44 protein-coding genes and 5 pseudogenes (1 of these 49 running past the window's edge) are annotated in these 57,671 nt (G+C 66.1%); 26 read left to right on the forward strand and 23 right to left on the reverse strand.

What is annotated here, in order from left to right:
- Nucleotides 1-203 precede the first annotated feature (203 nt).
- Nucleotides 204-671 carry a flagellar basal body rod protein FlgB gene (flgB, locus tag AC1MLT_RS19545; RefSeq protein WP_481035870.1) on the forward strand — a complete coding sequence of 156 codons (468 nt, stop codon included), beginning with the start codon at nt 204-206 and terminating at the stop codon, nt 669-671.
- A gap of 26 nt (nt 672-697) precedes the next feature.
- Here the strand turns inward: flgB and AC1MLT_RS19550 are convergent, their stop codons facing one another.
- The 5 genes and pseudogenes from AC1MLT_RS19550 to AC1MLT_RS19570 all read right to left on the reverse strand — a co-directional run bounded on the left by AC1MLT_RS19550 (nt 698) and on the right by AC1MLT_RS19570 (nt 6,946).
- A complete protein-coding gene (locus AC1MLT_RS19550; RefSeq protein ID WP_481035871.1) occupies nt 698-3,415 on the reverse strand; it encodes a heavy metal translocating P-type ATPase in 2,718 nt (905 codons plus the stop codon).
- Between the two features lie 166 nt (nt 3,416-3,581).
- A complete protein-coding gene (locus AC1MLT_RS19555) occupies nt 3,582-3,914 on the reverse strand; it encodes a copper-binding protein (RefSeq protein WP_481035873.1) in 333 nt (110 codons plus the stop codon).
- A complete protein-coding gene (locus AC1MLT_RS19560) occupies nt 3,862-5,148 on the reverse strand; it encodes a sodium:proton exchanger (protein WP_481036414.1) in 1,287 nt (428 codons plus the stop codon). Before AC1MLT_RS19560 ends, AC1MLT_RS19555 begins: the two co-directional genes overlap by 53 nt.
- Nucleotides 5,149-5,267: 119 nt before the next feature.
- Nucleotides 5,268-6,171 (reverse strand): annotated as a pseudogene (locus AC1MLT_RS19565) (mechanosensitive ion channel family protein).
- Between the two features lie 454 nt (nt 6,172-6,625).
- Entirely contained in the window at nt 6,626-6,946 is a 321-nt protein-coding gene (locus AC1MLT_RS19570) for a double zinc ribbon domain-containing protein (RefSeq protein WP_481035874.1), read from the reverse strand.
- Nucleotides 6,947-7,120: 174 nt separating this feature from the next.
- On the opposite strand from AC1MLT_RS19570, the gene AC1MLT_RS19575 reads away from it, so the two are divergent.
- From AC1MLT_RS19575 to AC1MLT_RS19585, 3 genes are all read left to right on the forward strand, one after another.
- Nucleotides 7,121-7,582 carry a hypothetical protein gene (locus AC1MLT_RS19575; RefSeq protein WP_481035875.1) on the forward strand — a complete coding sequence of 154 codons (462 nt, stop codon included), beginning with the start codon at nt 7,121-7,123 and terminating at the stop codon, nt 7,580-7,582.
- Nucleotides 7,563-8,096 (forward strand): DUF4124 domain-containing protein, encoded by a 534-nt coding sequence (locus AC1MLT_RS19580; protein ID WP_481036415.1) that lies wholly within the window; start codon nt 7,563-7,565, stop codon nt 8,094-8,096. Before AC1MLT_RS19575 ends, AC1MLT_RS19580 begins: the two co-directional genes overlap by 20 nt.
- A 385-nt stretch (nt 8,097-8,481) precedes the next feature.
- Nucleotides 8,482-9,429, forward strand: coding sequence for an NAD(P)/FAD-dependent oxidoreductase (locus tag AC1MLT_RS19585; RefSeq protein WP_481036416.1), 948 nt, complete (start codon nt 8,482-8,484; stop codon nt 9,427-9,429).
- Between the two features lie 255 nt (nt 9,430-9,684).
- Here AC1MLT_RS19585 and AC1MLT_RS19590 read toward each other — a convergent pair.
- The 7 genes and pseudogenes from AC1MLT_RS19590 to AC1MLT_RS19620 all read right to left on the reverse strand — a co-directional run.
- Nucleotides 9,685-9,834 (reverse strand): annotated as a pseudogene (locus AC1MLT_RS19590) (IS3 family transposase); the annotation flags it as partial.
- A gap of 63 nt (nt 9,835-9,897) precedes the next feature.
- Nucleotides 9,898-10,224 (reverse strand): hypothetical protein, encoded by a 327-nt coding sequence (locus AC1MLT_RS19595; RefSeq protein ID WP_481035876.1) that lies wholly within the window; start codon nt 10,222-10,224, stop codon nt 9,898-9,900.
- Between the two features lie 751 nt (nt 10,225-10,975).
- Entirely contained in the window at nt 10,976-11,443 is a 468-nt protein-coding gene (locus AC1MLT_RS19600; protein WP_481035877.1) for an MgtC/SapB family protein, read from the reverse strand.
- Between the two features lie 108 nt (nt 11,444-11,551).
- Complete coding sequence (locus AC1MLT_RS19605; RefSeq protein ID WP_481035878.1) at nt 11,552-12,160, reverse strand: DedA family protein; 609 nt, start codon at nt 12,158-12,160, stop codon at nt 11,552-11,554.
- Nucleotides 12,161-12,472: 312 nt separating this feature from the next.
- Nucleotides 12,473-12,610 carry a hypothetical protein gene (locus tag AC1MLT_RS19610; RefSeq protein ID WP_481035879.1) on the reverse strand — a complete coding sequence of 46 codons (138 nt, stop codon included), beginning with the start codon at nt 12,608-12,610 and terminating at the stop codon, nt 12,473-12,475.
- Nucleotides 12,607-13,050: pseudogene (locus tag AC1MLT_RS19615) on the reverse strand (transposase); the annotation flags it as partial. The pseudogene AC1MLT_RS19615 and the gene AC1MLT_RS19610, both read right to left, overlap by 4 nt.
- A gap of 54 nt (nt 13,051-13,104) precedes the next feature.
- A pseudogene (locus AC1MLT_RS19620) lies at nt 13,105-13,389 on the reverse strand (transposase); the annotation flags it as partial.
- Between the two features lie 29 nt (nt 13,390-13,418).
- Here AC1MLT_RS19620 and AC1MLT_RS19625 point away from each other — a divergent pair.
- Nucleotides 13,419-14,504 carry an IS110 family RNA-guided transposase gene (locus AC1MLT_RS19625; RefSeq protein WP_481035880.1) on the forward strand — a complete coding sequence of 362 codons (1,086 nt, stop codon included), beginning with the start codon at nt 13,419-13,421 and terminating at the stop codon, nt 14,502-14,504.
- A gap of 288 nt (nt 14,505-14,792) precedes the next feature.
- On the opposite strand, the pseudogene AC1MLT_RS19630 reads toward AC1MLT_RS19625, so the two are convergent.
- Nucleotides 14,793-15,332: pseudogene (locus AC1MLT_RS19630) on the reverse strand (IS5 family transposase); the annotation flags it as partial.
- 571 nt (nt 15,333-15,903) lie between these two features.
- On the opposite strand from AC1MLT_RS19630, the gene AC1MLT_RS19635 reads away from it, so the two are divergent.
- Together AC1MLT_RS19635 and AC1MLT_RS19640 are read left to right on the forward strand one after the other, a co-directional pair.
- Complete coding sequence (locus tag AC1MLT_RS19635; RefSeq protein ID WP_481035881.1) at nt 15,904-17,481, forward strand: ArnT family glycosyltransferase; 1,578 nt, start codon at nt 15,904-15,906, stop codon at nt 17,479-17,481.
- 277 nt (nt 17,482-17,758) lie between these two features.
- Nucleotides 17,759-19,528, forward strand: coding sequence for a tyrosine-type recombinase/integrase (locus AC1MLT_RS19640; protein WP_481035883.1), 1,770 nt, complete (start codon nt 17,759-17,761; stop codon nt 19,526-19,528).
- A gap of 180 nt (nt 19,529-19,708) precedes the next feature.
- Here AC1MLT_RS19640 and AC1MLT_RS19645 read toward each other — a convergent pair whose 3' ends face one another.
- The 4 genes from AC1MLT_RS19645 to AC1MLT_RS19660 form a co-directional block, all read right to left on the reverse strand.
- Nucleotides 19,709-20,494 (reverse strand): fatty acid desaturase, encoded by a 786-nt coding sequence (locus AC1MLT_RS19645; protein WP_481035885.1) that lies wholly within the window; start codon nt 20,492-20,494, stop codon nt 19,709-19,711.
- Nucleotides 20,491-21,018, reverse strand: a complete 528-nt coding sequence (locus AC1MLT_RS19650) for a sterol desaturase family protein (protein WP_481036417.1) — start codon at nt 21,016-21,018, stop codon at nt 20,491-20,493. The genes AC1MLT_RS19645 and AC1MLT_RS19650 overlap by 4 nt, the downstream gene beginning before the upstream one ends.
- Before the next feature lie 356 nt (nt 21,019-21,374).
- The gene (locus AC1MLT_RS19655) at nt 21,375-23,507 is read right to left on the reverse strand and encodes a catalase (protein WP_481036418.1); all 2,133 of its coding nucleotides are present in this window, start codon (nt 23,505-23,507) and stop codon (nt 21,375-21,377) included.
- 615 nt (nt 23,508-24,122) lie between these two features.
- Nucleotides 24,123-24,929, reverse strand: a complete 807-nt coding sequence (locus AC1MLT_RS19660; RefSeq protein WP_481035887.1) for a class II aldolase/adducin family protein — start codon at nt 24,927-24,929, stop codon at nt 24,123-24,125.
- Between the two features lie 270 nt (nt 24,930-25,199).
- Between AC1MLT_RS19660 and AC1MLT_RS19665 the strand changes: the two genes are divergently transcribed.
- Complete coding sequence (locus tag AC1MLT_RS19665) at nt 25,200-26,150, forward strand: AEC family transporter (RefSeq protein WP_481035889.1); 951 nt, start codon at nt 25,200-25,202, stop codon at nt 26,148-26,150.
- Nucleotides 26,151-26,166: 16 nt separating this feature from the next.
- Here the strand turns inward: AC1MLT_RS19665 and putA are convergent, their stop codons facing one another.
- Nucleotides 26,167-29,940, reverse strand: coding sequence for a trifunctional transcriptional regulator/proline dehydrogenase/L-glutamate gamma-semialdehyde dehydrogenase (putA, locus tag AC1MLT_RS19670; protein ID WP_481035890.1), 3,774 nt, complete (start codon nt 29,938-29,940; stop codon nt 26,167-26,169).
- Between the two features lie 297 nt (nt 29,941-30,237).
- Between putA and AC1MLT_RS19675 the strand changes: the two genes are divergently transcribed.
- The 3 genes from AC1MLT_RS19675 to AC1MLT_RS19685 all read left to right on the forward strand — a co-directional run bounded on the left by AC1MLT_RS19675 (nt 30,238) and on the right by AC1MLT_RS19685 (nt 32,079).
- Complete coding sequence (locus AC1MLT_RS19675) at nt 30,238-30,801, forward strand: cytochrome b (RefSeq protein ID WP_481035891.1); 564 nt, start codon at nt 30,238-30,240, stop codon at nt 30,799-30,801.
- A 34-nt stretch (nt 30,802-30,835) separates the two neighbouring features.
- Entirely contained in the window at nt 30,836-31,411 is a 576-nt protein-coding gene (locus tag AC1MLT_RS19680; protein WP_481035892.1) for a YceI family protein, read from the forward strand.
- Nucleotides 31,412-31,503: 92 nt separating this feature from the next.
- A complete protein-coding gene (locus tag AC1MLT_RS19685; protein WP_481035893.1) occupies nt 31,504-32,079 on the forward strand; it encodes a YceI family protein in 576 nt (191 codons plus the stop codon).
- Nucleotides 32,080-32,130: 51 nt separating this feature from the next.
- Here the strand turns inward: AC1MLT_RS19685 and AC1MLT_RS19690 are convergent, their stop codons facing one another.
- Nucleotides 32,131-33,021 (reverse strand): 2OG-Fe(II) oxygenase, encoded by an 891-nt coding sequence (locus AC1MLT_RS19690; RefSeq protein ID WP_481035895.1) that lies wholly within the window; start codon nt 33,019-33,021, stop codon nt 32,131-32,133.
- Between the two features lie 243 nt (nt 33,022-33,264).
- Here AC1MLT_RS19690 and AC1MLT_RS19695 point away from each other — a divergent pair, with 243 nt between their 5' ends.
- The 10 genes from AC1MLT_RS19695 to AC1MLT_RS19740 all read left to right on the forward strand — a co-directional run bounded on the left by AC1MLT_RS19695 (nt 33,265) and on the right by AC1MLT_RS19740 (nt 44,534).
- Nucleotides 33,265-34,296 carry an aldo/keto reductase gene (locus AC1MLT_RS19695; RefSeq protein WP_481035896.1) on the forward strand — a complete coding sequence of 344 codons (1,032 nt, stop codon included), beginning with the start codon at nt 33,265-33,267 and terminating at the stop codon, nt 34,294-34,296.
- A gap of 75 nt (nt 34,297-34,371) precedes the next feature.
- Nucleotides 34,372-34,743, forward strand: coding sequence for a hypothetical protein (locus tag AC1MLT_RS19700; protein ID WP_481035897.1), 372 nt, complete (start codon nt 34,372-34,374; stop codon nt 34,741-34,743).
- A gap of 120 nt (nt 34,744-34,863) precedes the next feature.
- Nucleotides 34,864-36,453 (forward strand): ABC transporter substrate-binding protein, encoded by a 1,590-nt coding sequence (locus tag AC1MLT_RS19705; RefSeq protein ID WP_481035898.1) that lies wholly within the window; start codon nt 34,864-34,866, stop codon nt 36,451-36,453.
- A gap of 4 nt (nt 36,454-36,457) precedes the next feature.
- Entirely contained in the window at nt 36,458-37,423 is a 966-nt protein-coding gene (locus AC1MLT_RS19710) for an ABC transporter permease (protein WP_481035900.1), read from the forward strand.
- A gap of 53 nt (nt 37,424-37,476) precedes the next feature.
- On the forward strand, nt 37,477-38,424 hold the full coding sequence (locus tag AC1MLT_RS19715) for an ABC transporter permease (RefSeq protein ID WP_481035901.1): 948 nt from the start codon (nt 37,477-37,479) through the stop codon (nt 38,422-38,424).
- The gene (locus tag AC1MLT_RS19720; protein ID WP_481035903.1) at nt 38,421-40,214 is read left to right on the forward strand and encodes a dipeptide ABC transporter ATP-binding protein; all 1,794 of its coding nucleotides are present in this window, start codon (nt 38,421-38,423) and stop codon (nt 40,212-40,214) included. The genes AC1MLT_RS19715 and AC1MLT_RS19720 overlap by 4 nt, the downstream gene beginning before the upstream one ends.
- 62 nt (nt 40,215-40,276) lie before the next feature.
- Nucleotides 40,277-41,293, forward strand: coding sequence for a Bug family tripartite tricarboxylate transporter substrate binding protein (locus AC1MLT_RS19725; RefSeq protein ID WP_481035905.1), 1,017 nt, complete (start codon nt 40,277-40,279; stop codon nt 41,291-41,293).
- Between the two features lie 36 nt (nt 41,294-41,329).
- Nucleotides 41,330-41,995 carry a response regulator gene (locus AC1MLT_RS19730; protein ID WP_481035906.1) on the forward strand — a complete coding sequence of 222 codons (666 nt, stop codon included), beginning with the start codon at nt 41,330-41,332 and terminating at the stop codon, nt 41,993-41,995.
- 71 nt (nt 41,996-42,066) lie between these two features.
- Entirely contained in the window at nt 42,067-43,509 is a 1,443-nt protein-coding gene (locus AC1MLT_RS19735; RefSeq protein ID WP_481035907.1) for a sensor histidine kinase, read from the forward strand.
- Nucleotides 43,506-44,534: a Bug family tripartite tricarboxylate transporter substrate binding protein gene (locus AC1MLT_RS19740; RefSeq protein ID WP_481035908.1), complete on the forward strand. Its 1,029-nt coding sequence runs from the start codon at nt 43,506-43,508 to the stop codon at nt 44,532-44,534. Before AC1MLT_RS19735 ends, AC1MLT_RS19740 begins: the two co-directional genes overlap by 4 nt.
- 10 nt (nt 44,535-44,544) lie before the next feature.
- Here AC1MLT_RS19740 and AC1MLT_RS19745 read toward each other — a convergent pair whose 3' ends face one another.
- Nucleotides 44,545-45,615, reverse strand: a complete 1,071-nt coding sequence (locus tag AC1MLT_RS19745) for a porin (RefSeq protein WP_481035909.1) — start codon at nt 45,613-45,615, stop codon at nt 44,545-44,547.
- A 1,209-nt stretch (nt 45,616-46,824) separates the two neighbouring features.
- Between AC1MLT_RS19745 and parA the strand changes: the two genes are divergently transcribed.
- From parA to AC1MLT_RS19760, 3 genes are all read left to right on the forward strand, one after another.
- Nucleotides 46,825-47,511: a ParA family partition ATPase gene (gene parA, locus AC1MLT_RS19750; RefSeq protein WP_481035910.1), complete on the forward strand. Its 687-nt coding sequence runs from the start codon at nt 46,825-46,827 to the stop codon at nt 47,509-47,511.
- 26 nt (nt 47,512-47,537) lie between these two features.
- Nucleotides 47,538-48,506 (forward strand): ParB/RepB/Spo0J family partition protein, encoded by a 969-nt coding sequence (locus AC1MLT_RS19755; RefSeq protein WP_481035912.1) that lies wholly within the window; start codon nt 47,538-47,540, stop codon nt 48,504-48,506.
- Nucleotides 48,507-49,761: 1,255 nt separating this feature from the next.
- Nucleotides 49,762-51,111 carry a RepB family plasmid replication initiator protein gene (locus tag AC1MLT_RS19760; protein WP_481035914.1) on the forward strand — a complete coding sequence of 450 codons (1,350 nt, stop codon included), beginning with the start codon at nt 49,762-49,764 and terminating at the stop codon, nt 51,109-51,111.
- Nucleotides 51,112-51,147: 36 nt separating this feature from the next.
- Here the strand turns inward: AC1MLT_RS19760 and AC1MLT_RS19765 are convergent, their stop codons facing one another.
- Nucleotides 51,148-53,865 carry a hybrid sensor histidine kinase/response regulator gene (locus AC1MLT_RS19765; RefSeq protein ID WP_481035915.1) on the reverse strand — a complete coding sequence of 906 codons (2,718 nt, stop codon included), beginning with the start codon at nt 53,863-53,865 and terminating at the stop codon, nt 51,148-51,150.
- A 244-nt stretch (nt 53,866-54,109) separates the two neighbouring features.
- Here AC1MLT_RS19765 and AC1MLT_RS19770 point away from each other — a divergent pair, with 244 nt between their 5' ends.
- Nucleotides 54,110-55,024 carry a protein NO VEIN domain-containing protein gene (locus AC1MLT_RS19770; protein WP_481035917.1) on the forward strand — a complete coding sequence of 305 codons (915 nt, stop codon included), beginning with the start codon at nt 54,110-54,112 and terminating at the stop codon, nt 55,022-55,024.
- An 84-nt stretch (nt 55,025-55,108) separates the two neighbouring features.
- Nucleotides 55,109-56,470, forward strand: coding sequence for an esterase-like activity of phytase family protein (locus AC1MLT_RS19775; protein ID WP_481035919.1), 1,362 nt, complete (start codon nt 55,109-55,111; stop codon nt 56,468-56,470).
- A gap of 9 nt (nt 56,471-56,479) precedes the next feature.
- Here AC1MLT_RS19775 and AC1MLT_RS19780 read toward each other — a convergent pair whose 3' ends face one another.
- The gene (locus AC1MLT_RS19780; RefSeq protein WP_481035920.1) at nt 56,480-57,277 is read right to left on the reverse strand and encodes a GNAT family N-acetyltransferase; all 798 of its coding nucleotides are present in this window, start codon (nt 57,275-57,277) and stop codon (nt 56,480-56,482) included.
- Between the two features lie 104 nt (nt 57,278-57,381).
- Nucleotides 57,382-57,671 carry the 3' portion of an HU family DNA-binding protein gene (locus tag AC1MLT_RS19785; protein WP_481035921.1) on the reverse strand. 103 nt of this gene lie beyond the right edge of the window, so the window shows 290 of its 393 coding nt (coding positions 104-393); its start codon lies off the right edge, out of view; the stop codon is at nt 57,382-57,384.

Genomic DNA, 57,671 nt, shown 5'->3' on the forward strand with positions numbered 1-57,671 from the left:
TTCGTCTCCAGTTGTTGAGAATGTCATGCTCGTCGCATCTACCACCGCCGTCGTAAGACGTTTCCTTGGGTGCAGGAAGGGCGATGCCCTGAGCACTACACAAGGCGAATTAGCTAAAGAACAAGGCATACACGGCGCTGTTCAGGCGTTCGGGCTTTGGATTTCTGTTCAGAATCTGAATCAATATCCGCGGGACTGTAGCCATGATCGAACCATTGCAAATGCTCCAGGGTGGCTCGCGGCCTAAAAGCGCTGCAAAGCCTGATGATGACTTCGCTGGCCGGGCGTTGCTGTTCCGCGCCCAGCGCCAGGCCCTGCTGGCTGGCAACATTGCGAACGCTGACACGCCCGGCTACAAGGTGCAAGACGTCAGTTTCAGGGACACCTTGCGCGAGGCCAGTTCCGCGGCGATGCCATCGGCCGGCGCTTTGACCACCACCGCGAGGGGACACATCGCAGCTGGCCCCCAGGCGACCACCAGCACCCTCGCGTTTGCCCGCTATGTCGAGCCCGAACAGCCCCGCCTGGACGGCAACACGGTCGACATGGATCGCGAGCGTGGCGAGTTTTCCAAAAACGCGATTCTCTATCGATTCGCGGTGATGACGCTGGACGACGAGTCGAAGGAATTCAAGCAGGCCGCGTCGGACCCACGGATGGCGCCGCGCTGAATTTGCGCCAGATCCAACTCGAGCTCTCAAGCAACGGTGGCCGCAGCATCGGAGGTAACACCTTCGCTGGCTTTGGCTTCCACCTTGTAGGCCAGCAGACGCAACGCGTTCACGACGACCAGGATCGTCGAGCCCTCGTGGAAAAGCACCGCGGTTCCGATGTTCAGCCCGAAGATCGTCGCAGGTATGAGCACCGCTACCACCCCGAGGCTCACCCAAAGGTTCTGCTTGATGATGCGGCTGGTGCTGCGCGAGAGCCCAACTGCGAATGGCAATTGCGCCAGGTCGTCGGCCATCAGCGCCACGTCTGCCGTCTCTAGCGCCACGTCCGAACCGGCCGCGCCCATCGCGATCCCGACGGTCGCATTGGCCATGGCCGGCGCGTCGTTGACGCCGTCGCCCACCATGGCGACCTTGCCGTGGGCCTCGCGCAGTGCCTTGATTGCTTCAACCTTCTGTTCCGGCATAAGGTCGCCCTTGGCTTCCGTGAGCCCAACGCTTTGTGCGACCGCATCCGCAACCGCTTGGTTGTCGCCCGAGATCATGATCAGCCGCTCGATGCCGAGCGCACGTAACTCGGCCATAACCTGCGCCGCAACGGGGCGCGGGGTGTCCATGACACCAAGTACGCCAAGAAAGCGCGATCCCTTGCGCACGACCATGGTGGTTCGGCCTGCAGTCATCAGCTTTGCGTTTGCCTCCGCGACGGCCGCCGGCAATGCCGAATCAGCCAGTTCCGAGAACAGCACCGGCTTGCCGATATGCACCAGCTCTCCATCAACCTGAGCTTGAACCCCGCGCCCAGTGATGCTATTGACTTCTGACGCCTTCGGCGGCTGGATACGATTCCCCAACCGGTCGCGAGCGCCCATCACAATCGCAGAGGCCAGAGGATGGTCGCTGTGCTCTTCAACCGCCAAAGCGACCGACAGCAATTCATCCTCGCTTGCACCCTGTGCAGCCACCGCATCGGTCAGCTTAGGTTTGCCTTCGGTCAGGGTGCCGGTCTTGTCGAATGCGATGGAAGTCAGCGTTCCGAGGTTCTCCAGCGGCCCGCCGCCCTTCACCAAAACGCCGCCGCGCCCCGCCCGCGCAACGCCACTCAAGACCGCGCTGGGCACCGAGATCGCAAGTGCACAAGGGCTTGCGGCTACCAGCACCGCCATCGCGCGGTAGAAACTGACCGCAAAAGGCTCGTCGATCACGACCCATGCAAACAACAGCACCACCACCAGAGCAAGAACGACCGGCACGAAGATGCGCTCAAAGCGCTCTGTGAACTGCTGCGTGGGCGAGCGCTGCGCTTCCGCTTCGGTCACCATCTTGACCACGCGCGCCATGGTTGACTGCTCGGCCCGCCGTGCGACCATGATCTCAATGGCGCCGGAGCCGTTGATCGTGCCTGCGAACACCCGGTTTTCAGGACCCACCCGATCAAACGCGGCGAGGGCAGCCTTTGCATCGTCGACTGGGCGTTTGTCGACCGGCACGCTTTCACCGGTGACCGGCGCCTGGTTGACGCTAGACGTGCCGACAATCACCACGCCGTCGGCGGGCAATCGTTCGTTCGGTCGGACCACAACGACGTCACCCACTTGAAGCGTACCGACCGCAACCTCCTCTGTACGATTATCCCGCCGCACTGTTGCCGTTTCTGGGGCCAGTTCGGCAAGGGCCTCAATCGCCCGACGGGCCCGGCCCATGGCGTAGTGCTCCAGCGAATGGCCAAGGCTGAACAGAAAGAGCAGCAAAGCGCCTTCGGCCCACTTGCCCAGTGCAGCGGCGCCGAGCGCGGCCACCAGCATCAAAGTGTCGATCTCGAAGCGGCGAGCGCGCAGGTTTTCGAAAGCCTCCTTGACGGTGAAGAAGCCGCCAAAAAAATAGGCAGTGACATAACAGGCCGTGGGCAACCAGCCGGGGCCCGCGCCTGCGCGCTCGATGAGCCAGCCGCCTAACAACAGCACACCCGCCAACACGGCGAAGATCAGTTCCGACTTTTCGCCGAGAGGACCGCCGTGGGCGTGGTCGTGGCCGGCATGGTCACCTTTGCCCTCGGCGTGGTCGTGACCCGCGTGATCGCGCTCTGCGATATCCTGCTTGGCTTGTTCGGTGTGGGCGGCACCGTGATCGTGGCCTTCGTGGTCGTGACCCGCATGATCGTGCCCGTGGTTATCGCCGGCATTGCTGTCGGGTGCGGTAACAGGCTGGTCAGGACGATCCATGCGTCTCGCGGGATCGACGTGCGTTCCGTTCTCCCTCGGGGCCGGTGCTGTTGCTGCCGGAACTCGGGCTGATGCCAAACCGCGGATACCGAGAGACGCAGCCCTGGCCAGCAAGATGTCCTCCGACAGGATCGACCGGTCATATTCGATGCGCACCGCACCCGAGACGCCGACGTCTGCTTCCAGGACGCCCGGGATGCTGCGCAGGCTGTCGGCGGCCCCTCGCGCCCCGCGTGCATGCAGGGGGGCCCCGGTGCGCAGCAGCAGGTGGGCAAACCGGGACGTGAGCTCGGCACCGACCGAGTGCGCCAGTTCGCGCACCCGCGTCAGTGAAAGGATGGCGGGGTCGTAATGGATGCACAACTGGGGCGAGCCGCTCTCGCGCCCCACGACATGCGCCTCGGCAAGCCCGGGCCGGCCCGAAAGCGCGTCCAGCAGTCGGGTGACGCAGCGGTCATTCGCATCGTCAACATCCGGCAGCACCAGCGGGAGGTCCAGACGAAGTTTCACAGGGTCGTTCATGTTGATTCACTTCTTGGAAGTTGGATTCGTCGGCACCGCAGCGGGCGCGGGCCCGGGCATGTCATACCCGATGGCAGAATTGCCGTCACTTGCAGTGTCCCCTCAAAGCGATCGGCCCGGAAACGGACCTTGTCGCCCACCTTGGCCCGAATGATCACCCTGGCATCTATGTAGTGGAAGATGTCGTCCTTGCGGGTAGGTGCAGATGTGCGATCGGCTCATGGCGCAGCGTGACCTCGCCGCGTTGGGCATCGATCTTGACGATTTCCCCAGCGATGAGGTCAGTGGCTGAGGGCTGCGCATGACTGCGGCCTGCCAACCCTAGAGCTATGTAACCGCTCAGGAAAACCAGCTGGTGCCGGCGGGAGATCATTGAAGGCGCCTCCATCGGAGCGGGCTCGTGCGTGCCCACGATACCTGTTGATCGGATCGGGGGGGCGGGACTCTCATTTCTTCGATGCGGCTGCAGCTGCTCCAGAGCCCGCAGGAGCGGCGGCATCGAGTCGCTGGCGGGATGCCGCGCTGCGCAGCGCGGCAACGGCGCGCCACGCGCTCGGCGCACCGAGTGCAAAGATCACCGCCGCCAGCACCAGGTAGACCCACGCGAGCGTGGTCAGCGCATCGATAGCGCGCTGGACGTCGTCACGGAAGATAAAGGCCACCACTAACTGGACCGAGAACAGCGCCGCGAGGGCGATCGCCGACATCAGGCTGAAACGCAGGCGCAGCAGCAACGCCACACCGAACAAGGACTGCGCCGCGGTCAGGAAGAATTCCTCGTGCTGACGTGCATCCAGGGGCATCGACGTCAGTGCGCCCGCCCCCACGCTCATCGCCAAAGGCAGCATGCCGACCAGCAACGTCCACTGATTGATCTTGTCGCTGATCATCGTCGTCAGGCCGCCCTCTGCGCGGCCCGAGAGCACGAACAGCACCGCGATGACGACGGCCGGTGCCTCGCTGGCCAGAGGTGCCAGCCATTGGATGAGCAGGAATTCATCGATCCCCAGAACCCGACCCGAGGCGACGATCGATTCGGCGAACGGCTCGGCCGAGGCGAGGATTACCGCGGCGGCAATGATCGTGAGTCCGCCCATCCAACTCCATTGACGGGCAGGCGACAAGGTCGCCAGCGCCGCCGCCGGGCCGGGCTCGTCGTCGGCCTCGAGGCCAGACTCGACCTTGGGCATGCGGCCGGTCACCCACAGGTAGGCCCCGAAAATACCGATTAGCACGACCGTATCGACGAGGCTGATGCGATTTCTAAGGACAATCACGAACGCGTAGAAACTCGCGACCAGCAGGAACCCGATCTCCACCACGTTGACCGTCGCCAACTGGATGCTGCGCTCGCGCGTTCGAAACCAGTGGAGGATCGCCATCAGTGGCCATGCCACGCCGACCAGCAACCGGTTCGCTCCCGTCATGTTGGCGGCCGCATAGTGGACATAGTTGGATTCCGGTGCCTTGCCCGCCTGGTACGCGTAGTACATGTCGACCGCGTACTCGGGCAGCACGGTTACCAAGGCCACCAAGGCAAGCACCAAGCCTTGCGAGATTCGTTTCTCCGCCGCCTCGGCGCCCCAGGACAGCATGAAGCCTGCGGCTAACACGGCAACGCCAAAGACAGCGGTGTCCAGTACCGGGTTGGGGCGAAACCCGCTGAAACGAAAGATGGCCGCCGGTAAAATGGCCACCAAGGCGATGCCGAGCAGGAGAAGAAATCGTTTCATCATGCGCTAGTTGGAGTAGACCTGTCCATCATGCCATTGCATCTTGACTTGAGGACCGCCTCCCGATACCTGTAGACAGAGAGACGGCCCGGTTTGGTGACATGGATCGCGTCGGACACTCAATGTGCCCGCGACAGGTTCTCGGCACTTGACGGTGCTGGTTCATTGAGGATCCGCAGGCGCGGCAGGGAGTTAGGGTGTTCGCGCTGCATGAAGTCGATGATGGCTTCGCGCACCTTGCAGCGCAAGTCGAACGCGAGCGAGGACGATGCGGCCGTGCACAGCACGCGCAGCTGCATGGTGCGCTCGGTGGCATCCGTCACCTGCAGGTTGAAGAAGCGGCCGTCCCATTCGGGCGCAGCCTTGATCAGGCGCTCTACCTCTTGGCGCACGGGCGCGAGCGGCAGGCCGTAGTCAACATAGATGGAAAACCGAGCCCGTCAGTTGCGAAGCGCTGCGCGTCCAGTTCTGGAATGGCTTCTCGATGAAGGCCAGGCCTGCCACGATGCCGATCAAGCCCGCGGCGGCCAGAAGGCTGGCGCCGATCTGGCGAGCGCCGGGAAAGGTCATGAGCATCAACGCTCCACCAGCCAATAGCAACATCGTGTCTGCAGTCCGCGCCAATACGCGCGTCTGCGTCAGGACCCGGCGGGCTTGCAGGTTGTCCGCGACGTCCTGCGGATGCTGCGCCAGAACGCCTTCGGCGATGCCGTTGACGGCTCTTACCCCGACCCAGGTCACGGCGGCGATCAGTAGCAGCCCATTCAGGTGGCGCAAGCTGTCGATAAAACGCAAGTTATCCGGAGCGACCTGCCATACCAGTTGCAGTGCGGCGAGCGGCAGGGCTAACCGCACGGCCGGCTGCACATGGATCAGCATCGTGTGAAGCACCGGTGCACCGCGGGTCACGCATTGCAGCACCATGGCGCCAATACCCTGGATCAAGAGTGCCAGCGGTAGCGCGAATACCGCCGCCGCGCCGGGTCCGAACCATGGATGAGAAATCAACATCTCCTTGTTCATTTGGCAATTGGCCCAAGCATTTCTTCGTTCCTTGTGGGGTGGAGCTTGGGCGTTTGCGCAACAGCAGCCAGCAACATGTCAAGGCCTTAATGGCAATTCTGGTTTCAATGATGACTCGGCAGCGCAACGCCCTTAATCGGTGGAGCCAAGGCCAAGGAGACCTCAAGTGCTGCTGTTGGGACGATTGTGCGGCGGCGCAGATCTCCGCTCGAAGTCAAACTGAAAACTTCCCCAGGCGCAATGGGACGCGACCCATGAGGCGATCGCGCTCACTATCTCAGCTTAGGCCAACATTGCTGATACCTCACCGCTTTAGTGGCGAGTCCTGCAGCGCACCCGGTGGAGCGACTGCGCGCGTGCTACCGGAGCGTCGATCGCCAGTGCACCGTGCGCAACGACGCATCATCAGAAGCGGCGAAGAGCTCCAAGGCGCAGTCGCGCTACCGCGCCAGAATCAGGCGGTTGCCTTGCCGCACTGCGCGCAAAACTTCGCCCCGGGCTGTACCGCGGTACCGCACTGGGTGCAGGCAGTGGCAATCAGGGACCCACCGCATTGTTGACAAAACCGTGCGCCGGGCGCGTTGGCAGCGCGGCACGCCGGACACGCCACGGCCGGCGGCGCAGCAGGGGGTGGGGGCGGAACGCCGCCTGGAGGCATCCCGCCGCCGCCATAGCCACCATACCCATAGCCGCCATGGCCGCCATGGCCGCCACCATGACCTCCCCCGTGATGACCACCGCCATGCCCACCTAAAATTCTGTCCAACAGTCCCATGAATCTGCTCCATCCGTTCAAATCGTAAGCCAGCCGCGATGGCTTGGGCTAACTTGTCTGAGCAATTGTGCGCTGGTTTCAAGCGTCGCATCCCTCTCAATCAGAGCGGCGAGTTGTCGGAACGTTCCCCGAAGATCTGACTCGAACCTGACCACAGATCGACATGGAGCTGCAATGAGATGGATTTCATTGGCATTTGCGCTGCTTGTGGCAGCGGCAATTACCGGATGTGCCGTCGCTCAGCCCGGCTTGGCGACGCCGCTGCCTCTGCGGATCGACGAGGTGGTGGCGATGAGCACGCGAGGAGACAGTGATGCAGCGATCATTGCCCAGATCCAGCAGCGGGGCGCTGCCTTCGTGCTGGCGCCCGAGGACTTCGCGCAGCAGCGCGCCGCCGGGGTCAGCGACGGCGTGCTGCGCTATGTTCAGGGCCGCAGCGACGGCGATGAGGCCCTAAAGGCGCGCATCCTGTCTGGACGGTACCCCGTGCCTGCCTATTACGGCAGCTCTTATTTGGGCTATTCTTACCTCGGATACCACGCAGGCCAGCATTACTATGGTGGGACGGCGCGCGGCTTTCCGGGAGGGTACGCACCCATGCACCATGGAGGCCATCATGGCGGTGGGCACCACTGATTCTTGCGCGGCCGCCGGGGCCCGCCCATGGCCTTTACCAGTGGTGCGGGCCGCGGCAACCGTCCTTGCGCTGACGGCAGCGTGCACGGCCATGGGAGACCAGCAAACACTGTATAAGTCGGTGCTGCCCAGCGGGGAGGTCGTCTACGCCGACTCGCCACAGCCAGGTGCCAAGCGCACGGACGAACTGCTCGTCGAGCCGCATCCGCCCAACGCGCAGGCAACGCAAGCCGCGCAGCGCGATCTGACTGCCATGCGAGAGCAGCTTTTGCGCGACGCCGATGCGCGTGCAGCCCGAGGGCAGCAAGTGGACAAGGACATTGCCATCCTTGCCGGCCAGCTACGGGACGCGCAAGCACGACAAGAGCAAGCCCGGACCGTCCAGGAAGGCGACCGGCAAGGCCGCAGACTGGTGGGACCGTTTTGGCAACGCCAGCAAATGCTCGCCAACGAAGTGCAGCGCGCGCGGCAAGCGTTGAATGCGCTTCAGAGAGAGCGCGCAGCGCTGCAGTGAAAGTGGTCGGTTGCTGCGTCGTCCTATGGCCTGAGTCACAAGCGCTCGGGCGATTCTTCTACATGGTGCACGCCACCACATTGATCGACAGCGCCAGCACATAAGGCGGTTTCATCTGCCTCGGATCATGGCGCCTAAGCAAGCGGCAGGTGGGGTTGAACATCTCGCTCAAAGTTATACTTTTGGGCTACTCGCATAACTGTCCTACCTTCCGCTTAGCGCTAACATAAAAATTACTTATTTGTAATCAGAGCGTAAGGTTCTTGGTGGACTGGTTTTTAAAATTCTCTTTCTGTGACACGTTGTCCGGCCTTCAGAGGGAGGTAAGTAACAATCGAAAGAAACTTTATGTCTAGCATTCAAAATCTTTCAATCTTCATTGATCTTGCTGTCGTTTTTTTCGCGAAGCAGTCATCGTGATCACAAACCGTTACGACGTATTGATTGTGGGTGGGGGGGGCCTGCGGGCCTCACGGCCGCGATTTATCTCGCCCGCTATCACCGCCGCGTCGTTGTGGTCGACGACGGACACAGCCGCGCAAAATGGATACCGCTATCCCACAATCACGCCGGCTTTCCGGAAGGGATTGCGGGCGACGAGCTACTACAACGGATGCGCGAGCAAGCAAAACGCTACGGCACAACATTCTTGACTGGCCGTGTTGAGACAGTAAATGGAAAAGCCGATTTTTTTAAGGCCCGAGTGTTAACCGCGGATATCTGCGCGCGTGCCATCCTGATCGCGACCGGGGTCCAAAATCGCAGGCCTGTGCTCGATAAAAATACACATAGCGAAGCCCTACGACAGGGGACGCTTCGCTATTGCCCAGTTTGTGATGCCTACGAGGCAACTGGGAAGGTAATTGGAGTGATAGGCGCGAATTCGCACGGCGTTGCCGAGGCGCTGTTTCTGCGCAGCTTTTCGGACCGCATCACGCTTGTAGCGCATGAGGCGATTGACCTTGATGCGGATGATCGCGCGGCACTTGCACTAGCCGGAATAGCGGTTGCGCAGAGCCCGTTGGCGCGTATGGATTTTTCCAGCGATCAAGTAAATCTCCATTTGATCGACGGTGACACATTGCATTTCGACCTAATATATCCAGCTCTAGGGTCGGACAGCAACAACGCGCTCGCTTTGCAGTTGGGGGTAGATTTAAGCGATGATGGCTGCATCATTGTAGATAGCAAGCAACGCACTAGCTTGACTGGTGTTTATGCTGCCGGCGACATAGTTGCGGCGCTTGATCAGATCAGCGTTGCTATGGGCCATGCAGCTATTGCAGCTACAGCGCTACACAACGATCTTCGTCACCGCGACGACGTGAGATAGTTTACTGAATCTTCAGTCCGTTTCTGTAATTTATCTTGGATAGTAATAGGACTATCAATACTACGAAACACACAACATCGGTAAAGCCGATTTTTTGAAGACCAGTGCCACAAGAGCTCGTCCTCCATAAAAAGCAGCACCGGTCCGGCGCGCCTAGGAGCCAGGCCTGAGCGTGTCGTTTGTGACTTACCAGTAAAGCGAGCGGCAAGGCTGTTGCGAATATCCCCAGGCCTCCAGGAGGCCGGTTGATTTAAATCACGCCACCGCTTTCATGTTCTGACTGGCAAATTGAGGGTAGTAGTTTGCCTTGGCTTCTGCATTTCAGATGTACCCGATGGGTTCGAGCAGGCGATGGCAGTTAAAACATGAAAACTAGTCGGGCGTCGCGAACTCCACGGCTTGGCGGCGAAGGAGCCAAACTGCTGGCTCGGCGGTGGTCTGTTCCCGAGGAGAAGATTCGCACTTTGGTCAAGTCACTACTGGCTGGATGGCCTCGAAGGCTTGCGGCCCAAGCGCAGCGTCTACAGTGCGCAATTCAAGCTGCAGATGCTGTTTCGTTAGGACCGTGAACAGCTCCTGAGCCGTCAGGTCGCTGCGATCGACGACATCTGCAATCCCAATCAGGTCGTGTTCTGATGTCGCAGATCCGGAAAGCAAGCAGCAAAGGAGTCGCGCTATGAAGCCGAAACGATATCGCCCTGCGTCGCCAGACACGGTCACCGATGATCCCACGCGCGGCCTGCGCGAAGAGAGCGAACGGTTGTGCGCGAAGGTGGCGTACTTAAAAAATTGCATGCTTTGATCCGCGCAACAAGATCAACTGCGCCGACAAAGCGCGCGTGATCCTCGGATTGGGGCAAGACCACAAATTGGCAGAGTTGCTGCAAGTATCCGCATCAGTCCGATGGAAGAAGTGATGGGTACCTACACGGCTCATCCGACGATTCGCAAGAATGAATTTGGCATTTAATTCACTTTAAATATCCAAGGAAGATCGTGCCACTGGGATTTTGTGTTCCGTACATTTGCGGCCCTCAGCTGACGCATGCGATTGGCCTCTTCAGATTCTCTGAGACTTTTGGCTGCTCGGTAGACAACATATTAGACGTAAAGAGCTTCTACCTCATGATCCCACTTAGCGACCTCGTTAGTATGATGGCTGCTCACCTTCCAATTGATCAGCTGAAGCATTTGTCTTTTGAGAAGGATGTTCTGCTTCAATAGGTGATCTTCTTAAAGGAAAACCCGGTACGGTGATGCCGACCTTGAAAAGAATATTGGCTTTCTGAGCTATTGTTAGCATGCATCACTCCGCTATTATAGAGGTAACTTAGAATAATTGGCCGGAGTCAGTGTTCGTGCAAATCTTTTCTTATAAGAAAACTGCACTGGCTACTCGAAAGATGAAATACGGTCTGACGTTTATTTCAAATAAGTTCTTTGGTGTTTATGGAGCGCCTCGGGCTTGTCTCACCGGTTTCCCCGATTTGTCAGACGCCATTTTTGGTGTTTTGAAGCGTTACAATTTTAATTGAATTGAGTAAGTTCATTGACGAGTATCTTCGGACGTTAACTGCAATTTTTTGCCCGATTTGAGTTTTCCAAGTGCGAAAAGGACCATGAAGTTGGCGAGGGCAAGTATGAACCCAATGTCGTAGAACCCAAATCCCACGGCTGCACCCATAACGCCTGTGTTGAGAATACTTGCCGCGGTGGCAGTGCCATGTGTTGTTGTTCCAGATTTAAGGATCGCACCGCCACCAATAAAACCGATACCAGTGATAACACCCTCTAAGATTCGGGCCTGACCCACAGAGCGTTCGCCCAGGACTTCGATTGCGAGCACGACAAAACCGCAGCTCGCCATGGCGACAATTGGAAATGTGCGCAGGCCTGCACTGTTCGACCCATGCTCGCGGTTCCAGGCGATGGGCAATGCGAAGATGAAGGCCAATGCCATGCGCACGAGGTGATTTGTCACGTCGCCCCATACCCCCCAGAGGGAACTTGTCATGCTTATTTCTCCATTTCTAGATAATTCCGTACGAACTTGCGGAATTCGAACTATTAAAAATTTTTGTTTGCGGGCTACAAGGCTATTTGTGCATTAGTGCTTACAGTATTAGTTAGCGCGGTTCTCAGTGCGAAATGTGATGACGCGATAAAGATAGACGAGCACAAGCAACCACACGACAACATTCGAAACCGGGTTTGCCCAGTCTGCGACCGCCTGATAGCGGTCCTTCAGCACATAACCCATTCCCGCAAGAAAAGCGGTCCACAATGCGGTCCCGAACGTGGTCCAGACCATGAAGCGGCCCAAACTCATGGCCGTGATGCCCGCTGGTACGGAGATTAACGTGCGCACGGCCGGTACAAGTCGCCCCGCGAACACTGCCAAGGCGCCCCAGCGAGAGAAAATTTCATGTGCACGATCAACATTGCGCGGCGACAGGGTCAACCATCGGCCGTGTTGCGTGGCAAGGCGGCGTAAACGCACCGTTCCCATCCATCGGCCTAGGCAATACCAGAAAACGGCGCCGATGACGGAACCAATGGTTCCGGCCAAAGAGACTAGAAAGATATCCAGTTTTCCTTGTGCGGCCACGAACCCAGCTAGGGGCATGATTAGCTCTGAAGGTATTGGTGGAAAGACATTTTCGGCAAACATCAGCAGCGCGATGCCAAAGTATCCGCCTTGCTCTACCAGTTTGACGATCCAATCGAACATGTTGCTCTCTTCGGCTTAGAGCTTTGGCCGGTTTCGTCTATGCATGCGTATCCAGTGCCATGCGAACGCCAGACCGCCCGCGACGATCAGCGCCACAACGCTCGTCGTTCGTAGGGGTGCAATCTGTTGCAACGCCCGAACGAAGCTCTCGGCCATGGCCTCAGGGCGATGCGGATCGAGCGCATGGCTTTGGGCCAGCCTTCGATCTCCATCGGACAGGACAGGGGGATCAAAGTGCTCCAATCTATGGCCGTGTGCATGCATTATGGGCTTCCCCCGGTTTCCCGGACGCTTTGCCTAGGGAGATGCTGATCAATGACCGCTGACGAGCGTGTTGAACGATGCATGACGCGAAGTGGACGTGAAGTCAGTCAGCTGTTCGTTGCGCAGGTTGCGCCACCGCTTTTTCACACGCTTTGCGCCCCGTCCGAGGCCGCTCAGCGCGCTCAAGACGCACCTCGGGCATTGATGGCCAACAGCGACCGCTTGGCGATCACCAAGTTGGCCAGGCCGAACAGGCTGAACAGCTGCGCCGTGTTCTTGGCTAGTCCCTTGTAGCGGACCTTCTTGTGGCGGAACAGGTTCTTGATCACGTGGAACGGATGCTCGACCTTGGCCCGAATGCTCGCCTTCAACTGCTCGGCTTGCTCGAGCAACTGGGCCCACCGGCGCTTTGGGTCCAGCTGCCGCCGGCGGCCCAGCTGCATCGCTACGTGCCAGCACGGCTTCGACGCTTCTTCTCGTTTGTGCACGCCCCGGTAGCCGGCATCGCCGTGCGCCGTGGTCTCATCGCCGTGCAACAACGCACCGGCCTGCGTCACGTCGCTCACGTTGGCCGCCGTGCCCACCACCGTGTGCACCAGACCCGAGCTGGCATCCACACCGATGTGAATGCTCGCCTTCAACTGCTCGGCTTGCTCGAGCAACTGGGCCCACCGGCGCTTTGGGTCCAGCTGCCGCCGGCGGCCAGGCTGCATCGCTACGTGCCAGCACGGCTTCGACGCTTCTTCTCTTTTGTGCACGCCCCGGTAGCCGGCATCGCCGTGCGCCGTGGTCTCATCGCCGTGCAACAACGCACCGGCCTGCGTCACGTCGCTCACGTTGGCCGCCGTGTCCACCACCGTGTGAACCGGACCTGAGCCGGCATCCACACCAATGTGAATACGAAGGGACTTCCCGCTTCCAGGAGACGGCACTGCTGTGCCAAGGTTGGTTTTGTGGAAAGTCACTTTCAACCCCGAACGGAAGGAGAAGCCCCATGCACACGGTTACCCGAGTTGGCGTCGACCTGGCCAAGTATCTGATCCAAGTCCACGCGGTGGACGCCGTCGGCAAAGTGGTCACCAATCGAGCTTTGAAGCGCGAGAAGTTCCTGCTCTGGTGTGCCGACTTGCCTGCCGGATGTTTGATTGCGATGGAGGCATGCAGCGGAGCGCACCACTGGTGCCGCAAGCTGAGTGAGCGTGGTTTCGACGCACGGATGATTCCGGGATCTTCGGTAGCTCCTTATCGGATACAGGGTCGTAGCGGCAAGAACGATGCGAACGACGCTGCTGCCGTCTGTGAGGCGGCTTCGAGGCCACACATGAATTTCGTGCCACCCAAAACACTGGCTCAACAAGGCATGCTCTGCGTGCACAGACTGCGAGAAGGGTTCAAGGAAGAACGAACTTCCTGCATAAATCGCATTCGTGGCCTGTTGGCAGAATTTGGAGTCGTGCTGCCGCAGAGCCCAGAAGTGTTGCGCCGCCACCTGAGCGACATCGTTGAAGACGCCAGCAATGACATTGCCAGCATGGCCCGGCTTGTCTTGCAACAGGCACAGGAACATTGGCGCGAGCTCGATGAGCACGTCAAGTGGTGCGATCAACGAATTGCTGATCATCAAAAAATCGATGAGCAAGTCCAACGTGCCGCCGAACTGATGGGCGTCGGCGCGATCACCGCGTCGGCACTCGTGGCCACGGTGGGTGACTTCCGACAGTTCAGAAACGGGACACAGTTCGCTGCCTGGCTGGGTTTGACGCCCAAGCAGAACTCCAGTGGAGGAAAGACCTGCTTGGGCAGCATCACCAAGCGAGGAAGCATTTACCTGCGCACCTTGCTCATTCAGGGCGCCAAAGCCATAACGCTGACACGCCAGTACGACAACCCCATCTTCTTGTGGGTTCAGAGGCTCCGAGAGCGTGTTGGTTGGCAGAAGGCGGTGGTCGCCTTGGCCAACAAGAACGCCCAAATTTTGTGGGCAGTCATGACCCGAGAGAAACGCTACGACGCACACCACGTCAGTAGCATCCCGTCTCCGACGACCATGACGATACCAGCACTGGTGTCGGTGATTTAATTACTTTTTTCCGTTCCTTGTCAGACGCGAAGTTGAAGATGCTTTGAACAGGTCAGACCGGCAGCAGGCAAGCTCGAATGAAGGCAGGTGGATCAATCTGATGCCACGCGATGTGAATGGAGCCCTGCTGAGCGGTTGGTATCTGGGGCCGCACGAGGTGCAACAAGCCCGGCTGTAGATGTGCAGTCTGTTCCTAGTTTCAAGCAGTACAGCTCGCGTACTTCGAGGGAGACCAAGTACCAAAGAAATCAGCATGCCACCGCCATTGACTTCGCGGGAAGTCCCTGTAGCCTTCATTCCGAAGTGCCAGGCGTTGCCCTTCCTGGTCTGGTGCATCTCCGGGTCTCTTGAGTTGCCCGCGTTTTTGGTCGAACTCGGCGCCGCGATGATGGTGGCGTCCACGATGGTGCCCGCACGCATGAGCAGACCTTGCTCTGCCAAGTGAGCGTTGATCTCGTCGAACAGTGCGCGGGTCAAGTCATTGGCCAACAGCAGCCGCCTGAACTTGAGCAGCGTGGTCGCATCGGGCACCGACTCGTGCGACAGGTCGATGCCAACGAATTCACGCATCGCCTGGCTGTCATAGAGCGCGTCTTCCAGCGCCTCGTCGGCCAGGCCGTACCACTGCTGCAGGCAGTACATGCGCAGCATCCTGGAGACACCCACGGGCTGACGCCCGACCCGACCGCTCGTCGGGTACAACGGCTCAATTACCGCAATCAGACGCGACCACGGCACCACCCGCTCCATCTCGGCGAGGAACACCTCGCGTCGCGTGCGCTTCTTCTTCATCGCGTACTCGGCGCTGGCAAAGCTGCGTTGGCTCATGGGTCGAGGGATCCTGCGATTTACGATGGCCTCAGGCACGCACAAGCTGTGCCCGCGACATCCTTATTGATCAGCGTCTCCCTAGGTCGGTGGAAGGCAGTCGTCGCGAGATTGATAACTTCAGTTAATGCATCTACTGGCTTGGACTTTCGTAGTGCAGGCCGGACGCGTGGTCTTCGAGGTCGCCCTGCAACGTTCGATCCGCTACAAGACAGACAGCGCGTGGGCCGGCAGTGTGCAGCCTGCTTACGACGGCACCAAGCAGAGGACAGGAGCGACGTTTTGGCCCGAGAGTTCGATGCCCGCGAAAAGCTATGTTTGCGACCCACGGGTCGGCTACCGCGCACTTGGTTCTGAATCAGGCACAGGGCATACCTGAAGGCCGTTCTGCTACGTCTCAAACAGGTCAAGGGACGGCGATGCATTGAGCGGTCAGGCTGCAGTCATAAGTGCTCCCTACGATCTGCAAATGCGCTCTGCCATCGCACGTCACCGCTCATTTAGTCATCGCCTGCCCGCACGGTGGTGCATGGCCGGCGTGCTGTTCACTTTTTAAGATTTCTCTGACCCCATGCCACGCCGCACCAACAACGCGGGAGATGCTTTGCGCTGGGCGCCTTTCGGACGCAAGGCCAGCCATCGAATTTTTTCGTATCTTCGAGCGACGTATTTTGCGGAAAGCGGGCAATTGCCGGTAGCCGTATGGCTGGGCGTATGGGCCATCGTCTGGGTGCTCGTCCTCAGTCTGTTGAGTTGGTCGCCGCCCATGGATTCGGTAGAGCAGCTGGTGTGGGTGCGATCCCTGGAGTGGGGTTACGCCAAGCATCCGCCACTGCCGACCATCCTCATCTGGCCGTTTGTCCAACTCTTCGGCATCCACCACGCCGTGGTCGATATCGCGGGTGGCGTCGTGATCGCGCTCGCGTTGTGGTTCGCCTGGCGCCTCGTGAAGGAAATGGCAGGGAATCACTTCGCCGCGCTGTCGCTGCTGGGCACGCTGTGCATCACGTACTACAGCGGTCGCACAAACTTCTACAACCACAACACGGTGCTGCTCGTCTTCGTCGCGGGCGCGGCATCGTTCTGCTGGCGTGCGTTCGCCGATCGCTCTCGCACCGCGTGGCTGTTGCTCGGCCTGATGCTCGGACTGGGTGCGCTTGCCAAGTATCAGATCGTGCTCGCGGCGCTTTCGGTTGTTGCCTTCTGGACTTTGAAGCGCGGCTGGCGAGATGCGCGGCACGTGCGCGGATTGCTCGAGGGGGCCGGCGTGGCTGCGCTCGTGTTCTCGCCGCATCTGTGGTGGCTGTTCACGCACGACTTCCTACCGATGCACTATGCGCGCCGCAGTGCGCTGGTTGCGGTCATGCCGTGCTTGCAGCGTGCTGCGCATGCACTGCACTGGCTGGCCGATCAAGGCAATCGCCTGAGTCCGGCGTTCCTGCTCGCGGCAGGCGTCTGGTGGAAGACAAGAGCGGTCACGGGGACGGCAATGGCGCCTGATGCTGCACCGTCGTCCACGTCCGGCATGCATCCGGACGCCCTGCGTTTCCTGGTTGCCTGGGGACTTCTTCCGCTCGGAACCATCGTGCTTATCGGCGTGGTAACGGGCGCGAACCTCCAGTTTCAGTGGGGTACCGCGTTCGTGCTGTTCACCTGTCCGGCGCTGATGCTGTGCTGCTGCAAAAAGCGCACGATCAACGACGTTCCCTTCAACGTCGCCTTGCGCGAGTTCCTGGTGGTGCAGGGCCTGCTGCTCGCGACGATGTGGGCGACGTCGCCGGTCAGTGGCCTCGGCTGGAGCAAGAGCCAGACGTCGAATTTTCGGTCGGCCCACTTCGCCGAACGCATCGGCGCCGAGGCGCGCCTGGCGTTCGGCGGCCCGGTACTGGTGATCGGCGGCACCGCGAACATCGCGAGCGCACTGGCGATTCGCCTGCCAGAGCGGCCGCTTGTTCTGCTCGACGGGGACTACATCGCCAGTCCCTGGGTCTCGGCCGCCTTCGTGGAGCGCAACGGAATGCTCTGGGTGGGCGACGCCGCATCGAAGCCACCCGCCGGGCTGGTCGCGAACTGGGAGTCGGACAACCTCTGGTGGGCAGTACAAACACCGCTTGCAGATTCACAAGTAGGCGATTTCGCTTCTCGGTAGGTACGACATGCCCAGATTTGCTTACTTAATGAGCACAGCGTCTCAAGCCAAACTGGGCGCGGCTCTGCCGAGAGTTCATGACATTTGTCCACAGGCTTGTGCCCGCATTTTGGGTAGAAGCCACCCTTGCGAAGGGTAGCGTTGCAGCTGTTAGCTGCGCCTCACAATGTGAGGCACAAGAACTGGGCATACATCAGCGTGGAACTCGTGTCGAATTCGCCAGTTGGTGCCCTAAGATTACTTACATAATCTCAGGTACAAATCGGACCGTCAAAAAGTGCCTTCATCATCGAACCGAAGCCCGCCGACCCGCTCGCCACCGCAGCGCCGCTTCGTCCGGCACATCGGGCTGCACCACTTCGCCTACCTGCGGGCGGTGGCCGAGGGCCTGGACATCGCACAGTGCGCGGCCCGCTACCTGGGCACGGAGCATGGTCACGAGGCCCGCTCCGCCCACCAGCAGACCGTCGATGCCGTGCGGGCCATCGCGCGCCGTCACGACGAGCCATGGCGACTCGTGGGTCTGTCGATCAGGACCACGGGCACGGCGCAGCCGACCCTGGAGGCATTCGCGGAGAGTCGACTCGAGGGGTTCTCCGATGCCGAGGTGCTGGAGCTCTACAAGGAGGCCTTCCCTGCCGACCGCAAGACCGCGCGCAGCCACCGGCTGCGTGAGCGCCAGCTCGATCTGCTCCAGCGGATGGAGAGGGTGGCCGCCGTGCAGCCGCAGCCCGGCGACCTGGTCGCGGGCTGGTTCGACGACCGCACGGCCGACAAGCTCACCGCCGCCGGCATCATCTCCCTGGGCGAACTCAATGCGCGAATCGCCGCGGGTGGATGCTGGTACCGGACCCTTCCGGCCGTGGGTGCGGCCAAGGCGCAGCGGATCGCCCGGCATCTGGCCACGCTCCTGCCAGCAGCGCAGCGACCCGTTCGACCGCCCTTCGCACTCGTCGCGACGCCCTCTTCCGCCGTCCCGCTGGCGTCTCCACGGCGTGCCGACCGCGCGGGTCCCGTGCGCCTGCTGAACGCGTCGAACGATGCGGAAGCGGTCGGTGGCTGGATCGCCGCGCGAGCCGGCTCCGAGGCCACCGCCAAGGCCTACCAGCGGGAGGCGACACGGCTGCTGCTGTGGCTGCAGCACGAGAGGCAGCGCCGCCTCGCGCAGATGGATGTGGCGGACTGCACGGCCTACATGGCCTTCCTGCAGAACGTGCCCGAGCGCTGGATCTCGCGCGATCGCGCACGTCCCGGCCAGCCGGGCTGGGCGCCTTTCCGAGGCCCGCTGTCGCATGCCAGTCACCGTCAGGCCGTGGTGATCGTCAATGCCCTGTTCACCTGGCTGCAGGCGGCCCGGTACCTGCCGGGCAATCCCTGGCACCTCGTGAACAAGAAGACGGGTGACGACCGGGACCGGAAGATGCTCGATACCAAGGCCCTGTCGCAGGCGGCCATGGCCGAGGTGCTGCATTTCGTGGACAGCCAGCCGATGACGGCGTCGAGCGCGCGCATCCGCTTCATCCTGCGCTTCGTGGAAGCCGTGGGGCTGCGCTCGGCCGAGCTGCTCGGCGCGAAGTTGCAGGACCTGCGCCTCGAGCCCGAGGGCTGGGTGATCCAGGTCCATGGCAAGGGCGCGAGGAACCGCATCGCCGCCATCCCCGGGCAGGCGCTCGACGCGTTGCAGACGTATCTCGCCCACCGTGGATTGGGGAGCCTGCAGAACGCGCCGCCGGAGGCGCCCTTGCTGGCCAGCACCGCCGATGCGATGACGGCCATCGGCTACCAGGCCCTGTACGAGCATGTGCGCGCATGGATGAGGAAAGCGGTCGCCGCGTCGGCGCTGCCGATGCATGAACGCGCCAAGCTCGCGGGCGCGACGACCCACTGGCTGCGCCATACCTTCGGAACGCGCGCCATCGCACGCCATGTGCCACTGGATGTGATCCAGGCCCAGATGGGCCACGCCAGCATCCAGACCACGACGGCGATCTATGGGCGAGCGCCCATCAAGCGCAGGGTCGATGAACTGGGGAAAGCGTTTTCCTGAGAATGGACTGCTGACTCGTCGGGGCCTGGGCTTTCCCTGGTTTCCCGGAGGCTTTGCCTAGCCCTTCGAGCGCTGCATCACTGCAGTGCGTCTGCCTCGGCGCCACGACGAGGCCATCAGCAGCGCATCGAGCCCGCGCTGCCCATTGCTGCTGCAGCACGAGCGCGAAATTCTCGGTCGTCATTCGCGATCCTCGGCTCGTGGGCGTTCACTTGATCTCTTGTCGAGTGCGCGACGACGCGCCGGCAGACCCCACCATGGAGTTCTCGGAGACAGATGATGCTCGTGGTGATAGCCGCTGAAATGAAAGCAGGTCAAGAGCGACAACAGAGGGCTGACCTTGACGCTGTAGGCGCGATGGGCGTCCGCGAAGGGTTCCGCACGCTCGCGGTGTGGCAACCAGGTACCGAAAATGAACAGCTGCGCCACCGCTCCCAGAGCCGGCACTGCCCAAAAGATGACGATGTTTTCAAGCCTGGCATCCAGCAGCACCATGTAGAACAGCGCCACGACGGTGATACGGACAATCTGCCAATGCGAATAGTAGGTGCGAAAGAACTGGAGAAACCAGCCGGTCAGACTTGAATCACCCTGATGGAAATCGGGGTCTCCGGAGCGACCCGTCTCCTTGTGGTGGAGATGATGCCGGGGAAGCAGTGCACCATAGGACAAGCAGGCGTAGAGCGAGAGACATGTCGCACCGATCCATCGGTTGAGCACCGGATGATGCGGTGCGATCGCACCGTGCATCGAATCATGGGCAACGATGAACAGTCCGGTGCTGAGCCATGTCTGGACAACGACCAGGACGACGGCGATCGGAACGGATGCCAGGCTCCACTGCCAGAAGAAGATGCCGACGATGTGGATCGTGAGCCATGCCACGACGATCGCAGCCGCCAGCGAAACGCCGACAAGCATCTGGCGCAGCGCGCGGCCCTGCTCTCCGCGATGTCCCGGGATCATTTCGCTGCAACCGACGGGTCGACGTCGGTGATGCCTTCAGGGCGTCTGCCACGTCGCTGCGGATCGGCGTTGGCGCGCAACTGCGCCTTCAGCACCGAGGGCTTTCGAGCGAACAAGAAACCATGGCTGACTGTGCCGTCTCTGCCATGAACCGCATGGTGCAGGCGGTGTGCCTGCAATATCCTCTTGAAATAACCTCGCTTCGGCACCCAGCGGAATCCTCCGCGCTGATGCACGAGCATGTCGTGAACGAAGACATAGATTCCACCATATACCGTCATGCCGAGAGCGGCCCACCACAGAGGCTCCCACCACCGGCCAATGATGAACAGGAGGATCGGGACCAGCGCAAAAACGACTGCGTAAAGATCGTTTTTCTCGAACCATCCTGAATGCGCTTCGTGATGCGACTTGTGCCAAGCCCATCCCCAGCCATGCATGACATACCGGTGCGCCACCCATGCGAAACATTCCATGAAAACAACCATGGAAGCGACGATCACAAGTTTCGAAAGCAGAGTCATCAGTCCCGGACTTCCAAAGAAAACACAATGTGATTCATGAGTTCGATGACGAATTTCAAAAAATCCTTCTTTGCCCGCGGCGAAAGAAATTTGTGTGGAGGCACGCCTTTGCGCCGTCCACAGCATAGCCGCAGCGGCTGGGCCGCTCATCTTGCCAGCCCCATTGTCGTGGCGGCTGCGTGGGGTTGATCCGCCAGCGCTGACGGCGGCAAGCATGCCGGGCACTCATGATGGCTCGTGTTCCGGCGGCGGATGATCCGCTCGCTCACACGGCGGCCACCGCATCGATCGATGCGGCGGCTTGAACGGCCCGCGCTCACGCCGGGTCGGGCCGCGTCGGGCGCGCGACTCGATGGTCAGACGGCCAGGGCACTTCGGACCGCACGGTCCCAGTGGCGATGCAGGGCCATGTCGGCCATGAAACCCTGGGCGAGATCGGCCGGCTGGCTTGCCACGCTCACTCCCGGTACCTTGGCGCCCGACACGGCGATGCCGGCGGCGGCCAACAGTCCGGCGCCATCGCCCAGCGCGCCCAGCGGCTTGGCATGGCGGAACGCCTCGCGCACATGGTCGATGGCGTCGCCCGACGCGCGCAAGGTCTGCACGCTCTGGGCGCCGCCCGCCACCAGCACCGCGTCGAACACCACCGAGGGCATGGTGACGATCAGGTCGTCCACCGCCACCGCCGCGCCGCTGGCCGAGCGCAAGCTGCCCAGGTGCGGCGCCAGTACCTTCACCGTCACGCCGGCACGCACCAGCTCGGCCCTGGCCGCCTGCAGGCCATCGCCGTCCACGCCATCGGCGGCCAGGATGGCGACCTTGCGGCCAACGACGCCCTTGGGGTTGCCCCGCGCGATCATCGACAGCATCGGCGAGGGTGCATAACGCTTGTTTCCGTTGCGTGGGCTGGCCACCGGCACCGTCACGCCCAGGACCGTGGCGACCCGCGCCACCAGATCGCGGTCGACGTTGGCCAGGTTGGCCAGCATGCGCATGCGCACCGCCTGCACCGTCAGCTTGCCCAGCTCGAATTGCAGCGCCTCGACGATGTGCTGTTGCTCGGGCGGGGTCTGGCTCTGCCAGAACAAGGTGGCTTGCGAGTAATGGTCGGCGAAGGTCTCCGAACGATGGCGCAGCTTCATGCCGCCGACCGGCACCTGCGCCGTGGCGAAGCCGCCGCGCGAGGCCGGCACCTCGCGGATCGGCGGCACGTCGATGGAGCTGGGCTCGTAGTTGACGCGGCCCTTGGCGATGGTCTGCCGATGGAAGCCGTCGCGGTTCATGTTGTGCACCGGCGCGATCGCCCGGTTGATGGGGATCTCGTGGAAGTTGGGCCCGCCCAGGCGCGTCAGCTGGGTATCGACATACGAGAACATGCGACCCTGCAGCAGCGGATCTTCGGTGACGTCGATGCCGGGCACCAGGTTGCCGGTATGGAAGGCCACCTGCTCGGTCTCGGCGAAGTAGTTGTCGGGATTTCGATTGAGCGTCATCTTGCCGATCGGGCGCACCGGCACCAGCTCCTCCGGGATCAGCTTGGTCGAGTCCAGGAGATCGAAGCCGAAGCGGTTGGCGTCCGCCTCCTCCACCACCTGCACGCCGAGCTCCCACTGAGGGAAGTTCCCCGCGGCGATGGCATCGGCCAGGTCACGGCGATGGAAATCGGGATCCTTGCCCGCCAGCTTCTGCGCCTCGTCCCACGCCAGGCCATGCACGCCCTTGAGCGGCTTCCAGTGGAACTTCACCAACCGGCTGGTGCCCTGGGCATTCACCAGGCGGAACGAATGGACGCCGAAGCCTTCCATCATCGCGTAGGAGCGCGGCAGGGCACGGTCCGACATGATCCACATGACCATGTGCGTGGACTCGGGCATCAGCGAGATGAAATCCCAGAAGGTGTCGTGGGCCGTCGATGCCTGCGGGATCTCCCGGTCGGCCTCGGGCTTGGCCGCATGGATCAGGTCGGGGAACTTGATCGCATCCTGGATGAAGAACACGGGCATGTTGTTGCCCACCAGGTCGTAGTTGCCTTCGTCGGTGTAGAACTTGACCGCGAAGCCGCGCACATCGCGCGCGGTATCGGCCGAGCCACGCGAGCCCGCCACGGTCGAGAAGCGCACGAAGACCGGCGTCTTCTTGCCACCAGCGCTCAGGAAGTCGGCGCGCGTGAGCGCGGCCTGCGACGCATAGGTCTCGAAGACGCCATGAGCCGCCGCCCCGCGGGCGTGCACCACCCGCTCGGGAATGCGCTCGTGGTCGAAGGCCGTCATCTTCTCCCGAAACAACTGGTCTTCCAGCAGTGCGGGTCCTCGGACACCGGCCTTGAGGGTGTTCTGGTTGTCCGCGATCCTGAGGCCCTGGTTGGACGTCAGCGCCTGGCCCGCATCGACCGAGGTGTCGCGGGCCAGGTCCTGGACCTTGTCGCCGGGCGGCGCGGCGACCGGCGGCGCCGGCACCGTGGCGGGTTGGGCGGCCGCGTTCTGGGCCATCAGCAAGGGAGCCAGGGCGGCGCCGGCGGTCGTCGCGCTGGCGGTGCCGAGGAAGTGGCGGCGCGAGCCGGCGAGAAGGGCACGGTTTTCGGGCGTGGTGGAGTCGGTCATGAAGGTTCCTGTTCATGATCCAACCGCGCGAACGCACGCGTCCCCGCAAGCGAGATGGAAAAAACCATGCAGCGACTGGATCGTGAGGATGTGCCTCGTGCCGATCGGATGCGGGCACATGGCACCCTGGGCGGCACGGGTCGAGACACCGACACGCACACCAGATCACTGGCGCCCAGGTCTCGGAACGAAGAGCGTTCCGGCGAAGAGTCGGCCACGCCGACGATACGAATATCGTAAGGGCGCCTCGCCGATGCGATCACCCCGCTGCGCATCTCGCGTCGTCGTCCTACAGCAAGGAACCCTGCGACCCGGGGCCGCTGCCAGCGGCGCGAGGAGATCGCGATGGGTCGGCGAACCACCCGACCGAGCAGATCCCCATGGGGCGCGCACCGGAGGCCATGCCCGATGCATCAGGCAACCCGGGGACGCCCTCCCCTGACGTCGTCGACGTCGCGGCACCCCCCGAGGCGCCTCGCTCGCTGGCCGCCGCGCAGCCGCGCCTCACGTGTCGTAGCCGGGCATGCGCCGGTCCAGCCGGCGCAGCAGGCCGGGCCAGACCAGATCCGCGCCGCGTCCATTGCGCACCTTCACCAGTTGTTCGCGCGCCCGGCCCAGCACGCTCTCCGGGATCTCGATCAGTTCGCCACCGCCGGACTGCGCCCGGATCTGCGCCATGCAGGCGGCCTCGAAGCGATGCATCGCGATGAAGGCATCGGCGACCGATTTGCCCACCGTGAGCAGGCCATGGCTGCGCAGCATCAGGTGCTGGGAACGGCCGAGATCGCGCACCAGGCGCGGCTTCTCGTCGTCGTCCACCGCGAAGCCCTCGTAGTCGTGATACGAGATCGACAGCAGCACCGACATGGCGAACTGCGAGATCGGCAGCAGGCCGCCCTTCTGCGCCGAGACGGCGACGCCATTGAGCGAATGCGTGTGCAGCACGCAATGGGCGTCGTCGCGCGCGCCATGGATGCAGCTGTGGATGACGAAGCCGGCGGGATTGACCGATTCATCCGACAGCGGCGGCACCTTGTTGCCATCGATGTCGATCTTCACCAGGCTGGAAGCCGTGATCTCCTCGAACATCGCGCCATAGGGATTGATGAGGAAGTGCGGCGTGCCCGGCACCTTGGCGGTGATGTGGGTGAAGACCAGGTCGTCCCAGCCGAACAGGGCGACGAGCCGGTAGGCCGCGGCGAGATCGACGCGCGTGCGCCATTCCTCGGCGCTGACCTGGTCGCGCAGGCTGGTGGCGGGCGCGGTGGCGGTGCCGGCCCGGGAAGCCGGGGATGTCTCGGTGATCATCATGGAAGTGCCTTGAATGTCTTTGTCGGAAGATGGGAAGGGAAGGCGGGAACCACCACGGCGGCGCGCGCGACGCGCCTTCCATGGGCCTGCTCGGCAAGTATCCGACGTCGTCGGCCGCGAGCGACGCGCCGGCGCCGCGCGCGACCTATGGCTTTCCCCAGGGGGCGAGCACCGGGTGGTAGAAACCCGTACCCGCGCCGTGCGAGCCACCGCGTCATGCCGTCACCCCTTCCCCCCCGGGACCCCGACGAGGCCCCGGACCGACCGTCCATGCTCCAGACCTTCGCCATCACCGGCCCCATCTATGTCGTCATCGCGCTGGGCTTCGCGGCGGGGCATCTCGTCTTCAGCAAGCCCGACATGCGCGTGCTGGGCACCTACGTGGTCCGCTTCGCGCTGCCGGCGCTGGTCTTCACCGCGCTGTCGCAGCGACCGGTCGGCGAGGTCCTGAACGGCCGCTACCTGCTGGGCTACGCGGTCGGCTCGCTGCTCATGATGGCGGCGGGACTGCTGTGGGCCTGGCGCCGGCAGGGCAAGAGCTTCACCCTGAGCGCCTTGTGCGGGCTGGGCGTCTCCAGCTCCAACAGCGGTTTCATCGGCTACCCGATCGCGATCCTGGTCGCCGGCCCGGCGCCGGCGGCGGTCGGCCTGGCGATGTGCATGCTGGTGGAGAACCTGGTGATGATCCCGCTGACGCTGGTCATGGCCGACAGCGGGCATGCCGGCAAGGGCCGCTGGCAGCGCATCCTGCTGCAGTCGCTCGCCCAGCTCTCGCGCAATCCGGTCATCCTGGCGATCCTCGGCGGCGTCGCCGTCTCGCTCACGGGCGTCACCATCAATGGCGTGCTGGCGCGCTCGATCAACATGCTGGCGATGTCGTCGGCGGCGGTGTCGCTGTTCGTCATCGGTGGCACATTGGTCGGCCTCCGGACCCGGGGCATGCGCCGCGACGTCACGTCCATCGCGCTGGGCAAGCTGCTGCTGCACCCGCTGGCCGTCGGCGCCATGATGTGGCTGCTGCCGCCCGACGATCCCGCCCTGCGGGCGGCGGCGGTGGTGTTCGCCGCCACGCCCATGCTCAGCATCTATCCGATCCTGGCGCAGAAATACGGCTTCGAGGAGCTGTGCGCGGCCGCGCTGCTGCTGGCCACCGTGCTGTCCTTCGCGACCATCAGCGTCGCGCTCTGGGTGCTCGACCACGGCATGGGCTGGCATCCCTGAGCCGGCCCCGACCGCGTCAGCCGATCGTCATCAGGCTGGCGTTGCCGCCCGCCGCCGCGGTGTTCACGCTGAGCGAGCGCTCGATCACCAGGGCCTCGAGCGGAATGTCGGTCGCGCCGGGAAGCAGCGTGCGCACGCCGATGATCGGACCCTCCCTGGCGGCCAGCGTCTGCAGGACCGGCAGGAGCGAGTCGGCTTCGCCATGGTGGAGCACCGCATCGAAGCCGACCGCCGGAGCCCGCCAGTCCTGGGCCAGGACGATCGCTTCGCGCACGGCGGGCGGCAGCCTGGCGACCAGGTCCTGGCTGTCCGCGGTGGCCGGCCATACCGCCGTGCTGCCCACGGCCAGCACGGCCGCCAGCTGGACCAAGCGGTCCGACGGGTCCCGCGCCAGGCACAGGACGGCCTGGCGCGGCAGCAGCGTGTAGACGTTGCGCTCTCCCGTGGGTCCGCTCAGGGTGCGCGAGCAGCCGCCGTGGCCGGCCTGCGCGAACCGGGCGCAGGCCTGCGACAGGGCACTTCCTCCGGACCGCCCGGCCCAGGCCGCGAGCGCGTCGAGCGCGGGGGTCCGGGGCACGACCGTGGTCTGGCCGACGTCCTCCGGCTCCACGGTCCCGCAGGTCCGCGACAGCGCATCGTCCGGGCGGCGCGACAGCATGCGCAACATGTACAGCGGACCACCCGCCTTCGGCCCCGTCCCGGACAGGCCTTCGCCGCCGAAGGGCTGCACGCCCACCACGGCGCCCACCATGTTCCGGTTGACATAGACATTGCCCGCATGGGCGGCCTCGACGACCTGGGCGATGGTCTCGTCGATGCGGGTGTGGACACCGAGCGTCAGGCCATAGCCGGTCGCGTTGATCTGGCCGAGCAGCGCGCCCAGGTCGCGGCGGCGATAGCGCACCACGTGCAGGACGGGGCCGAAGATCTCGCGCCGGAGTTCGGACAGGCTGTCGAGCTCGATCAGCGTGGGCATGACATAGGTGCCGTGCCGCGTGGCGCCGTCGAGCTCGCGACCCTGGCGGAACACGTCGCGGCCCTTGGCGCGCAGGGCCTCGATGTGGCTCTCGATGCCATCGCGGGCGTCGGCATCGATCACCGGACCGATGTCCACGTCCAGCCGGGCCGGGTCGCCGACCTGGGCCTCGGCCATGGCGCCCTTGAGCATCCCGATCACGCGGTCGGCGGCCTCCTCCTGCACGCACAGCACGCGCAGGGCCGAGCAGCGCTGGCCGGCGCTGTCGAACGCCGAAGCCATGACATCGATCACCACCTGCTCCACCAGCGCCGAGGAGTCGACGATCATGGCGTTCTGGCCGCCGGTCTCGGCGATCAGCGGGACCGGCCGGCCCCCCGCGCCCAGGCGCCCGGAGAGGGTCTTCTGCAGGATGCGGGCGACCTCGGTCGAACCGGTGAACATGACGCCCTGGACGCGCGCATCGGCGACCAGCGCGGCGCCCACGGTCTCGCCGGCACCCGGCAGCAACTGCAACGCGTCGCGCGGCACGCCGGCGGCCCACAGCAGGCGCACCGCCTCGGCGGCCACCAGCGGCGTCTGTTCGGCCGGCTTCGCCAGGACCGGATTGCCGGCGGCCAGCGCCGCGGCCACCTGGCCGACGAAGATGGCCAGCGGGAAGTTCCACGGGCTGATGCACACCATCGGACCCAGTGCCCGGTGGGTGTCGTTGCGGAAATCGGTGCGCGCCTGGAGGGCATAGAAGCGCAGGAAATCGACGGCCTCCCGGACCTCGGCGATGCCATTGGCGTAGGTCTTGCCGGCTTCGCGGGCCAGCAGCCCGAGCAGCTCCGGCAGGCGCGCCTCCAGCGCATCGGCGGCCTGGTCGAGCAGATCGGCGCGCCGGGACGGTTCCATGGCGGCCCATGGCGCCGCGATGTCACCGGCCCGCGCCAGCGCCCGCTCCACGTCCGCGAGCGTGGCTTCCCTCACCTGTCCGACCACGTCGCGATGATCGGCCGGATTGATCACCGGCCGCCAGGCCGGCGCGGCCGCCTCCCCATCGGTCGCACCCCCCGGCGGGGGTGATGCCGACCACCGGCGCGTGGCACTGGCCGCCAGCGCCTGGCCGAGCGCGCGCAGCGTGTCCTCGTTCGACAGGTCCAGCCCCTTCGAATTCCGGCGCCGCGCGCCGTACAACGTCGGCGGCAGCGGAATCGATGCATGCGGCAGGCCGACGGCGCCCTCGTCGCGGCCCATCCGTTCGACGGTCTCGACGGGATCCTCGACCAGGGTCTCGAGCGCGATCGTCGGGTCGGCGATCCGGTTGACGAAGGACGTATTCGCGCCGTTCTCCAGCAGCCGGCGCACCAGGTAGGCCAGCAATGTCTCGTGCGTGCCCACCGGCGCGTAGATGCGGCAGGGCCGGTCGAGCCGGCCGGCGGCCGTGGCTCCCACCACCTGCTCGTAGAGCGGCTCGCCCATGCCGTGGAGGCACTGGAACTCGTACTGGCCGGGATGCCAGGTCGCCGGGTCGGCCATCACGTGGATCGCCGCGAGCGTGTGCGCGTTGTGGGTGGCGAACTGCGGATACACCGCATCGGGCGCGGCCAGCAGCTGGCGGGCGCAGGCCAGGTAGGACACATCGGTGTGGGCCTTGCGGGTGAAGACGGGGAAGTCGGTCTGGCCGTCGATCTGCGCGCGCTTGATCTCGCTGTCCCAGTACGCGCCCTTCACCAGGCGGATCATGAGCCGGTGCCGGCTGCGGCGGCCGAGATCGATCACGTGGTCGATCACGCGCGGACAGCGCTTCTGGTAGGCCTGGAGGACGAAGCCGATGCCATTCCAGCCGGCCAGCGCCGGCTCGAAGCACAGGCGCTCGAGCAGATCGAGGGACAGCTCCAGCCGGTCGGCCTCCTCGGCATCGATGTTGAGTCCGATGTCGTGGCGCCGCGCCAGCAGCGCGAGGTCGCGCAGCACCGGATACAGCTCGGTCATCACGCGCCGGTACTGCGCCCGGCCGTAGCGGGGATGCAGGGCGGACAGCTTGATGGAGATGCCCGGTCCCTCGTACACGCCGCGTCCGGCGGCGGCCCGGCCGATGGCCTCGATCGCCTCCTCGTAGGCGACGCGGTAGCGCTGCGCGTCGTGGGCGGTCAACGCCGCCTCGCCCAGCATGTCGTAGGAGTAGCGGAAGCCCCGCGCTTCCAGCGTCTTCGCATGGTCGAGGGCCTGCCCGATCGTCTCGCCGGTCACGAACTGCTCGCCCATCATCCGCATGGCCATGTCGACGCCCTTGCGGATGAGCGGTTCGCCGCCCTTGCCGATCAGGCGGGTCAGCACGGTCGAGAGTCCGGTCTCGCTGTGGGTCGCCACCAGCTTGCCGGTCAGCAGCAGGCCCCAGGTCGCGGCATTGACGAACAGGGAGGGACTGCGCCCGGCGTGCGACTGCCAATGGCCGTTCGCGATCTTGTCGCGGATCAGGGCATCACGGGTGGCGGCGTCCGGGATGCGGAGCAGGGCTTCGGCCAGGCACATCAGGGCGACGCCCTCCTGCGACGACAGGGCGTATTCCTGCAGCAGGCCCTGCACCAGCCCGGCGCGCCCGGTCGAGGCCTTGCGCTCGCGCAGTTGCCGGGCGAGGCGAAGCGCCAGTGCGCGGGTCTCGGCCGCGGCGGCCACCGGCAGGCGCGCGGCCTCCAGCAGCGGGGGAATGGCTTCCTGCTCGGGCAGCCGATAGGCCTGCGTGATGCGACGCCGGAACGCGGGCGGATCGCCCAGGCCATCGGCGAAGTGGTCGAAGACATGGGACGCGGCGATTTCGTGTTCGGACATGGGCGGCTTCTTGGTGATGCGGCCATGTTGCCGCTCGCAGGAACGAATTAATGTTCGAAATTTCCTTGAAACGACGAACAAATCACTATGGAAATCGCCGAGCCCGATGGTCCGGGGAAGCCGGCGTCGGGCTGGGGCGTGCCACAGCGATCCCATGAGCCGCCCCCGTCCGGGATTCAAAAAATTCGAACCGTAGCGTCAAGCGGATTGAAACCGGGGGTGCCGACGCCCCGTAGACTGCGGCGACCGCAGTGCCTCCGCGCATCGCACCCCACCTGACGCTCCGAACCTTCCGCCATGCCCCTGCCCACGCTCCGACCGGCCCGCTACGGGTCCATGGCCATCGCCCTGCACTGGCTGATGGCCATCGCGCTGGTGGGCATGTTCGCCGTCGGCCTCTACATGACGGGGCTGCCGTTCTCCATGCAGCGGCTCAAGCTCTACAACTGGCACAAGTGGGCAGGTGTCTGCGTCCTGGCGCTGGCGATGCTGCGCCTGCTCTGGCGACTCGGCCACCGTCCGCCCGCCCTGCCGGCGCCAGTCGCATCGGCCATGCCGCATTGGCAGCACATCGCCCATCACGGCACGCATGGCCTGCTGTATGCCCTGTTCTTCGTCGTCCCGCTGGTGGGCTGGGCCTACAGCTCGGCGGCGGGCTTCCCGATCGTCTTCCTGGGCCTGCTGCCGCTGCCGAGCTTCGTGCCCGTGGATCCCGCGCTCGCCGAGGCACTCAAGCCCTGGCACTGGATCACGGCCTACACCCTGGCGGCACTGGTCGCCCTGCACGTGGCGGCGGTGGTGCAGCACCAGTTCATCCGGCGCGACGGACTGCTGTGGCGCATGCTGCCCGGGCGGCGCTGATTCCCATTTCTTCAACGAACGACATCGCGACTCCATGAAACATTCGAATCCCTTGACCACCCTGGTGCTGGCATCCGTGGCGCTGCTGGCGGGCCTGCCCGCCTTCGCGCAGCAGGCCCTGGTGCCGGCCCAGAGCCAGATCACCTTCGTGAGCAAGCAGATGGGCGTGCCGGTCGAAGGCAGGTTCAGGAAATTCGATGCCCAGGTGGCATTCGATCCGGCCAAGCTGGCGACCAGCAAGGTCTCGTTCACGATCGACACCGGCAGCGCGACCCTGGGCGTGAAGGAGTCCGATGCCGAACTGCCCAAGGCGCCCTGGTTCAACGTGCCGAAGTTCCCGCAGGCCACCTTCCAGTCCACCGCCATCAAGGCGGTCGGCGCCGGCCGCTACGAGGTCGCCGGCAAGCTCAGCATCAAGGGATCGTCGCAGGACGTGACGGTGCCCGTGACCATGACGCAGAACGGCGCCACCACCATGGCCACCGGCAGTTTCCCCATCAAGCGGCTGGCCTTCAAGATCGGCGAGAACGAGTGGGCCGACACTTCGATGGTGGCCGACGACGTCCAGGTCAACTTCAAGCTCGCGCTGACCGGCGTCGGCAAGATCTGATCCACCGTGGTGGCCGGTCCCGTCCGCGCCGCCGGCGTCCCTCCCCACCCTTTTTCCCCTTCCCTTTTCCCCTTCACCCTGAGACAGCCGACATGCGCAAATCCCTCCTCGCCCTCGCCGCCGTGGCCTCCTTCGCCGGCCACGCCGTCCATGCCCAGACCGCCACCTATGCCGTCGATCCGACCCACACCTTCGCCACGTTCGAGATCAGCCATTTCGGCGCCAGCGTGAACCGCGGCCGCTTCGACAAGAAGGAAGGCACCGTGCAGCTCGACAAGGCCGCCAGGACCGGCAAGGTCGAACTGACGATCGACACCACGTCGATCAATACCGGCGTGGCGCCGTTCGACAAGCACCTGCAGAGCGCCGACATCTTCGACGCGGCCAAGTTCCCGACCGCCAAATTCGTCGGCGACAAGTTCATCTTCGAAGGCGACAAGCTGGTGTCGGTCTCGGGCGACCTGACGATCAAGGGCAAGACGCAGCCGGCGACCTTCAAGGCCAACCAGTTCGCCTGCTATCAGAGCCCGATGCTCAAGCGCGAGGTCTGCGGTGGCGATTTCGAGGCCACCATCGACCGCACCCAGTTCGGCGTCGACTATGGCGTGCAGTACGGCTTCCCCAAGAACGTGCGCATCGTGGCGCAGATCGAGGCCGTCAAGCAGTAAGGCGCCCCCGGCATCGCCACCGCCGCCGCGTCTCTCCCGGGAGGCTGTAGGTCAGCGGCGCTTGAGTCGCTTGACGGCGCGCCAGATGACCGGCGGGGTCATGAGGCGCACGGCCTTCTTCAGGCGGTCGGCGCGGCGCGTGTGCATGAAGATCGACACCGCCTCCTCGGGGTCCTGCTGGCCGGCCTTGGGGCTGGTGTAGAAGTACGCGGCCACCGAGCGGCGCTTGACGCCCTCGGGCGGGCACAGCGGCCCGGGGTGGCCGTGGAAGCTCGCCGGGCCGTGCGGCAGGATCAGCGTGTGGCCGAACTCCGGGCGCACGCGCGCCTGGCACTGGCCGTCCTTGGCGTTCCACAGTTCCAGCACCCCGCCCCAGGCGTCCTGCCAGTCGTGGTTGAGGTAGGTGATGCACACCATCTCGTTCTTCAGCCCGACGTGGGGGTGGTAGTTGAAGTCGCGATGGATGGCGAAGGCGCCGCCCACCTGGCTCTCGTGGAGGCCGCCGCCGAAGCGCTGCGGATCGGTCAGGAGATAGGGCGTGGCGGTGACCTCCGAGAGCCAGCGGGTGAACCAGCCCGACTCCAGGATGTTGAAGTAGATCTGGGAGGCCGGCCCGAGCGCGGCGCCCAGCTGCGAGCGGCGCGTGGACTCGTAGCCGCTCTTGACGTCCTTCCAGGCCTCGGCGGCGTGGCCGTCGAACTCCTCGCGCACGAGCTCGAGCAGGGCGGGGTTGAACAGGCCCTCGATGACCAGGTGGGGAAAGGGCGTGGCCGCGAACAGCTGCTCGCGCAGGCGCTGCGTGGCCTCGGGCGTGAAGAACGAGGCATCGACCAGCTGGTCCATCAGCAGGCGCACGCCCCGGATGCTCACGAAGTCGGCCACCCGCTCGGCGACGACGCGCAGAGGGGACAGCGAGGAAGGAAAAGACAACTGTGCCGACATGGCGTATCTCCAGTGCTTCGACCTCGTTGTTGGATGGTTTTTTTGAGGTCTCGCGACATTCCATTGGAAAGCGCCTCGTCTGAACCTACAAGCCTTCGTACTACTTATCCGTCATGCTTCTAATGATTTAGTGCACAACTTTGCACGATTTCACTGCAATCCTCGTTACACAAGGCATTCACGACCGGCTCGCGGGCCGTCCGCCCTGTGCGATCTCCGATGAAACGACAAGGAACCCTCACCATGCGCAATCACCCTCTCGGCCGCACCGGCCTGTTCGTTTCGGAACTCTGCCTGGGCACCATGACCTTCGGCGGCAGCGGCGAGATGTGGAGCAAGATCGGCGACCTGCAGCAGGCCGACGCCGAGCGGCTGGTCGGTCAGGCATTGGATGCCGGCATCAATTTCATCGACACCGCCGATGTCTACTCCGGTGGCCAGTCGGAGGAGATCACCGGCCGCGCACTGAAGAACCTGAAGGTGCCGCGCGACAGCGTCGTCGTCGCCACCAAGGTGTTCGGCGAGACCGGCCCGGGTCCCAACAGCCGTGGCCTGACGCGCAGCCACATCCTCGATGGCGTCAAACGCAGTCTGGCGCGGCTGCAGCTCGACCACATCGATCTCTACCAGGTCCACGGCTTCGATCCGGCCACGCCGATCGAGGAGACCCTGCGCGCGCTCGACCAGCTGGTGCGCCACGGCCACGTGCGCTACATCGGCGTCTCCAACTGGGCCGCCTGGCAGATCGCCAAGGCGCTGGGCATCTCGGAGCGGCTGGGCCTGGCGCGCTTCGAATCGTTGCAGGCCTACTACACCGTGGCCGGCCGCGACCTGGAGCGGGAACTGATCCCGATGCTGCGCAGCGAAGGCGTCGGCCTGATGGTCTGGAGCCCGCTGGCCGGTGGCCTGCTCAGCGGCAAGTACGGCCGCGACCAGCCCGGCGCCCCCGGCGACCGCCGCGCGCAATTCGATTTCCCGCCGGTCGACAAGGACCGTGCGTTCGGTGCCGTCGACGTGATGCGTCCCATGGCCGAGGCGCGCGGCATCTCGGTCGCCCGCATCGCGCTGGCCTGGCTGCTGCACCAGCCGCAGGTCACCAGCGTCATCGTCGGCGCCAAGCGGCCGGAACAGCTGGCCGACAACATCGGTGCCACCGAAGTGAAACTGACCCCGGCCGAGCTCGACGCCATCGGCGAAGCGAGCCGGCTGCCGGCCGAATACCCGGGCTGGATGCTCGAGCGCCAAGGCGCGGCGCGGCGTGCGCAGATGGGCTGAGGGCGTGCCGGCAGGCCCGGTCGATCCCGTTCGGAGACAACGAAACGGCGGATCCAAGTGACGGAAAGGATGCTGATGACCGAGACCGCGCGGGGTCCGCGGCAGGAGAAGATCCTGCGAACCTGGACCTTCTGGATCCGCAAGGATCTGCTCGAGGAGTGCCGGACCTATCTCGAGACCACCAAGCTCAGGGAGATGAATGCCGCGCCGGGCAACGAACGCGCGACGGCGGTCTTCCGCGACCTGGGCGATGGCTCGATCGAGGTGGCGGTGGTCTCGATCTGGACCTCGATGGACCTGCTGCGCCGCTATGTCGACGTCACGCACATGCAACCCTCGATCGATCCGGCCGACCGGCGCAAGCTGCTCGACCGCGAACCGGTGGTGCGCCACGAGACCCTGATCGACGATGACATGCTCTCGGTCCTGCCGGCCGACTGGCGCTGACGGAGCGAGCGCACAGGAGAGAGCTTTCGTATCGATGGTACAAATCGTGCGACGCGGAAACCGGGCACCCCGCCCCGTCCGCCTCCACCCGATTTCCCCATCCGCCACGAGGGCCCCTCCATGATCCGCAAACTCCTCGCCGTCGCATTGCTGACCGCCGGTCTCGCGCAGGCCTCCCTGGTCCAGGCCGAGACCATCCGCTGGTCGCGCTCGAGCGATGCCGCCACGCTCGATCCGCATTCGGTCAACACCGGCACCAACATCAACATCTCGCACCAGATCTACGAGCCGCTGGTGCTGCGCGACATCAAGGGCAAGCTCATCCCGGCACTGGCGACGTCCTGGAAGCTGACGTCGGATCCGTCGGTCTGGGAATTCAAGCTGCGCCCGGGCGTCAAGTTCCACGATGGCAGCCTGCTGACCGCCGACGACGTGGTGTTCTCGCTCGACCGCGCCCGCGCGCCGTCGTCGGGCATGAAGGCACTGCTGGCCTCGGTGGCCGAGGTGAGGAAGACCGATGCGATGACGGTGCAGGTGCGCACCAAGGGTCCCAACCTGATCTTCCCCGACAACCTGGTCAACATCTTCGTCGTCAACGCGGCCTGGGCCAAGGCCAACAAGGCCGAGGTGCCGCAGGACGAGAAGAGCAAGGAGGAAAACCACTTCACCCGCCACGAGAACGGCACCGGCCCCTACGTGCTGGCCTCGCGCGAGCAGGACAGCCGCACCGTGTTCAAGGCCTTCCCGCAGTACTGGGGCAAGGGCGAGGCGCCGATGCAGGTCACCGAGCTGGTGCTGCTGCCGATCAAGTCGCCCGCCACGCGCGTGGCGGCCCTGCTGTCGGGCGAGATCGACATCCTGCAGGACGTGCCGGTGCAGGACGTGGCGCGCCTGAAGGCCGACCCCAAGCTGCGGGTCAACGAGGGCCCCGAGAACCGCACCATCTTCCTGGGCATGAACGTGGGCGCGGAGCCGCTCAGGTACGCCGACGTCAAGGACAGGAATCCGCTGGCCGATCCGCGCGTGCGCGAGGCGCTGGCGCTGTCGATCGACCGCGACGCGATCCAGAAGTCGGTGATGCGCGGCCTGTCGGTGCCCACCGGCATCATCGCGCCGCCCTTCGTGCATGGCTACGAGAAGGCTTTCGACACCTATCCCAAGGCCAACGCGGCCCAGGCCAAGAAGCTGCTGGCCGATGCCGGCTATCCCAACGGCTTCGGCATCACGCTGCATTGCCCGAACGACCGCTATGTCAACGACGAGGCGATCTGCACCGCGCTGTCGAGCTTCTTCGGCCGCATCGGCGTCAAGGCCACCGTGGCGGCGCGGCCCATCGCCATCCACAGCGCGGCCATCAATTCGGCCGACACCGACTTCTACCTGTTCGGCTGGGGCGTGCCGACCTTCGACTCGGCCTATGTCTTCGACTACCTGGTGCACACGCGCGGCAAGGACGGCCGCGGTCCGACCAACGCCACCCGCTACAGCAACCCGGCGCTCGACGCCAGGATCGCCGGCCTGTCCTCCGAGAGCGACAGGGCCAAGCGCGACGCCGCCATCCACGACATCTGGACCACCGTGCAGAAGGAGCGCCTCTACATCCCGCTGCACCACCAGGTGCTCGACTATGCGATGGTCCGCAGGATCGACATCCCGGTGGACCCGATGAACTACATCTTCTTCAAGAACGCGAAGGTCGCGGCGAAGTAACCGGATGCTGGTCCATCTGCTGCGCCGCCTGGGCCAGTCCGTGCTGGTGCTGCTGGCGGTGTCCTTCATCTCGTTCCTGGTGTTCCGGCACCTGGGCGACCCGACCATCAGCCTGCTCGGCGACGATGCCTCGCTGGCCGAGCGCCAGGCGGTCACCGCCTCGCTGGGCTTCGACCAGCCGGTGCCGGTCCAGTACCTGCGCTATGTCGAGCATGCCGTGCAGGGCGACTTCGGCATCTCCTACCGCTTGAAGCGTCCGGTGCTCGAGGTCATCGCCGAGCGCCTGCCCGCGACCCTGGAGCTGGCCCTGGTGGCCGCCCTGCTGGCGGTCGTGGGTGGCGTCGCCCTGGGCGTGTACACCGCGATCCGGCGCGATGGCTGGATCAGCCGGGCGCTGATGACGGTCTCGCTGGTGGGCGTGTCCTTGCCGACCTTCCTGATCGGCATCGGGCTGATCTATGTCTTCGCCGTCGAGCTGCGCTGGCTGCCCTCGTTCGGCCGCGGCGAGACGGTGCGCGTGGGCGGCTGGACCACCGGCTTCCTGACCGCCTCGGGCTGGGCCTCGCTGGTGATGCCGGTGTGCACGCTGGCGCTCTACAAGCTGACCCTGATCATGCGGCTGGTGCGCGCCGAGATGCTGGAGGCGCTGCGCGCCGACTATGTGCGCTTCGCCCGCGCGCGTGGCCTGACCGAGCGGCGCATCCACTACGGCCATGCGCTGCGCAACACGCTGATCCCGGTGGTGACCATCGCCGGCCTGCAGATCGGCTCGCTGATCGCCTTCGCCATCGTCACCGAGACGGTGTTCCAGTGGCCGGGCGTCGGCCTGCTGTTCATCTCCTCGATCCAGGCGGTGGACGTGCCGGTCATCGCCGCCTACCTGCTGCTGATCGCGGTGCTGTACGTGGTGATCAACCTGGTGGTGGACCTGGTCTACCTGCTGGTCGATCCCCGGTTGCGCGGACGCTGAAGCCGACGCCACGCCGCCGGCCCCGACCTCCCGAGACATCCATCCCATCGCCCATGCCTTCGCCGACACCCCGCTCCGACCTCCCGCCGCCGCGCCCGCGATGGCGCAACGCCGACTCCCCGGTCCTGCGCAGCTTCGCGCGTTCGCGCGGCGTCCAGGTCGCCGTCGCGGTGCTGGCGCTGCTGCTCGTCGCGGCCGTGCTGGCGCCCTGGATCGCGCCGCAGAACCCGTTCGACCCGGCCGGGCTGGAACTGATCGATGCCTTCACGCGCCCCGGCGCGGCGGGCCTGGGCGGCGGCACCTATCCGCTGGGGAGCGACGACCAGGGCCGCGACGTCTTCTCGGCCATCCTCTACGGCCTGCGGATGTCGCTGCTGGTGGGCGTCTCGGCGGTGGCGCTGTCGCTGGCCATCGGCATCCCGCTGGGCCTGCTGGCGGGCTACGCGGGCGGCTGGTTCGACACGCTGGTGATGCGCGTCGCCGACATCCAGCTGACCTTCCCGGTGCTGCTGGTGGCGCTGCTGATCTTCGGCATCGCGCGCGGCGCCCTGCCCGCGGGCTATCGCGACGACATGGCGATCTACGTGATCGTGCTGGCGATCGGCCTGTCGGACTGGGTGCAGTACGCCCGCACGGTGCGGGGCGCGGTGCGGGTCGAGAAGCACAAGGACTACGTGGCGGCGGCGCAGATCATCGGTCGCTCGCGCACCGCGATCCTGGCGCGTCACATCCTGCCGAACCTGCTGGCGCCGGTGCTGGTGATCGCCACCATCAGCTTCGCGCTGGCCATCGTCACCGAATCCACGCTGTCCTATCTGGGCGTCGGCCTGCCGCCGACGCAGCCCTCGCTGGGCACGCTGATCCGCATCGGACAGGGTTTCCTGTTCTCGGGCGAATGGTGGATCCTGCTGTTCCCGGCCCTCGTGCTGCTGGCCCTGGCGCTGTCGGTCAACCTCGTGGGCGACTGGCTGCGCGACGCACTCAATCCCAAGCTCCAATGAACGGCATCTCCAGCGCACCGGTTCCGACGCTCAGGGTCCGCGACCTGGGCGTGGCCTTCGACACCCATCGCGGCACGGTGCAGGTGCTGCAGGACGTGTCGTTCGACATCGCCGCGGGCGAGATCCTCGGCGTGGTGGGCGAGTCCGGCGCCGGCAAGTCGATGACCGGCAATGCCGTGATCGGATTGATCGAGCCGCCCGGCCGCCTCACCGCCGGCACCATCGAACTCCAGGGCGAGCGCATCGACACCCTGCGCGGCGAGGCGCTGCGGCGCCTGCGCGGACGGCGCATCGGCATGGTGTTCCAGGATCCGCTGACCAGCCTGAACCCGGTGCTGACCATCGGCCGCCACCTGACCGAGACCCTGCGCCTGCACCTGCCGCTGTCGGCCGCGGCGGCCCGCCGGCGCGCCATCGAACTGCTGGCCGATGTCGAGATCCCCGACCCGGCCAGCCGCCTCGACCAGTATCCGCACCAGTTCTCCGGCGGCATGCGCCAGCGCGTGGCGATCGCGCTGGCGCTGTGCGCCGAGCCGGAACTGCTGATCGCCGACGAGCCGACCACCGCCCTCGACGTCTCGGTGCAGGCGCAGGTGATCCGGGTGTTCCGCCGCGTCTGCCGCGAGCGCGGCACCGCCGCCATGCTGGTGACGCACGACATGGGCGTGATCGCCGAGGCGGCCGATCGCGTGATGGTGATGTATCGCGGCCGCGTGCTGGAGACCGGGGCCGTGCGCGAGGTGCTCGACCATCCGCGCGAACCCTACACCCGCGCGCTGATGGCGGCCATTCCGCCGGTGCACCGGCGCCTGCGCCGCCTGCCGGTGCCCGAGATCGGCGGCGACATCGCGGCCGATGGCGCCACCGACGCCGTCGCCCGGCCGCCGGCGCCAGCCGTCGGAGCCGCGTCGGCCGTCCCACCCGCGCCAGCCGGGTCGCAGGAGCGCCCGCTGCTCCAGGTGCAGGACCTGGCGCGCGAGTTCGACCTGTCGGCCGGCTGGCTGGCGCGCACCCTGGCGCGCCAGCCGAGGCAGGTGCTGCGCGCGGTCGATGGCGTCGGCTTCGAGATCGCGCGTGGCACCACCTTCGGGCTGGTGGGCGAGTCGGGCTCGGGCAAGTCGACGGTGGCGCGGATGATCGCCGGTCTCACCCGACCCACCGCCGGGCGCGTGCTCTTCGACGGCATCGACCGCTGGAGCGACACGGCCCGGGTCGACGCCGTGCGGCGGCGCTTCCAGATGATCTTCCAGGATCCCTATGCCAGCCTCGATCCGCGCTGGCGCGTGGACCGGCTGATCGCCGAGCCGGTCGAGGTGCTCGGCCTGGCCGGCAGCGCCGAGGAGACCGCCGAGCGCGTGGCCGAGGCCCTGCGTCGCGTGCGCCTGTCGCCCGACGACGCGCGCAAGTACCCGCACCAGTTCTCCGGTGGTCAGCGCCAGCGCATCGCCATCGCGCGCGCGCTGGCCAGCCGGCCCGAGTTCATCGTCTGCGACGAGCCGACCTCCTCGCTCGATGTCTCGGTCCAGGCGCAGGTGCTGAACCTGATGCGCGACCTGCAGGACGAATTCGGCCTGACCTACCTGCTCATCAGCCACAACCTGGCCGTCATCCGCCACATGTGCGACCACGTCGGCGTGATGCAGCGCGGCCGGCTGGTCGAGCAGGGCGTGGCCGAGGCGGTGTTCGGCGCACCGCGCCATGCCTACACGCGCGAGCTGATGGCCGCCGTCCCATCGGCCGACCGGGTGCGCGGCGACCGAGACGCGATGCCGCGCGGCGCGGCGGGTTGACAGCTTCCGGAAAGCCGAACCGGCGCATCATTCGCGCCCTTGCCCAGAACTCCGGAGACTCCATGCCCATCGACCGATCCAGCGCCCCCGATTCCGCACGCCTCACGCGCCGCCACCTCCTGCACGCGGCCGGGGCCCTGGGCGCGGGCGGCCTGCTCGGCGCCCCCGCCCTCGCGCAGGCCGCCTGGCCCTCGAAATCGATCCGCTTCGTGGTGCCGTTCGCGCCGGGCGGCAGCTCGGAGATCGTGGCCCGCTCGACCGCCAACGAGCTCACCGGCCTGCTGGGCCAGAGCGTCTATGTCGACAACAAGCCGGGCGCGGCCGGCAACATCGCCATGTCCGAGGTCGCCCGCAGCGACGACCAGCACACCCTGATCCTCGGCCACATCGGCACGCTGGCGGTCAATCCCTACATCTTCGCCAAGCTGCCCTACGACGCCAACAAGGATTTCAAGCCGGTCAGCCTGCTGGCCAAGGTGCCCAGCCTTTACGTGGTGCACCCGGACGTGCCGGTGAAGAACCTGGTCGAATTCATCGCCTATGCCAAGGCGCGGCCCGGCAAGCTCAGCTATGGCTCGGCCGGCAACGGCAGCGCCGGGCACCTGGCGTTCGAGTACCTGAAGATGACCTCGAACGTCTTCATGCTGCACGTGCCCTATCGCGGCACCGGACCGATGCTCACCGACCTGATCTCCGGCCGGCTCGAGGCCTCGGCGATCGGCGCGGCGGCGATCATCCCATTCATCAAGTCCGGCAAGGTGCGCTGCATCGCGACCGGCTCGGCCCAGCGGCTGCCGCAGCTGCCGGATGTGCCGACCGTCGCCGAGCAGGGCTTCCCGGGCTTCGAGATGACGCAGTGGTACGGCATGCTGGCGCCAGCCAACATGGCGCCGGCCCACCTGGCGAAGCTGTCGGAGGCCACCATGAAGGCGGTCAGGGCCCCCGCGGCCCTGGAGCGCCTGCGCGGCGACGCGGCGGAATCGATCGGCGGCACGCCCCAGGAGTTCGCCCGGTTCATCGCGGTCGAACAGGAGCGCTGGAAGAAGGTCATCGCCCGCGCCAACATCAAGCCCGACTGATACGTCCATCCCATCGGCATCCCGCCCGCGATCCGCATGCGCATCCTGCTGGCCGAAGACGAGCACGTGCTGGGCACGTGGCTGTGCAAGGCGCTCGAGCAGACCGGCATCCAGGTCGAGTGGGTCGACGATGGACGGCTGGTCGACCGCGCGCTGCAGCAGCGCGACCACGACGCGCTGGTGCTCGACCTCGGCCTGCCCGGGCTCGACGGCCACACCGTGCTGCAGCGTCTGCGCCAGCGCGACCAGCGCCTGCCGACCCTGATCCTGACGGCGCGCGACTCGCTGGCCGAGCGGGTCGCCTCGCTCAACGCCGGCGCCGACGACTTCCTGGCCAAGCCGTTCGCGCTGGCCGAACTCGAAGCGCGATTGCACGCCCTGGTGCGGCGCGCGCGCGGCACCGAGCATCCGCGCGTGGCCTGCGGGCCGCTGGTCTACGACCATGCGCGGCGCCAGTTCCTGCTGGGCGGCGAGCCGCTGCCGCTGCCGCCACGCGAGCTGTCGGTGCTGCGGGTGCTGGCCCAGCGCAGCGGCGAGCCATTGTCCAAGCAGCAGATCCTGGACCGCGTGTTCCCGGACGACGAGGAGGTGCATCCCGAGGCGGTCGAGGTCTTCGTGCACCGGCTGCGCAAGCGCCTGGACGGGCGCGGCGTGCGCATCACGACCCTGCGCGGCATGGGCTACGCGCTGGAAGCCGATTGAGGCGCGCGGTGCCGGTGGCGACCGGGGCTCGACGGGAGCGACGCAGATCACGGACCTGGCGCGATGTCGCCATGTGGCTGGGTCGGGCCAGCCTGCGGCAGCGGCTGGCGCTGCTGCTGCTGCCGGCGCTGCTCGGCGTCACCGCCATGAGCCTGCGCCTGACGCATGCCGATGCCCTGTCGGCCGCGGATGCCGCCTACGACCGCTCCCTGGCGGGCGCGCTGCGCTCGATCGACGCCAACATCTCGACCGCCTCCGGGGGCGTGTCGGTCGAGCTGCCCTACACGATGTTCGAATTCTTCGAGCTGACCGCCAGCGGCCAGGTGCACTTCCGCGTCGCCACCTCCGACGGCCTGGTCGAGCTCGGCAGCGCCGACCTGCCGCTGCCGCCACGCGAGGCCCGGCCGGGCGCGGCGGTGTTCTACGACGCCACCTATTTCGGCGAGGCGATCCGCGTGGCGGCGCTGCGCCGCGTGCTGGATCGATCGGATGGCCATCGCGGCAGCGGTGGCCATGGCGGCGGCGATGCCCGCACGGTGCTGATCCAGGTCGGCGAGAGCACGCGCTCGCGCGAGGCCTTCACGCGTCGCTTCGTGCGCGCCGCGGCACTGCGCGACGGCGTGCTGCTGCTGGTGCTGTTCGGCGCCACGGCGCTGGCCCTGACGGCGGCGCTGCGGCCGCTGACGCGACTGGCGCGCGAGGTGCAGGCCCGTCGCAGCGACGACCTGACCCGCATCGAGGTCACCAGCCTGCCGGCCGACCTGCGGCCGCTGGTGGCGGCCGTCAACCGGCACATGGGCGACACGCAGGCGCTGCTGGCGCAGCAGCGCCAGTTCCTCGACGATGCCTCGCACCAGCTGCGCACCCACCTGACCACCCTGCAGATGCAGATCGACTACGCGCAACGTGCCTCGCACGCGGAGACCATCGGCGACACGCTGGCGGCGATGGGCGCGGAGATCGGACGCATCACGCGCAGCACGCAGCAGCTGCTGGCGCTCGGCCGCTCCGACACCGTGGCGCTGGAGCCGGTCGGGCTCGATCTGGCCGTGCTGCTGCGCGACCTGGCGATCGAATGGCTGCCCCGGGCCCGGGAGCGCCGCATCGACCTGGGCATCCAGGCGCCCGCCGGCGGGATCGGCGCGCGCGGCGACGAGGTCCTGATCCGCGAGGCGCTGAGCAACCTGGTGGCCAACGCCCTCGCCCACACGCCGCCTCAGGGCATCGTGACGCTCTACGCGGCGCGCGATGGCGCCGTCTGCCGGCTGACGGTGGAGGACAGCGGACCCGGCCTCAGTCCGGCCGAATGCGCCGCGCTGGGACAGCGCTTCCGGCGCGGGCCGCGTGCCGGCGCGGGCGGCGCCGGCCTGGGCATCGCCATCGCCCGTTCGATCGCCCAGCGTCATCACGGCGGACTCGACCTGCGGCCGCGCACCGACGCGCCGGGTCTGCGGGCCGAGCTGTGGTGGCCGGTGGCCGGCACCGACACGCCGGCGCGCGAGGTCGATGCATGAACGCTTCCATGGCCTGGTCGCGGCGGCGCCTGCTCGGCACCGCTTCCGTGCTGATGGCATCGGGTCTCCCACCGGTGGCACCGGTGGCATCGGCGGCCGACGATCCGAGCCTGGGTGCCGCCGAATGCGTGATCCCGGCGCGGGCTGGCGGCGGGTTCGAACTCACCTGCGCCCTGGCCAACGACGCGCTGCAGCGGGTGCGGCCGTCGCGCCCGCCACTCCACGGGCGGCCGATGCCGGGCGGCATCGGCGCGCTGGCCTTCGACCGCGTCGCCAGCGGCCGACTGGGCGGCGATGGATTGCTCGTGGCGTTCTCCAGCGGCTCGCTGCTGAACCTGGCCCAGGGCCGCTTCGGACCGCATGCGGAGACCGCCGTGCGCTGGATCGCGACGCTGGGCTGCGACTTCGGCGTCGTCGCCGTGCATCGCGATTCGCCATTCCGCTCCCTCCAGGACCTGATCCGGGCGCTGCGCGAGCGCACGACGGACCTGGTGTTCGGTGCCGGTGGCACCGTCGGCAGCCAGGACTGGGTCAAGGCGGCCCTGCTGGTGCGCCACGCGGGACGCGATCCCCGGACCCTGCGTTTCGTCGCCTTCGAGGGCGGCGGCGATGCCCTGCGGGCCCTGCAGGGCCGGCACGTCGACGTCTTCCCCGGCGATGCGGCGGAGGCGTTGCAGGCCATCGATGGCGGCGCGGCGGTGCGCTTGCTGGCGGTGCTGTCGGAGCAGCGCCTGGGCGGCGGGCTGGCTGGCGTCCCGACGGCGCGGGAACAGTCGGTCGACCTGGCGTGGCCGACCGTGCGCGGCCTCTATGCCGGCGCCGACATGGCCGTCGCGAGCCAGCGCGCCTGGGCGCGCGCCTTCCGCGAGGCCACCGAAGCGCCCGGCTTTCCGGCGCTGCTGCGACGGCATCGCCTGCATCCCTTCGCCCTGACCGGCGCCGCGCTCGACGATTTCGTCGCCCAACGCATCGCCGGCTATCGCCATCTGGCCGAGGATCTGGGACTGCGCCGCTGGACCCGCTGACGCGGCGCGTTCAGAAGCCGTGGCGCACGCCGATCTCGTAGCCGGTCACGTGGCTGCCGGCGGCGATGCCCGGGCTCGCCAGCGACGACGACGACACCGTCAGGCCACGCGTCGCGCGCGCATCGTTGTCGACCCGGGACACCGTGGCATAGAGCTGCGTGCGCTTGGACAGGTCGTGCCCGTAGCCGAGCGAGAGCTTGCGGGAATCGGCATCGTCGAGGTCCTTGCGGCGGAACGTGCTGTACGCGGCGCGCCACTCGCCGGCACCCACCGATACCGTCGCGCCCACGCTCAGCAGATCGACACGTCGGCCAGCGCCCCGCTCGGTCGCGAACACCGCCATCGGCTTCACGGCGCCCAGATCGTAGGAGGCGCCGATGTTGGTGGCGTCGTAGTCGACGCCGATGGCGGTAGTGCCGCCGCGCACGCGGCCATGGCCGATGGCGACATCCAGCGCGCCGGCCTTGTAGCCCAGCCGCAGGGCGGCGGTGTCGCGCAGCGACGCGTTGCCGACATTGCGCGCCTGTTCCCCGAAGGCGTATTGCAGCTGGCCATAGAAGCCCCCGAGCCGACTGGGCAGCAGGTAGTTGATGCCATTGGAGGTGCGCTTGGGCGCGCTGCCCTCGGCCGTGCCCGGCGCCGCCGATGCGCCGCCGACGAGGTTGGAGCCGCCGATGCCACCGATGCCGATGTCGTTGAACGGGTCGAAGGTCTCGATGTTGAGATAGGCCGGGATCTTGTCGCGGCCCAGGCGCAGTTCACCCAGGCGCCGATCCGACAGGCTGAGCGTGGCGCGGCGGTCGAACTGGAAACCGCTCGCGTTGCCGTTGTCGCCATTGAGGCCCGCCTCCAGCCAGAAGCCGCCAGTGAGCCCTCCTCCCAGGTCCTCGGTGCCGCGAAAACCGAGGCGGCTGCTCGAGACGCCACCGCTGGCCAGTCCGGTGACGGCGCCGGTGTCGGTCCGGACGTGCGCGAGCGAGGTGTCGAGGATGCCGAAGACGGTGACATTGGACTGCGCGGCCGACGTGCCGGCGAAGAGCAGGATCGGCCACAGCGGAATTGATTTCTTCAGAAAATTCATTGGATTCATGGAAAGGATGATGCGATCTGGCGACGTGACGATCCTCGTCGGCGCGGGCGACTCCGTCGGGCGGTCCCGGGTGTCGGCCGCGTCCTGGGTCGGCCGGGCAACGGCCGGCCGTCCACGACCACATCCGGATGCGATGCGGATGACCACGCCACGGGATCCGATGCCGCATTGGAATGGAGACCTGTGACACCCCCGGGACGATGCCCCTGCGGATCGTGGCGACATCACCGGACGTCGGACATCGGCGCGGGTGGATCGGCCGAGACCTGTGGGAAACCGATGCGGCACATTCGGCACGCTCGAGCGTGTGGTCAGGACCGGTGTCCAGGCACGCATGTCTTGTTTTCGTCGGTGCGACGAGTCCAGTCCAGTCCAGTCGCGTCGAGGATGGAGGGTGCCAATGGAAGGCCGGATGAAGGGGAAGTCCATCTCAGGGCCGGCATGCAGGAGGAACAGGGCACGCAACGGTTGGGAGGAGTCGTGGACTTCGATGCACACGGCTGCGATGGGACGTGATCGATGCGTGCGGTCACTGGCGCCGCCGCATCATGGCGCCTGAAGTACGGGCTCGGTCCTTTCAGCGCTGAAAGATCCCGCTGATGCGAGAGGGCCTGGCGGAGCTCTGGTGTCGTCCAGCGCACGAAGTCGGCGGTCCCCTGCTTTCTGTTCGGTGGCTGCTGTCCCCTGTTCTTGCTGCTTGCTGCTTGCTGCTTGCTGCTTGCTGCTTGCTGCTTGGTGCTTGGTGCTTGCCACCCATTCAATGGTCGAGCGCACGATTTCCCTGCTCCACGGCGGGCGCCATCTTCATGATCGCCAGGTGACGCGGCCTATGGTGAGCTGCGCTTTGACGCGTTGGAGGACCTGTGCGCGCGCCGGACTCGATGCCCTGCAAGGCTGCGTTCATCCATCGGTGGTCGCTGGTCGAGGCCCCGCACCTCTGCTCGGGTCGCCATTCGGGTCGCCGCTTGGGTCGCTCGCAGTCCATGTGTTGCCTCCACCCGCACGCTGCCGCCTGGCAGGTGACTGCGATCTTTTTGAGTATCCAGATTCGATGAACCGGTCAAGTGAACAGAAATTTCCACAAGAAACATCGATCGAAATCGCTAAGATCCGCCGGCGCCGTGCTTGCGATACAAGCACGAAACCTCTTTCTTGAACCGCTTTCAGCGCTGAAAGCCCAGCCGACAGGGAACCTTCTCGATGACAGCCAAAGTGATCACCATCTTCAATCAGAAGGGCGGGTGTGGAAAAACCACCATTGCGATGAGTCTGGCGGGTGCGCTGACCTTTCGTGGCTACTCATGCCTGGTCGTCGACATGGATCCGCAAGGCACGGCCAGTCGATGGGCCAGCGCGGCGCCGGAGGAGCGGGCATTTCCGGCGTCCGTGATCAGTCTGGCTCCCATGGAGGGCAAGATGCACAGGGAAGTCAGAAACCACATGGAAAATTTCGATGCGATATTCATCGACTGTCCGCCAGCCATGAGTTCCGCTGCGCCCACCTCGGCCATGCTGGTCTCGGATCTCGCCCTGATTCCCGTGGTGCCCAGCCCTGCCGACATCTGGGCCGCCGAATCCGCCAAGCGACTGGCGGAAGCCGCCCAGGCCACCAACGAGTCACTGGTAGCCCGGGTGGTCGCCAACATGGTCCAGAAGTCGACCTCGCTGGCACGCGATCTGATCGAGCTGCTGCAGGAGGACAAGGACTTTCCCCTGCTGGAGGCTTCGCTCGGATCGCGTGCCGCCTTCCGCGAGGCACAGATCATCGGATCCACCGTCCACCTGGTCGCGCGGTCGAAGGCCGCCGTGGATGAAGTCGAAGCCATGACCGATCAGGTCCTGAAGCTTCTTAAGCTTCCCGCCCGCAAGAAAGGAGCCACGTCGTGAATCAGAAATTCGACCGGAAGAGCGCCATGCGCGCGACGTTGTCGGCGGAGAAAAAATCGGTGGAGGATCGGTTCGCGACCGCCGATGCGGTGCTGATGAAGCGTCCGGCCGGCCTGGCCGTGCCACCGGAGCGTGTGACATCGGCATCTTTCAGCGCTGAAAGCGATGGCGGCGCGAGCGGCCATGGCGCCAGGCGCGTCATTCGGGTCGCTCTCGATCGCATTCATGACAATCCTCTGAATGCAAGGACGATCTACGATTCCAATGTGATCAAGGAATTGGCGGCTTCGATCGCCACCCATGGCCAGATCGTGGTGGCGCCCGCCGTCGAGCATCCTCGTCTGCCCGGCCACTACCTGCTGATCGATGGTCATTACCGCAAGAAGGCGGCGGTCGCGGCGGGTCTTCCCCATCTGGACCTGGAGATCAGGCCCTCCGAAAGCGATGCCGAGCTCTACCGCCTGAGCTGGATGCTCAACGAGGAGCGCAGTGCCCAGAGCGCGCTCGACAATGCCCTGGCCTGGCGCAAGCTGCTCGATCAGCAGGTGGTCAAGAACGAGGGCCAGATCGCGGAGCTCCTGGGTGTCTCGCCGACCACGGTCAACAAGTCGCTGTCCCTGCTCCAGCTGCCCGCCGCCGCCCTCGACCGGATGAGGGAGCGGCCCGAGAAGTTCGGGGTGTTCACCGGTTACGAGCTCACCATGGCCGCCAAGAAGATGTCCGAAGGCGAACTCGTCGGACTGATCGACCGCATCCTGAGCGAGGATCTCTCGACGCGCCAGGTGGCGGCCATCCGCGCCAAGCTGGAAACCGGCGAGCAACGCAAGCGCAAGGAGACATCGCGCCAGTACAAGATCCATCAGGAAGGGCAACTGATCGGTTCCTTGAAGGAATGGGATTCCGGCAAGGTGCTGCTGGAGGTGGTCCTGACGGATGCGCGCGATCGGACGGCGCTGGTGACGGCACTGCGACGCCAGTTCAAGACACCGGACTGAGCGGTCACTCCACCACGCCATCGTGCCCGGATGGCGTCGATGGATGCCAAAGGTGAGCTTCCACGGGGAGGCCTGGCGGTCACTGGACGCATCCGGTCGCCGCGGACCAGGGGCCACCGGCCCACCAGACCCGTGCGAACGTCATTCGACCTGGCGATGCATCGCCAGACGAAGCCAAGGTGAGCCTTTACGGGGAGCTGTCGAAGGTGAAGATCCAGCGATGGTGCGCTCACCGTCCCGGATTCGCCCCGGATACAGCTCCAGCCTCACGAAAATCTGCATCATCTCCCCACTCAGGGGTCGGAACTCCCCGAAAAGCCGTTCCAGGGTGCTTTCCGCGTGCGGAGGAGGGCGATTCGACCTCCTGTGAGGGATCGACAACGGTCGACGACCCTTCCCAGGTTCCGGCAGAACGGTCCGACTCCCCGAACAAGCTCACCTTTGCGATGCCGATCGGCTTGGATTCCTCGGTGGAACCCGATCTCGAGGCTCGAGATCCGTCGTTGCCAACCCCGTACAGACCCGACTCCCCGAAAAGTCTCACCTTTCGACATCCGTACAAGGGTTCCCGACCGCCTTCCGGAGCTTCGAAGCCATGTCGGCGTGCTGTTTCGGAACGTCAACAGGCTCCGACTCCCTGAAGAAGCTCACCTCAAGGCGATTCGGCACTGGCCGATGCCCCTTGTCTTGCTCTTTAGGACCGTTCCAGGTCCCTGTGGAACCTCACCTTTGGTCATTCCGGACGCGATGCACGCAGGGAACGGCCCCTTTCCTGCCAAGCTGACCCCGGTTTCCGGACTTTGGAGGGGTTCTCAACCTGGAGAGTGGTCGACGGTCGTGTCAGGAGTGCCGTGCTTTCAGCTTTGCGTCTTGAGAGTATTGAATTCATAACTCTTGGAATTCTTAAATACATTGAACGACGTCGAATCGAGTCTGCATGCGCCCTGCAGCCGGTTTCGGGGAGCTTGCACAGGGAGTCAGGTGAGCCTGGACAGGGACTTGGGTGAGGTCGCACGGGGAGTGAGGCCCTTCGAGGTGAGCTTGCACAGGGACCAAAGGTGTGTCGGTTCGGGGAGTCAGGTGAGGTCGAGCGGGGACCCCCATCGGGCCGACTTGTCCACAGGCCCGGTGGTCTGCGCCATGGCCGGGATGACATTCCTGGGGCCTGCGCATGGGTCGGGCGCCAAAGGTGAGCTCATTGCTGCTAGATTTGCACCTTTCGCCCTCGTTCGACGGGCTGAAGGATGAGCCGCCGATGGTGACCAGAAAAGTCAGATCAGACGCCGTGGCGATCGCAGCCGGCGATTCGAACAATCTGCGCGAATTCCGCAAGACGAACGAGGCAATCGGCCTGCGGGTCGTCGAGGGCAGTCTCTCGCTGCTGTCGCGCAAGGTGTTCAACGTCATGATCTTCCATGCGCAGAACATGCAGGAGACCGGGATCAACGCGCCGATCGACACGCCGGCCTCGCGCAAGTATTTCTGGATCCCCCTGGCCAAGCTGGCGCGCGATGCCGCCTACGACAGCAAGGACACGCAGAACCTCAAGGAGGTCCTGGAGGAGATGCAGAACATCAAGCTCAAGCTGGAGAACGGACGCCAGTGGACGAGCGAACGGCTGGTGTCGTCGGTGACCCTGGTCAATCCGGAAGGCTTCCACAAGAATTCCGGCCAGGTGTGGCTGGGCTACGCGTTCCCGCCCGAGGTGCACGAGCAGGTGATGGCGCCCAGCACCTTCACGCGCCTGTCGATCGTCTACCAGAGCTCGCTGAAGTCGGGCTCGGCCCTCGCGCTCTACGAGATCTGCCGGCGCTATGCCACCAATCCGTCCAAGATGACCTTCATCCAGACGGTCGAGCACTGGCACGGCCTGATCACCGGCAACCCGCTGTCGGCCGACTCCGCGCCGGTCTACAAGTACTTCAAGCGCGACACCCTCAAGCCGGCGATGGCCGAGGTCAACCAGCTCACCGACATCACCATCGAGCTCATCGAGCACAAGAACGGCCGCCGGGTGGAGAAGCTGCAGTTCAAGGTGGAGCTGGTGAAGCAGACGCCGCTGCTGTTCCCGGTGCCGCCCATCATCGACGACCAACTGCTCCAGCGCGTCATCGACCTGGGCTTCAGCAAGGCCGATGCGAGCGATCTGGTGGCCCAGTACAGCGACGAACAGCTGCGCCTGGCGATCGAGCGGGTGGAGGCCCGTTCGCGCGCCGTCGGCATGAGTCCCCTGACGGCGCCGGCGGGCTATTTCCGCTGGGTGCTGCAGGACCTGGCCAAGAATCCGCCCTCGGCTGCGCAGACACCGCAGGCGCCGCCGACGGCGTCACCGGCGCGCAAGTCCTCGGCGCCCAGCGTGATGGAGAAATTCCTCGCCGGGCGGGCCCAGGAGGCCCTGGCCGTGCACAAGGAACTCGACGAGCGCGAACGCCGGCTGGTGTTCGAGGCCTTCCGCGCGCAGACCGAGAGCGAGACGCTCAAGCTCGATCGCGGACTCGACAGCACCATGGTGCGGGTGCTGTTCTCGCAGTGGTATGCCAAGGAGCTGTGGGGCCCGCCCACGGCCGAGGCCTTGGCCAGCTTCATCGAGAAGTCCGGCGCCTGACGCCGGCCACCGCGCCCGCCACCGGCCGCGCAGCGCTCAGCCGTCGCCGGACTGGGCGGCCGGATGCGTCGCGCGCACGCCGGCCACGGCCTCCGACAGCCGCAGCAGCGAGATCGGTTTGGTGACATAGCGCTGGAAGCCCGCCGCCAGGGCGGCCTGGCGATCCGATTCCATGGCGAACGCGGTCAGGGCGACCGCCGGGAGGGCCTCGGCCGACCAGCGGTGGCGGATCGTCCGGATCAGCGTCAGGCCGTCCATCTCCGGCATGCCGATGTCCGAGACCAGGACGTCGCAGGTCTCGGTCGCCAGCAGCCGCAGCACCTCGGCGCCGGAGCCGGCCACGCGGACCTCGGCGCCCAGGCTGTTGAGCGCCGCCTGGGCCATGTCCCGGGCATCGGGCTCGTCGTCCACCAGCAGCACCCGGCAGCCCCGCAGTTCGAACACGCTCGGCTCGGTCTCGTCGAGGTCCCGGGACGGCCCCGGATCGGGCGCGTGGGGCACCGCCGTCGGCGCGTGCAGCGGCAGGGCGAACGAGAACACCGCGCCCCGCCCCGGGCCGTCGCTGGCCGCGGAGACCGTGCCGTCGTGCAGCGCCACCAGCCCCTGGACGATCGACAGGCCCAGACCCAGCCCGCCGGTGCGGCGGGTCTTCGACGAATCCTCCTGGCGCATGCGCTCGAACACGTGCGGCAGGAAGAGGGGAGCGATGCCGCGCCCGGTGTCGCTGACCGACAGCGCGCCCTGGTCGGCCCGCCGGCTCACCTCCACCGTGATCGAGCCGCCGGCCTCGGTGAACTTGAGCGAGTTGCCCACCAGGTTCGAGATGATCTGGAACACGCGCCGGCGATCGCCCCGCACCACGCAGGGCGCGGCCGGCGGGCAGCGCAGCGCGACGCCCTTGAGCTGGGCCGAGGGCAGCTGCGCCGACACCACCTCGGCCGCCACGGCGGCCAGGTCGACCGGCTCCAGGTTCAGCACCATCTTGCCGGCGGTCACCGCCGTGATGTCGATCAGGTCGTCGATCAGCGCGGCCTGCTGGCGCGCATGGCTGCGGATGACCTCCGCCGCCTTCAGCGCGGTCGGGTTGTCCTGGCCCTTGCGGCGCAGGATCTCGGACCAGCCGGAGATCACGTTGAGTGGCGAGCGCAGCTCGTGCGAGACCGTGGCGAGGAAGTCGTCGCGCAGCTGGCCCAGCTTCTCCGCCTCGGCGCGCGCGCTGCGTTCGAGCGTCAGCGCCCGTTCGGCGTCGCGGGCGTCGGTGACCACCTGGTGCACGTCGACCAGCGTGCCGATCCAGGCCCGGGCGCGGCCCAGGGCATCGCTCAGGGGGCGCGCGTTGACGTCGTACCAGCGCGCCGAGGACTGGCCCACCGGTTGCAGCAGGCAGCGCAGCGCCAGCGGCCGTCCGGTCGCCAGGCTGTCGCGCCAGATCGGCACCAGCATCGCCGTGGAGTCCGGATGGAACAGGGTCTCGAACGGTTGCCGTGCCAACGCGGCGGCGTCCACGCTCGATGTCACCCAGGCCTGGTTGACATAGTCGACCAGGCCGGCCGCATCGGCCTGGAAGACACGCTGGGGCAGCGAGTCGGCCAGGGTCGCGAACTGGCGCTCGCTCAGGCGTCGCGCCTCGGTCTGGTCGAGCGTGGTGCGCGCCATCCGCGCCATCGCCCGCCGCACGCCCGCCACCTCGCTCGGGGCGCGATCGCCATCGACCGTGGCGCCGCCCATGGCCCACTGCGTGTCGCCGGCGTGGAGGCCGAGCTGGCGCACCGGCAGCAGCAGCCGGCCGGTGGCCCACCAGGCCAGCACGGCGCCACCGCAGCCCAGCACGATGGCCGCCAGCATGAAGGCCAGCCGCAGGTGGCTCGCCGCCTGCGTCGCCAGGGCGGCGGGTTGCCGTGCCACCACGCGCCAGCCGAAGCCCGGGAACGCGCCATGTGGCACGGTGTCGGCGCTGACGGTCAGGTAGGACCGGCCGTCGGGCCAGTCGACGAGCCGGGCGCGCGCGCCCGGCGCGCCGGCCACCGGGTCCAGCACGGTGCCCACGGGCACGTCCGGTGTCGCCGCCAGCACCACCTTGCCGGCCGAGTCGACCAACAGCGCCTCGACGCCCTGCAGCGCCTTCAGAGGCCCGAAGATGTCGTTGCGCAGCCGTTCGGTCCACTGCCAGCCGATGTGCGTGGCGAAGACGCGGACGATGCGCCCACTGTCGTCGCGGATCGGCGCGCTGGCATCGAGAAAGCGCAGTTTCTCGCCGTTGCCGGGTGGCGGCAGCAGCTCGGCCAGCCGCACCGCGTCGTGCACGTCGCCGACGAACAGGCCGCGCCTGCCTTCCTCGTAGCTGGGCCGGCCGGCCAGGTCGCCGCCCTCGAAGATGCCGCCGCTGGCCGCCAGCACGCGCGCCGTCCCGGCATCGACCACGGCCGCATAGGCGAAGGCCGGATTGGCACGCATGAAGTCGTCGAGCGCGCCGCGCATCTCCGCCGGCGTCGAGGCCGGATCGCGGAAGCGGTCCTGCAGGCTCTGGGTCAGGGCCGCCTGCGCGAAGGCATCCATGCCGGTGGCCAGCTCGCGCGCCAGCTGGCGCGACATCACGTCGAGGTTGGAAGCGCTCTGGCGCAGCACCTGCCGCTCGGCGGCGGCGGCCAGCAGCACCGCCAGCACGACCGAGACCCCCAGCACCAGGGCACCCAGCATGGCGCCCAGCCGGGCCTGCAGGCTCGAGAAATGGAACAGGCGGGCTGATTTCTTCATCGTCGGTCCTGGCCAAGGACGTCACGAAGTTCGACGTGCCTGAAGGTTGCAATCTGATCCGTAGCGTATCTTTATGTTACACAGAAGACACAAAGAATGTGCCTTTCCACAACGGCCAGAGGGGAACTCGGAAACCCGCGGGTTCCTGGCGCGCCTGCTGCGCCGGTCGTTGGCGGGCGGCGCGGCCGACCCGGCGCTTCGCGGCATACTCGAAACGCCCTGCAACCCAACAGAAATTTTGCGAATGGATAAAGAAGTCGACCCCGCGGTCCTCGCGGTCATCAACGAGAAGCGCCTGCTGGGCGACAAGCGCACGCCGGTCGAGATCATCGCCAAGATGGGCGTGTTCGACGCCCGCCAGCAGGCCGCCGAATCGGCCTGGCTGGCCACCGGTGACAACATCATCGCCACGGTCTGGGCTGAATTCGTGAGCATCGGCGAGGGCGGCCGCTGGTTCTGCCTCGAATCGCTCGACACCCTGCGGCGACTGAGCGGCGGCGAACGCTCCGAGGTGCAGATCCGGCGCGCCAAGGACCGGCTGGGGCTGCTCAAGCGCGCCTACGACCACGACCAGCCCCTGCGGGTGGTGCTGCAGACCAACCGCGTCGCCATCGCCGAACTGGAGACCGACAAGGCCGCCAAGGTGTCGGTGCGGGTGGCCGACGACCAGGAATGGCACGTCGCGGCCTGGGACGCCGACGAGAAGATGGCGGTGCTGGCGCGTGGGGCGCGTGGCTGGCAGCCCGACGCGGCCGCGATCGAGACGGCCCGGGAGCGTGGCGGCATGCCGGCCCGCCAGCGCCTCGAGGTGACGGCGCAGGTCTCGCAGGAGGACATCGACGTCGCGGCGATCGCCTACCTGACGAAGCACTTCTCCAGCTATGGCTATCGCGCCGAGGACGTCAGGGCCCAGGGCGCGGGTCATGACATCCAGGTCTCCGACAAGAAGGGCAACACGCTGCTGAAGCTGGCGGTCAAGGGCACCGTGCCCGGCCGCACCGGCTTCCGCCTGACGGCCGGTGAACGCGCCGGCGCCGCCAAGGGCGATCCCTGGCGCCTGGCGGTCGTCACCGACGCCACCGGCCCGGCGGCGGCGCACAGGCTCTACAAGCCGACCGAGGTCGACCAGGCGCCGGGCCTGGAACCGCTGCTGGACTGAGCCGCGCCGCGCCGCGCCGCGTCATGGCGGTGTCATGGAGGAGCCGCATCGTCGCGGCCTTCCTTGGCCATCCCTCATCGACGCATGTTCTCCCCGACCCGCGGCGCCCTCGGCGCCGCACTGCTCTGCAGCATCGCCTTCCTTCCCGTCCAGGCCCAGCAGGCCTATCCGGCCACCCTGGCCGGCCATGCCGTGCTGCCGGCGCAGACCTTCATTCCCGCCCCGCGCCATGCGCCGGCCGACCTGCGCACCAGCGGCAAGTTCACGACCGCGCGCCGGGTCGACCAGGTCGGCAGCATCGAGGGCACCTCGGGCGGCCGGCCGACCGGCGTCTCGCTGCCGTTCCAGGGCCAGCCCGCGCAGGGCCACTCCGGCATCAAGCGCATGGGCGACGGCTCCTTCTGGATCCTGACCGACAACGGCGCCGGCAGCCGGGCCAACTCGCCGGACTTCATGCTCTACCTCAACCACTATGCGGTGGACTTCCAAAGCGGCGAGTTCACGCGCCGCAGGACCGTGTTCCTGCACGACCCGGATCGGAGGGTGCCATTCCGCATCGCCGAGGAGGGTACCCAGGAGCGCTATCTGACGGGTTCGGATTTCGACCCCGAGAGCTTCCAGTTCGCTGGCGGCGCGCTGTGGATCGGCGACGAGTTCGGTCCCTACCTGATCAAGGCCGACCTCGACGGCCGGGTGCTGGCCGTCTTCGACACGCAGGTCGACGGCCGCGTCGTGCGTTCGCCCGACCATCCGGGCGTCACCACGGCGGCGGCGCCGGACGCGCTGGCGCCGGGCTTCGACATCAAGCGCTCCAAGGGCTTCGAAGGCATGGCCGCCAGTCCGGATGGCAGCCGGCTCTACGCGCTGCTCGAAGGCCCGCTGTGGGACCCGGTGTCCAAGCGCTACGAGGCACTCGACAACGGGCACCAGTACCTGCGCGTGCTCGAGTTCGACGTCGGCGCCGGACGCTGGACCGGCCGCCACTGGAAGTACGTGCTGGAGGCCGACACGCATGCCATCGGCGACTTCAACATGATCGATGCCACGACCGGCCTGATCATCGAGCGCGACAACGGCGAAGGCACGGCCGACCGGGCCTGCCCGGCGGGCGTGAAGCGTCCGGACTGCTTCTCCGACCCGGCGAAGTTCAAGCGCGTCTACAAGGTCGAGCTCAACGATGCCAATGTCGGCGCTCCGATGCGCAAGATCGGCTGGCTCGACCTGCTGGACATCCAGGATCCGCAGCACCTGGCGAGGAAGCCGCTGAACGGCGGCGTGCTGACCTTCCCCTTCTTCACCATCGAGAACGTCGACGTGGTGGACGCCACGCACATCGTGGTGGGCAACGACAACAACCTGCCGTTCAGCAGCAGCCGCGACCCGGTGCGGGCCGACGACAACGAGCTGGTGCTGCTGGAGGCCGGCGCGCTGCTGCGGGCGCGCTGAGCGGTCCGGTCAACCGGGCGTGCCGCACGCGTCCGGGCGCGGCAGCACGCGATACGCGTAGCCATACGCGATGTCGAAGCCCAGGCTCCGGTACAGCTGGATGGCCGGTTCGTTGCTCGCCAGCACCTGCAGGAATGCCGTGCGCGCGCCCTGCCGCGCGCCCCATGCCATGAGCGCCTGGCAGCAGCGCCGGGCATGGCCTTTGCGCTGGTGCCCGACCCGGGTCGCGATGTCGAACAGTCCCACCCGGGGCCCGACGCGCACGCTCCAGCCGCAGCCCAGCGGCTGGCCGGCGCGACCGGCCACGACGCCGACGCACGGCTGCGCGACGCGCCGCAGGATGTCCCGGTGCGCCGCCAGGTCGGCGGCGCCCTGGCCCGCGACGGCACCGAAGGCATCGAGCCAGGCAGACGGATCGGGCACCAGGCGTGGATCCGCATCCCGATCCCGGCTCGCGCATGCGTCCCGCGCGATGTCGCCCGGCGCGAGCGCGCGCGTCATCACCAGCGACCGGTCGCAGGCGGCATAGCCCCGGCGCGCCAGCCGGGCATCGTGCGCCAGGATCGCCCCGGAGGCCGGGATGGTGTCGGGCAGGCGGAAGGCCGGCGTCAGGCCACGCGATGCGAAGCGGGCCTCGATGGCATCGATGTCGAGGTCGGACAGCGGTTCCGACCGGTCGGTCGCGTTGGCCGAGTTGGCGCGTTTGGTGTAGCCGTGGTCGAGCCTCAGATGCCAGCCACGGACGTCGAACGCGGATTCGGCCGGCCAGGCCGCGAAGGCAGCGGCCTCGAGCAGTCGCAGGGTCATGCGGAGCACTCCGGCGGCCGCGTCGGGCCACCATGAAAACAGCCCCTCGCAAGGGGCTGTGGATCGGTTCGCGAAGCGGTGCGGGGAGGGCACCGCCGCGCGCCTTACTTCTTGGTCTTCTTGGCCGGAGCGGCGGCCTTCTTCGCCGGGGCGGCCTTCTTGGCCGTCACGGGGGCGGCGGCCGTCTTGGCGGCGGCCTTGTCGGCCTTGCGCTTGGCGCCCTTCGGATCGACGGCGGCCTTGAAGGCGGCGCCGGGCACGAACTTCGGCAGCTTGGCCGCGGCGATCTTCAGCTTGTCGCCGGTGCTCGGATTGACGCCGGTGCGCGCTGCGCGGGCGACCTGCTTGAAGGTGCCGAAGCCGAGGATCTGGACGGTGTCGCCCTTCTTCACGG

It is taken from the genome of Variovorax sp. PEI5 (assembly GCF_056679935.1).

Coding starts and splice junctions, on each gene's coding strand:
- flgB (WP_481035870.1), top strand. CDS start 204: ATGATCGAACCATTGCAAATGCTCCAGGGTGGCTCGCGGCCTAAAAGC.
- AC1MLT_RS19550 (WP_481035871.1), bottom strand. CDS start 3,415: ATGAACGACCCTGTGAAACTTCGTCTGGACCTCCCGCTGGTGCTGCCG.
- AC1MLT_RS19555 (WP_481035873.1), bottom strand. CDS start 3,914: ATGCCGCCGCTCCTGCGGGCTCTGGAGCAGCTGCAGCCGCATCGAAGA.
- AC1MLT_RS19560 (WP_481036414.1), bottom strand. CDS start 5,148: ATGAAACGATTTCTTCTCCTGCTCGGCATCGCCTTGGTGGCCATTTTA.
- AC1MLT_RS19570 (WP_481035874.1), bottom strand. CDS start 6,946: ATGGGACTGTTGGACAGAATTTTAGGTGGGCATGGCGGTGGTCATCAC.
- AC1MLT_RS19575 (WP_481035875.1), top strand. CDS start 7,121: ATGAGATGGATTTCATTGGCATTTGCGCTGCTTGTGGCAGCGGCAATT.
- AC1MLT_RS19580 (WP_481036415.1), top strand. CDS start 7,563: ATGGCGGTGGGCACCACTGATTCTTGCGCGGCCGCCGGGGCCCGCCCA.
- AC1MLT_RS19595 (WP_481035876.1), bottom strand. CDS start 10,224: ATGCAATTTTTTAAGTACGCCACCTTCGCGCACAACCGTTCGCTCTCT.
- AC1MLT_RS19600 (WP_481035877.1), bottom strand. CDS start 11,443: ATGACAAGTTCCCTCTGGGGGGTATGGGGCGACGTGACAAATCACCTC.
- AC1MLT_RS19605 (WP_481035878.1), bottom strand. CDS start 12,160: ATGTTCGATTGGATCGTCAAACTGGTAGAGCAAGGCGGATACTTTGGC.
- AC1MLT_RS19625 (WP_481035880.1), top strand. CDS start 13,419: ATGCACACGGTTACCCGAGTTGGCGTCGACCTGGCCAAGTATCTGATC.
- AC1MLT_RS19635 (WP_481035881.1), top strand. CDS start 15,904: ATGCCACGCCGCACCAACAACGCGGGAGATGCTTTGCGCTGGGCGCCT.
- AC1MLT_RS19645 (WP_481035885.1), bottom strand. CDS start 20,494: ATGATCCCGGGACATCGCGGAGAGCAGGGCCGCGCGCTGCGCCAGATG.
- AC1MLT_RS19650 (WP_481036417.1), bottom strand. CDS start 21,018: ATGACTCTGCTTTCGAAACTTGTGATCGTCGCTTCCATGGTTGTTTTC.
- AC1MLT_RS19655 (WP_481036418.1), bottom strand. CDS start 23,507: ATGGCCCAGAACGCGGCCGCCCAACCCGCCACGGTGCCGGCGCCGCCG.
- AC1MLT_RS19660 (WP_481035887.1), bottom strand. CDS start 24,929: ATGATGATCACCGAGACATCCCCGGCTTCCCGGGCCGGCACCGCCACC.
- AC1MLT_RS19665 (WP_481035889.1), top strand. CDS start 25,200: ATGCTCCAGACCTTCGCCATCACCGGCCCCATCTATGTCGTCATCGCG.
- putA (WP_481035890.1), bottom strand. CDS start 29,940: ATGTCCGAACACGAAATCGCCGCGTCCCATGTCTTCGACCACTTCGCC.
- AC1MLT_RS19675 (WP_481035891.1), top strand. CDS start 30,238: ATGCCCCTGCCCACGCTCCGACCGGCCCGCTACGGGTCCATGGCCATC.
- AC1MLT_RS19680 (WP_481035892.1), top strand. CDS start 30,836: ATGAAACATTCGAATCCCTTGACCACCCTGGTGCTGGCATCCGTGGCG.
- AC1MLT_RS19685 (WP_481035893.1), top strand. CDS start 31,504: ATGCGCAAATCCCTCCTCGCCCTCGCCGCCGTGGCCTCCTTCGCCGGC.
- AC1MLT_RS19690 (WP_481035895.1), bottom strand. CDS start 33,021: ATGTCGGCACAGTTGTCTTTTCCTTCCTCGCTGTCCCCTCTGCGCGTC.
- AC1MLT_RS19695 (WP_481035896.1), top strand. CDS start 33,265: ATGCGCAATCACCCTCTCGGCCGCACCGGCCTGTTCGTTTCGGAACTC.
- AC1MLT_RS19700 (WP_481035897.1), top strand. CDS start 34,372: ATGACCGAGACCGCGCGGGGTCCGCGGCAGGAGAAGATCCTGCGAACC.
- AC1MLT_RS19705 (WP_481035898.1), top strand. CDS start 34,864: ATGATCCGCAAACTCCTCGCCGTCGCATTGCTGACCGCCGGTCTCGCG.
- AC1MLT_RS19710 (WP_481035900.1), top strand. CDS start 36,458: ATGCTGGTCCATCTGCTGCGCCGCCTGGGCCAGTCCGTGCTGGTGCTG.
- AC1MLT_RS19715 (WP_481035901.1), top strand. CDS start 37,477: ATGCCTTCGCCGACACCCCGCTCCGACCTCCCGCCGCCGCGCCCGCGA.
- AC1MLT_RS19720 (WP_481035903.1), top strand. CDS start 38,421: ATGAACGGCATCTCCAGCGCACCGGTTCCGACGCTCAGGGTCCGCGAC.
- AC1MLT_RS19725 (WP_481035905.1), top strand. CDS start 40,277: ATGCCCATCGACCGATCCAGCGCCCCCGATTCCGCACGCCTCACGCGC.
- AC1MLT_RS19730 (WP_481035906.1), top strand. CDS start 41,330: ATGCGCATCCTGCTGGCCGAAGACGAGCACGTGCTGGGCACGTGGCTG.
- AC1MLT_RS19735 (WP_481035907.1), top strand. CDS start 42,067: ATGTGGCTGGGTCGGGCCAGCCTGCGGCAGCGGCTGGCGCTGCTGCTG.
- AC1MLT_RS19740 (WP_481035908.1), top strand. CDS start 43,506: ATGAACGCTTCCATGGCCTGGTCGCGGCGGCGCCTGCTCGGCACCGCT.
- AC1MLT_RS19745 (WP_481035909.1), bottom strand. CDS start 45,615: ATGAATTTTCTGAAGAAATCAATTCCGCTGTGGCCGATCCTGCTCTTC.
- parA (WP_481035910.1), top strand. CDS start 46,825: ATGACAGCCAAAGTGATCACCATCTTCAATCAGAAGGGCGGGTGTGGA.
- AC1MLT_RS19755 (WP_481035912.1), top strand. CDS start 47,538: ATGCGCGCGACGTTGTCGGCGGAGAAAAAATCGGTGGAGGATCGGTTC.
- AC1MLT_RS19760 (WP_481035914.1), top strand. CDS start 49,762: ATGGTGACCAGAAAAGTCAGATCAGACGCCGTGGCGATCGCAGCCGGC.
- AC1MLT_RS19765 (WP_481035915.1), bottom strand. CDS start 53,865: ATGAAGAAATCAGCCCGCCTGTTCCATTTCTCGAGCCTGCAGGCCCGG.
- AC1MLT_RS19770 (WP_481035917.1), top strand. CDS start 54,110: ATGGATAAAGAAGTCGACCCCGCGGTCCTCGCGGTCATCAACGAGAAG.
- AC1MLT_RS19775 (WP_481035919.1), top strand. CDS start 55,109: ATGTTCTCCCCGACCCGCGGCGCCCTCGGCGCCGCACTGCTCTGCAGC.
- AC1MLT_RS19780 (WP_481035920.1), bottom strand. CDS start 57,277: ATGACCCTGCGACTGCTCGAGGCCGCTGCCTTCGCGGCCTGGCCGGCC.